This window comes from Sporolactobacillus inulinus (assembly GCF_006539285.1).
GTDB lineage: Bacteria > Bacillota > Bacilli > Bacillales > Sporolactobacillaceae > Sporolactobacillus > Sporolactobacillus inulinus.
This window is the reverse complement of sequence record NZ_BJMS01000013.1, coordinates 1-41,432: the sequence shown is the minus strand read 5'-3', so window position 1 is coordinate 41,432 and position 41,432 is coordinate 1. Positions and strand designations below refer to the sequence as shown.

Below are 41,432 nucleotides of genomic sequence, written 5' to 3'. Positions count from 1 at the left end.
AATCTTCAGCAATTGTCACCGATATGCCGTTATGACATAAACTAACTATCAGCAAATGTCCCCGTTACCGATTGCCCCTGCCGTTATTCAAGAAGCAGGGGTAATGGTCAAAAACCTTTATTTGTCATGGGGTAAAGAAAGGAGCGAACCATTATGCCGCCGTTCGAGCGTGGTCCTCAGGATCCATTTTTCTGGACGATGCAGCCGCCCAGTGAACCCCCTGCAGAGCCTGCCCGCGGGTTTGGATTCCCACCGATCTTTCCTGTTCGTCAATCGCAAGCGCCGCAAATGCCGACGCAAACGACTCCGCCGCCACAAAGCGGAAACGGCGGGATTGGTGCGTTACTCACATCACTGCTCTCAGCAGGAGCGCCGCATACAAATGGTGGTGCGACTAGTGGCTTGAATTTAGGCGGTATTTTGGTCAACGCTCAAAAAGCAATTCAGACCGCACAAACCGTTCTGCCAATGATTCAACAATTTGGACCGTTAATTAAAAATGCTCCGGCAATTATCAGTGCGATGAAGGGCATTCAAGGGGACAGTGATAAAACCGATAAAGAGGAAAACAGCAGTGATGACACGCCCGACCACAATGAAGAGGCTGCTGGCAATCGCAAAGAGAGTGAGCGTAACTCAAGGAAAGAAACGGTTGATAAAACCGATGAAGCAGATGACGATCAAACGAACGAACAAAAGAAAAAAGGAATCGCCAAGAACAAAAAGCCCTTAAAAGCAAAACGTAAAAAGCATTATAAAGCGTCGTTACTGAATAGTGAAGTGGTACCGACCAAACCTTCTGTTCCCCGTATGTATATTTAACGCTTGCGCATCCATTGTGTTCCCAAGCCGGCTCATTTATAATAATTTAATGAATTGACTTATTTATTGCAGCTACTGCAGAACGGGGAGATTAACATGAACGTAATCAAGGTCTCACCGCGAGGCTATTGTTATGGTGTGGTTGACGCCTTGGTCATTGCCAGAAAGGCAGCTATGGATCCAAGTCTGCCAAGACCCATTTATATACTCGGCATGATCGTTCACAACCATCACGTCACCGAAGCTCTGAAGGAAGACGGCATCATCACCCTTGATGTACGGGGCAAAAAAAGAATCGAACTGCTTGACGAAGTCGATCACGGTACCGTAATCTTTACCGCACATGGCGTTTCACCGGACGTACGCAAGACGGCAGAAGCTAAGAGATTGACGGTCATTGACGCGACATGCCCTGATGTAACCAAGACACATACCCTGATCAATGAAAAGATAAAAGAGGGCTACCATGTGATCTATATTGGCAAAAAAGGGCACCCGGAGCCTGAGGGAGCCATCGGTGTCGCCCCTGATCGTGTTCATCTTGTTGAAACCGTTGCGGACATTGATCAGCTTCATTTTAATACGGACAAGATCCTGATCACCAATCAAACGACCATGAGTCAATGGGATGTCATGGATCTGATGAATGAAATCAAAGCCAAATACCCGCAAGCGGAGAATTGTAACGAAATCTGCCGAGCAACGCAGACACGTCAGGAAGCGGTGGCAACGCAGGCAAAAGATGCCGATCTGCTTATCGTCGTCGGTGACCCGCGTAGCAATAATTCCAATCGTCTTGCTCAAGTATCTAAAGAGATTGCAAAAACCCGCTCCTACCGGATTGCTGATCTGTCTGAACTGAAGCTTGAATGGCTGAACGGCGTGCAAAAGGTTGCCGTTACTGCCGGTGCCTCGACGCCCACTCAATTAACCAAGGAAGTAACGCTCTTCCTCGATCAATATGATCCGGAAAACCCGGAAACGTGGTCTACCGAAAGCCAAGCGGCAAAGAGTAAAAACATATTGCCTAAGGTTAAAGTAAAAGCAAGAAAAAGCTAACGCCATGCATCTCATTTACTCCAAAAATACGTTCATACGGGTCTTTCTTTTCATAGAAGACAATCCGTATGAACGTATTTGTTTCTCAATACGCACATCAGCGCAGTTTCACTAATTGCTACGATCGATGGATGAAAAGACGTAGTGCTTTGCTCTGTTTGAAAATAACCCGCGCGGCTCATGAGATTTAGAACTTACGTATTGATTGATCGCTATCCACTTCATTTACAGCCAATTCGTTCAGTATTTGTTTCAAAAAGTTTACTTCAATCTGACCTGGTGCAGAGGCCTGGTCAACGCTCCCGAACGTAACTGCAGACCCGGTAAGCGCACCGCTGATTCTCGACAGTTTTCCTAAACGTCCCATGGACATGGTGACAATCGGAACCGTCATTGCTTGACTCGCTTTTAACGTTGCATGCATCAGACGCAGCACATCTGCTTGGGCGTTCGGCATCACCGCAATTTTTGCAATATCCGCGTGTTCAGCTTCCATTTTCTTTAAGATCGAAATGATCTTAGATTCAGCTGGCGTGCACGAGAAGTAGTGCGCGCTAAAGACAACCATTCTCCCCAGTTCATGTAATCGTTTCACTAAACGCGTCCGCATATCGTCTGAACGGGATAATTCCAAATCAAATGCGTCCGCCAGTTTCTGCATTGCCAATGCTTCGTACAGATGGAAATAGTCCTCTTCGCTGATCGATTGTTTTCCCCCTTCATTTACGCTTCTGAACGTCGCGAGGAGCGGAGTTTGACCCAGAACGGCATTAAGCTGATCTGCAGTATCGATGATCGCCGTCCAAGAACTGCTTCTCATAGAGTCAATGCGCCACTCGATAAAATCAACCGGCCCCGCAAGGATCCGTTTTGCCGCGTTTACCGCTTGTTCTGCTGTGGTGGCGGTGATTGGAACACAGATTTTCTGTCGCCCGCAGCCAATCGTTAGATTTTTTAATCGAACAGTGTTCATCATTTTCCTTCTTTTCTGTTTATTATCGAGAGCGTAGCATGCAATCTGAACGCTGTCAATCCATGTAAAAAAATCCGTTGCAGCAACGTATGGTGATCGGACATTGGCTTAAATGATTCGTTGCTTTTTTCAAATTTGTCTTGACATTCAGATTGTAACTTGTTATTGTATTTGTCACCAACTGGTTTAGGAGTTTTTCAAATGATGATGATAAAACATAAAGGTTGTTTCCAAATCAATCGATACTATTACTTTGGCTGGTTTCATTAGTGTTTGTATCCGCGAATCTTGCAGATGCAAACACACTTCCGTTTGCATCTGTGCTGGCCAAAGTTGTTTTTCATGCATCATAAAAAACAAGCCGCATCGATGTTGTCCGATATAAGGTCAATAAACTGTGCGGCTTTTTCCTTTATCCGGTGAAATGATCCGGAGAAAAATCCCGCGGTTTACGTAACCCGCGGGATTTTTTTCAGTTATCAAAACTCAGTAAAAAAAGAACAGGAAGGAGTGAAGCAATGATGAACAATGATCCTATTGATCAATTATGTGTAAATGCGGTACGAATGCTGAGCTGCGCGTGCATTGAGCAAGCGGGTTCAGGGCACCCGGGATTGGCGCTTGGAGCTGCCCCAATGGCTTATGTTTTGTGGCGCAATCATTTGCGGTTGAACCCGGAGGACTCAAAATGGTTTGATCGCGATCGATTTGTTTTGTCGGCAGGGCACGGATCATCCCTGCTGTACAGTCTGCTTCACTTGTCAGGATTTAATCTGACGATCGATGATTTAAAACAGTTTCGTAAGTTGACCAGTAAAACGCCGGGCCATCCTGAATACGGAACAACATGCGGCGTCGAAGCAACAACCGGCCCGCTTGGGCAAGGCTTAGCAATGGCCGTCGGTATGGCAATGGCTGAAGCACACCTTTCTTCTATGTATCGTGCGAAGCAAACGGAAGTGATCAATCATCGCACCTTCGCGCTGTGTGGAGACGGCGATCTAATGGAAGGCGTCTCTCACGAAGCAGCTAGTCTTGCCGGGCACTTGAAACTGAGCAAATTGACTGTCCTGTACGATTCGAATCAGGTCTCGCTCGACGGTGAAACAAAGCGCGCTTATTCGGATGACGTTCAGAAACGCTTCAAAAGCTATGGTTGGCACTATGAACGCGTAGAGGATGGAAATGATTTAGCTGAAATTGATGCTGCAATTTGTCGGGCAAAAGAGCAGAACATGCGCCCAACCTTGATCGAGGTGCGCACCATAATCGGGTTTGGCGCGCCCGGACAAGGAACGAATCGTGTTCATGGTATGCCGCTTGGTGCCGACGGAATCGCTTCGTTGTGCAGCAGACTCAATTGGCATTCCCCGGAATTCACTATTCCCAAACAGGTCTATGAGCGATTTGCGGATTGTGTTGCGCGGCGCGGCAAGCTCGCTGAAGCCGAATGGAACCGCCGTATCGATCAATGGTCGATCGATTATCCTGAACAAGCCAAACAATTAAAACAATCGCTCAGCAACACGCCGTCCATCGCTTGGGGGACGTTTCTACCACAATATGCCGTTGGAATCGAGGCATCGGGCCGCGAAGTGAGTCAACGTATGATCCAAATGTTTGCTGCCAAAGTTCCTTATCTATGGGGCGGTTCTGCAGACTTGGCCAGTTCAAACAAAACGGATATCGAAAACAGCAATTTATTCAGTGCTGCCGATCGAAACGGTAGAAACATCGCTTTCGGTGTTCGTGAATTCGCTGAAGGAGCACTACTAAACGGCATCGTGCTTCACGGTGGCAGCAGAGTATTTGGAGGAACCTTTCTTGTCTTCTCCGACTACATGCGCCCAGCAATTCGGCTTGCTGCTTTGCAAAAGCTTCCGGTAATCTATGTCTTCACGCATGATTCCATTGCCGTTGGCGAAGACGGTCCAACCCATCAACCGGTCGAACAACTCATGAGTTTGCGAGCAATGCCGGGAATTTCACTGATTCGCCCTGCAGATGCAAACGAGACCGTTGCCGCCTGGGAAACGGCTATGGATTCGTTCCATCAACCCACAGTCTTAGTGCTGTCTCGCCAGAAATTGCCGGTTTTACAATTCTCGGCAGAATGCGCGCGTGAAGGGGTCCGCCGCGGCGGCTACGTGCTTTCGCCACAAACGGGTGCAATGCCTGAAGGGATCTTGATTGCGACCGGCTCGGAAGTCCAGCTCGCCATTGCAGCTCAGCAGCTTTTGAAGCAGTCAGGGCATGACGTTTCTGTCGTCTCCTTGCCTTGCTTTGATCGTTTCGAACAACAAAGTAAGCCTTACCGTGAATCGGTGCTCCCGTCCTGTGTCCGTCGCCGAATGTCAATCGAAATGGGAGCAACGCTCGGTTGGGAACGCTATGTAGGAACAGAGGGCATCCGGCTTGGTGTAGACACCTTTGGCGCCAGCGGTTCTGCTGCTGAACTGCTGAATCATTACGGATTTACCAAAAAAGAGATTGCCAATCACTACTTGCAGCTTATCAGTTCTCCAGCTCCATCCAACTGAAGCTGGAGCGATCAATGGAAACATCGTTAAAATCCTATGAAGTGAGGTAAATGAAATGATTATTACGTTTAAACAAACCGTGACACCGGAAATTAAGCACGCTTTTCAAACAAAATTCAACCAGTTGCACAAGCAAGTATTTATTTTCGGTTTGCGCATGGCGGTTGTCGGACTTGATCACTACCCTTTTTCGGATCAAGAAGCCGAGGCCATTGATCAAATCATTGCGGAAACGCCGTCTTATGTTCAAGCAAGCCGCCGTTTTCATCCTGAAGACAGCGTGATTAAGCTGCCGCATTCGGAAATTGGCGCCAAGACCTTTACAATCATGGCCGGCCCATGTTCCGTTGAGTCGGAAGATCATATTCGCCGTATGGCTGAGGTTGCCCACCAAGGCGGCGCATCCATTCTGCGCGGCGGCGCATTTAAACCACGAACCTCACCCTACTCCTTCCAAGGTCTTGGTGAGGAAGGCTTGCGCTACTTACGCAAAGCTGCGGATGAAAATGGAATGGATGTCATTACCGAAGTTATGGATGAATCCCATGTGCCGCTCGTCGCAGAATACACGGATGTGATGCAAATCGGTGCACGGAATATGCAAAACTTTTCTTTGCTAAAGGCCGTGGGCAAAACCCGCATTCCCGTTGCTCTGAAACGTGGGATGTCCGCTTCCATTGACGATCTGCTAAATGCATCCGAGTATATCGCCAGCGGAGGCAATACCAACATTATTTTGATTGAACGCGGCATCCGGACTTTTGATCATCAGTACACGAGAAATACGTTTGATGTAGCAGCTGTCCCAGTTTTGCAAAAGCTGACGCATTATCCGGTCATTGTTGATCCAAGTCATGCCGTTGGCGCTTGGGATTTGGTTGCGCCCGCCGCGTATGCAGGTACTGCGGCCGGCGCCAGCGGTATGATCGTTGAAATTCATGATCATCCTGAAAAGGCAATGTCCGATGGTCCGCAAGCGCTCAAGCCCGATACGTATCTGACCATGACGAAGCGCGTGGCCGCACTTCGTCAATGTATGGCAACGTGGGAGGATTGAATGTGAAACGCTTTGTTGCACTGCCGCATAAGAAGTACCCCATTTTCATTGAACGCGGAGTTCTCCAACAACTGGGGTCACTGCTCACCGGGATCTGGTCGCCGCGTAAAATAGCCGTGGTCAGTGACCACCATGTTGCGCCTCTGTATCAGGAACGCATCGTTCGGCAATTGGAGGCAGCCGGATTTCGCACCGCTACTTTTCAAGTACCTTCTGGAGAATCGTCCAAAAGTTGGGAAACCGCGGTGCAGTTATACCGATCGCTGACAAACAATCAGTTCACACGATCAGATGGTGTGCTTGCACTTGGCGGCGGCGTTGTCGGTGATCTCGCCGGATTCATCGCCTCAACCTATATGCGCGGTATTGCTTACATTCAAGTTCCTACTTCGCTGTTAGCACAAGTGGACAGCAGCGTTGGTGGAAAAACGGCGATCAACTTAGATACTGCGAAGAATATTGTTGGAACGTTTCACCAGCCGGATGCAGTTTTCATTGACCCTGATACGCTGCAAACACTACCACAGCGTTATATCTGTGAAGGTTATGCCGAGATTGTCAAAATGTCCGCATTAGAAGGTGGAGCATTTTGGCAGATGACGGGTGAGGTGCACCGTCCGGAAGACATTGTCACACAGGCGGAACCGCTCATCCATCAAAGCATTGCCTATAAAACAAAGATCGTCTGCAAGGATGAAAAAGAATCTGGACTCAGGCAGATCCTGAACTTTGGACACACCATCGGTCATGCAATTGAACTGCTTTCCGAGGGAGCGTTAGCTCATGGTGAAGCAATCAGCATTGGAATGGTTCAAATAACCCAGTGCTTCGCTAATTACGGTTTGACAAAACACGGCACTTTGGATGGCTTGGTTCAGCGGCTCCAACAAACGGGACTCCCGCTAAAATCATCGCTGATGAGCACTGCCGACGTTTACCGTCAAATCACTAATGATAAGAAAAATCATGGCGGCCGGCTTACTCTCGTCTACCTAGAAGCGCCGGGTCGACCCGCCATGCACTCAATCCCGATCAGTCAAGCTGAATTATTTCTCACGGGGAAAAAGGCGCCGAACAGTGACTGATCAGGATCGCCGCTATAGACATGTGATCATTGCATCAGCACGGCTTTGATCAAGCGAGCACCGTTCTGCAGTAAGCCCTCTCATTTCTTTATCTGAGAGGGCTTACTTATATAGCTTCTGCCATTCGCTTTCCTAATTAAACAATAAATCGAAACGGATTGGTTACCGATTCTGAAATCACTACCTCTGTGTCAAACCGCTCTTCCTCAATCACACGACTTAAATATTGCTGCACACCGATCTTCATCACACGCTCGATATAGTGACCCGCATCAATGACATGAAGTCCGCACAATAATGCATCATGAGCCGTGTGATAATAAATATCGCCGCTAATCAGCACATCTGCTCCCCTATACTTTGCATAGGGAATCAAGCTGTTTCCATCGCCTCCTGACACCGCCACAGTGCGAATCATCGCATCTGCCGCACCAACCGCGCGCAGTCCGTCAATCCCTAGTTGCTCCTTGACAAGACGGCAATAGCGTTCAAAAGGCATTGCTTCCTGAAGTTTTCCAATTCTGCCGAGGCCATAAGCTTTCCCCTCATTTTGAATCGGGATCACCTGATAGGCAGGCTCCTCATAGGGATGTGCCTTAACCATTCTGGCGACTACTTTACGCAGCAAATGTTCGGGAACAATGGCCTCAATCCGCTGTTCATCCATTTGCTCCACCTTCCCTACAGAACCGAGATATGGATGGGCACCCGAATGCGGGAGAAAAGAACCGGTTCCTGAAGAAGAGAAACTGCAATGACTGTAGTTTCCGATCGAACCCACGCCTGCATCTCCGATCACATGGCGAACGTTTTCCGCATGACTTTGCGGTACATAAACGACAAGCTGATACAACGGTTCATGGTAAGTGGGCTGCAAAATTTGCGCATGCTTCAACCCAAGTTGTGCGGCAAGCATATCATTGACACCGCCATCAGCAAGATCAAGATTTGTATGCGCAGCATAAACAGCGATGTCATTTTTAATACATTTTGTAACAATCTTCCCTTGTCCTTCATCAGAGCGCACGTTTTTAAGCGGGCGAAAGATCAATGGATGGTGAGCAATGATTAAATCAACCTGCTTATCTGCTGCTTCATCGGCAACATTTTCGAGCACATCCAAGGTAACCATCACACGTTTCACCTCTTTATGCAACGTTCCGACGAGAAGACCTATCTTATCCTTTTCATAAGCAAGCTTTTTCGGTGCCCATTCTTCAAATCGTTGAATTAAACGTTCGCCGGAAATCCAATTTACCAAACCGTTCGCTTCCTTTCTTCCTGCGCTCATTTGTTTTCGAAATAGGAGTGAATCAAGTGCAGTTCTTTTTGACTTTCTTCTATTTTTTTCAGTACCTCATCGGATTGCTTTGTATTCCGGAGTGCCTTTAGGATGCTGCTAAGTCTGCGTTCTCTATTTTTCCATTTTTTAATGAATAATCGCTCTTGTTTCGATGAGAGCACCGGACCCATCATCAGTTCCAGCTCTGATAATGATTTCGGTTTATAGCCTTGACACGCCCGAATCACTTCATAGACATGATGCCCTTCATTGACAATTGCTTCATCAGAAATAATCCAGCCATTATGATCAAGCCAACGCCTGACACGTGGTTCGCGACTATTCGGTTGCAAGATAAGTACCGTTTTCTTACCGATTTTTTTCTTGCCGCGTTCCAATATATCGGCTATCAATTCGCCGCCCATACCGGCAATGGAGATTGCGCTCGCTTCTCCTTGCTCTCGAAGCACATCAAGTCCGTCACCAAGCCTCACATCAATTCGGTCTTGAAGACCTTGTTTTGCAACATTTACTGTGGATTGATACAACGGACCTGGCCGCACCTCTCCCGCGATCGCTGAATCAACTCTGCCAATTTGTACCGCCCGGCAAGGCAGATGGGCATGATCCGAACCAATGTCCGCCAAGCATTCAACTCTAGGAACAAAATGAAGCACGCAATCCAATCGAGGAGATAAATGTATTTTTTCCATACTCACAGTCCTTAGTTCAAACTTTCGATTTGCCACTGTTATGGTATCACAAACGAATCCATATCCCAAAACAGTTAAATTTTCAAAATACCAATTGATAACGTTTACAACATCGATTAGAATAGAGAAATAAGGTATATTCTCTTCCTTTACCTTACTTTTTTGTCCATGTTTCGATTTGCATCCGGCACACAATCTAATTAAAATATACAGTAATCGAACACTAGCCGAAACGCAGAGACTTCGGCAAAAAAAAAGCTCCCCATTGGGAGCGGCCGTGAAAGGCTTAGTCGAGAAAATCCTTTAGTTGTTTGCTTCTGCTTGGATGACGAAGTTTCCGCAATGCTTTAGCTTCAATTTGGCGGATGCGTTCGCGCGTCACACCAAATACTTTGCCGACTTCTTCCAATGTCCGCGTTCTCCCGTCATCAAGACCGAAACGCAAACGCAGAACATTCTCTTCGCGATCTGTTAGTGTATCAAGAACATCTTCAAGCTGTTCCTTTAATAATTCATAGGCTGCTGCATCAGAAGGTGCTTTTGCATCCTGATCTTCAATAAAGTCACCAAGATGCGAATCATCTTCTTCACCAATTGGTGTTTCAAGAGAAACAGGCTCTTGCGCAATTTTCAAGATTTCCCGAACTTTTTCCGGTGGCAGTTCCATTTCTTTACCAATTTCTTCCGGTGTTGGTTCGCGACCAAGATCTTGAAGCTGCTGACGCTGCACACGAATCAGTTTGTTGATCGTTTCAACCATGTGAACCGGGATACGGATCGTACGTGCTTGATCGGCAATTGCTCGGGTAATTGCCTGACGAATCCACCATGTTGCATACGTACTAAACTTAAACCCTTTGGTGTAGTCAAACTTTTCAACGGTCTTCATAAGACCCATATTTCCTTCTTGTATTAAATCAAGGAACAACATGCCGCGTCCGACATAACGTTTTGCAATGCTGACGACAAGACGGAGGTTTGCTTCAGCGAGTCTCCGCTTTGCACTTTCATCGCCATCATTAATTCGTTTCGCCAGTGAGATTTCCTCGTCTGCCGACAGGAGATCTACTCGCCCGATTTCTTTTAGATACATGCGAACAGGATCATTAATTTTGACACCCGGAGGAACGCTTAAATCGTTAAGATCGAATTCCTCTTCTTTATGTTTATCATCGGAATCTGGTCTTTCGGATTCATCCGTAACGTTTACACCTTGATCGGCAAGCGTTTCGTAGAATTCATCCATCTGTTCCGTTTCCTGATCAAATGGTGCAAGCCGGTTTGAAATTTCTTGGTAGGTGAGCGAACCCCGTTTTTTCCCGAGTTCGAGCAAATGTTCTTTTTCTTGTTCTACCGTTACTTCCTGATCCGTCTTGCTGACTTTTCCAGCCATTTGACCCCCTCCTTCTAATAACTAATCATGCTCAGCCTGAACCTGACTCAGCTTTTTCTTCGCGTCGATTATCTCGGATAAAAGCCGCGCAGCCTGCTCGTAATTACCGCTTTGCTCGGATTCTTTTCGCTGGCGCTCCATTTCCGCAATTAGCGACGCTTTTGCGTGTTTGATGACTTGATTGATACAATCGCCAATTTCCTGCTCATCCACCTGGTCGCTCATCGGCATTAATGATAATTCCGTCACTTTGCGCTGCAACGCCGGGTCGTCAAGTTTCTGAAGAAAAAGTCCTTCATCTGGTGGATTTCCTTGTTCATAGTATGCATAAAGATAGGCGGCTAATGCCTGATGGATCTCACTGGTAAACGAACCACCCAATGAGTCTCTCACACGATCGGAAACCTCTCTGCTTCTCATCATTCTTGCGAGCAGTCGTCGCTCTGCCATTTCGTATGCAGGAGGAATACGATTGCTTGAGACAAGGGGTGCAACACGCATTCTCTTCTTGTCGCGTCTTTGCACCTTAACCGTCATTTGCTGCAGCTGCTTTCTCAAGGAGTCCATGGAAATTGAAAATTCCTCCGAGAGCAATCTAAGATAGTGATCCCGTTCAACTGCCCGCCTTTGGGTAGTCAGTTCTCTCAATACATCTTCAATGTAGAGGAGCCGATCTCCTTCATCACTCAGATTCCTTTTTCTGCGGAGATAATTCATCTTGAACGTCATCAGTGTTTGACTAGCCCCTATTACATCACTCTTAAATCGATCACCGCCAAACTTGCGAATGTAGTCATCGGGGTCGAGTCCTTCCGGCATTTTTGCAATCTTGATGACCTTACCGTCACCTTGAAGCATTTCAGCCGCCCTGAAACTCGCTTCAATTCCAGCCGTATCTGAGTCATAACAAATAATAATTGTATCGGCGATCCGCTTTAATGCGGCCGCTTGCGCCTCCGTCAGTGAGGTCCCCATTGAAGCAACGCTGCAGGTTACTCCAGCTTGATGCGCACGCACCACATCAACATAACCTTCAAGCAGCACCGCTTGGCTCCTTTTGCGAATTTCTGGACGTGCCAAGTGAAACCCATAGAGAATGTTGCCTTTATGAAAAACATCCGACTCCGGCGAATTCAGATACTTCGGCTTGGCATCGCCTAACGTTCGCCCACCAAAGGCAACCGGTTGACCGCGCATATTAAAAATAGGAAAAATGATTCGGTTTCTAAACCGATCAAAATACTTATTGTCAAAACCGCGTTGTGCAATGATCCCTGCGTCTGACATATACTGCAGATTCATGTTTCGTTTTTGCAGCAAATGTGTGACCGCATCCCAACGGTCAACAGCGTATCCGATTCGAAAGCGTTCAATCATTTCTTGATTAAATTCACGTTCTTCAAGATAGCGCATGCCGGGGGAACCATACTTTGCAGTTGTCAGCAAATAATGATAAAATTTTGTTAATAATTCCAATCCCTCAATGGTTTGTTTTTTCTTCTGATCGTTGGGATTGCGGAACGCATTCTTTTTAGAAACAGAAGGCCCTAAATCAATATGGGCACGGTCTGCCAGAGATTGGGCGGCTTCCGAGAAAGTCATTCCTTCGATCTCCATCATAAAAGTAAATAAATTGCCGCCCGCGCCGCAGCCAAAACAGTGATACAACTGCTTATCCGGGGATACTGAAAAAGACGGCGTACGTTCTGAGTGAAACGGACACAAACCAATATAATTTTTGCCCTGCTTTTTTAATTGCACATAGTTGCCGATTACATCAACAATATCTAGGGACTTCCTTATTTCTTCAATAACTTGATCCTGAAGTTGCAAATAGCCATGCACCACCAGTATTCTTCTTATTTATATCCTAATGATCGAACTGGCATAACAAATTTATCAAAGCATCAGAAAAGTTTTTCCGATCCTGACGGGTAAACGGCTTTGGGCCTTTGATGCGTTCGCCGGCATTTAAGGCACGATAGGTCTGATAACGACGACTAAGCAACACGTCGACATTCTGTTCACTGACAATCTGACCGCGAATCGTCAAGACGTAAACGTGACGATTTGTGAGTAGCCCTGCTAGTCCAATATCTTGAGTGACGACAATGTCGCAGGGATGCGTGTGATTCACAATGTACAGATCTGCCGCTTCTTTTTGCTGGTCGACAAAAACCCATTTTCCTTCACGATCCGCTGAATAGCTGGCATAGGAGGCGACGAAAACCGGTTCAAAATCATAAGAGCGCGCAATAACCAGGGTCTCCTCTTTCACAGGGCAAGCATCTGCATCGACAAATAAGGTATTTTTTCTCTTCATAGTTAAGGGTTCTCTACTCCCCATAAAAAATCCTGCATGTAAGTTTATGTTTTTATTTTTTTAATATTGTCATTTTTTGTCGAATGATGCAGTGAACACAAATATTTATTATAAACTAATTTTGCAAATTAAGACAGTATTAATGATTTTGTTTGCCCATAATGGTTGATTATTTTCGTTTGCCGAGGGAAACGAATGCTTTCGTTATGTTTGTCTTCGTCATTCGCCCAACGACTTCAAAACCATTCCCTTTTGTATGAACGACCGGAACCGAATCGACTTCCTTAGTGATCAACAAATCTGCAACATCAACAACGGTATCATTTTGTCTGCAATAAGCGATATTAGGCATGCGCGACATAATTACACTGACCGGTACCTGATTCATATCCTGTGATCCGATTGCAGTACGTAACAGATCTTTACGCGATAAAACCCCGGTAAGCAACCCCTCTTCATCAATAACAAATAATGAGCCGACATCTTCAACAAACATTTCGCAGACCGCTTGATAAGCGGAAGCTGCCTCTGAGATCACAATAGGCAATGATTGAAAGTCGCCCACGGTCAATTTTCTGATTTCTTCATACAGAAGCGTTTCCGAGGTTTGTCCTGTGTAGAAGTAACCCACTCTTGGACGTGCTTCCAGAAAACCGGACATGGTCAAAATGGATAGATCCGGCCGCAGTGTCGCACGGGTTACATTTAAGTGCTCAGCGATTTGTTCTCCGGTAATTGGCGCTTGTTCTCTAACGATTTCAATAATTTTATGCTGGCGATCATTCAGCTCCAAATCGGTTCCCCCCATTAAAACTCTTCGAACCATTGTCCGAATTACGACTCACGGATCGCGTGTTCGGAATTTGGACAATTGCTCGATAAATTTTCTTGAACGCAGTTTGATGCCCGCATTCTGCTCATAATAAGCATATATTATTGTTTCAATCATTCCAATAGTTTTTGCTTTTAAAGATACTTTTCCCAGCCGCTCGAGCGGAACAAGCCGCATAATGGGCAACAGCTTCTGCACCGCGCCGCTCATTTCAATCGCATATCGATCAGTCGGCGCGCATTCGTCGCACAAATAACCGCCTTCGACAATCGAAAAGCGGTAACGGCCTTTCTGTTTGCCGCAACGAACACAATGTGTTAATTCTGGATCGATACCTGCTTGTGGCAGCATTTTCATTGCAAAAATAGCTGACATTACCGCAGGATCCTTTCCCTTTTCCATGAGCAGCAGTGTATCTTTAAGCAAATGGTAAATCGCCTGAGACGGAAGACCGTCTTCCGTCAATCGATCGGTAAGTTCAACAATTAAAGCAGCGTATCCAGTAATTTCAATGTTTTCAAGGATACTTCGGAACGGATTCAAGCTTTCGGCCTGGTACAACACACCAAGGCCTCTGCCTTTACGAAACAGACAGAGGCCGTAAAACAATACATGGCTGATCGCGGATAGTTCGCTTTTTGGTTTTTTGGCTCCTCTCGCCATTAGCCCGATTTTGCCAAATTCTTTAGTATACAAAGTCACGATTTTATTTGTTTCTCCATAGTCGGTTGTCCGAATGATAATGCCTTCTGCTTTCACCATCATCACGATCACCCGCCTTTCGAATCACTGCCGATTACGCACCGGTGTGTTCTTTTAGTTCAATCATCTCGCTGTTCTGCTGAATTTGTTCCTCTTCTTTTTCTTCAATTTCTTTCAGCAAAAGGTAGGGGCCAATTTTGCCCGTTAACATAAAGAGCTTCCAAGTGAGATCCAACATATTTTTTCATCCTTCCCATTCATTCTCCTCGTCTATAGAGTCTGCGAAAAATGAAGAAACATGTGAAGAAATGATTGTCAATTTGTTCTCTCAGGTAGGCATAAGATTTAATCGTCCTGAATGGTATAACCAAAATTCTTTAGTTCTTCTTCTTTATCGCGCCAGTTCTTGTCGACCTTAACCCAAAGTTCAAGAAACACGCGCGAGCCAATCAAGGCCTCAATTTCCTTTCGGGCAAGTGTTCCGATTTTCTTCAGCATGCTTCCTGATCTACCGATAATAATGCCCTTTTGTGAGCTGCGTTCAACCATAATGGTTGCTTGAATTTCGGTCAACTGCCGCTCATCATCTTCTTTCATTTTGTCAATTATTACAGCAATCGCATGAGGAACTTCATCACGAGTCAGATGCAATATTTTCTCTCGGATGAGTTCCGCCACAACAAAGCGTTCCGGATGATCGGTAATTTGGTCTTCCGGATAATATTTCGGTCCTTCAGGAAGTACCTGGCCAATCTGGTCCATGAGTGTCGTTACATTCTGTCCTTGGAGCGCTGAAATCGGAATGATCTCTTTAAAGGAATAGAGACTGCGATAACGGTCAATCAACGGCAGCAAAGCATCAGGATGAACTTTATCGATCTTATTCACGATTAGAAAAACAGGTACGGTCGTCTTTTTCAAAAAGTCGATGATAAATTGATCGCCGCGTCCGTAGCCTTGCTCGGCATCAATCAGAAAAAGAACAAGATCAACTTCGTTGAGTGTCGCTAAGGCGAGCGAAGTCATCACTTGACCCAGCTTATGCTTCGGCTTATGTATCCCCGGTGTATCGATAAAAACCACTTGTTCTGAATCAGTGGTATAAATTCCATGGATTTTATTGCGTGTCGTCTGTGCCTTGTCGCTCATGATGGCAATTTTTTGACCGAGTACTCGGTTAAGCAACGTTGATTTTCCCACATTTGGTCGGCCAACAATAGCAGCAAAGCCCGATTTAAATGATTTTGTCATTACATATCCTCCGATTCAAACGCCCCAGGCAGCAGTTTTGCAACCGTGGTCACTTCAGTAATTCCCTTCGTATTTGCAAGAATAACACGCATATCGCTTGGACAGAGCTCGCTCAGAACCTGTCTGCATGCACCGCAAGGAGGTACAGGACGTCTGCTGTCCGCAATAACCGCTAACGCTTCATAATCATGCTCCCCTTCGGAGAAAGCCTTAAATAGTGCCGTCCGTTCGGCACAATTGCAAACCGAATAGGCCGCATTTTCTATGTTGCAGCCTGTAAAAACCTTTCCCGATTTCGTTAGCAGGGCGGCACCTACTTGAAAATGTGAATAAGGTACATAGGCCATCTTCATCGCCTGCCGCGCGCATTCAATCAATTTTTGATCATTCATCGGATCAGTCCCTCCCTTTCAATGAAACAGTGTTGCAAATACAATGACAATAAAAATAACGGCAGCCATTACCGAGAACCACCAAACGGCAGCCGCTGCAGTATCTTTTGCTGCTTTAGCCATCGGATGGTTTTCTTTGGTTACTAAGTCGACCAGCCGTTCAATGGCTGTATTGATTAACTCAAGACTAATCACGCCGCCAATTAACACGAAAATAACAACAAGATAGGTGAGCGAAACGTGAATAGACCATGAAAAACAGAGGACGAGTACTGCTGCACTCAGTTGAAGTTTAATGTTCCGCTCCTGCGCCAGTGCAAGCAGAAGACCGCTGTTTGCATCCTTGAAACTTTGAACAAGACGCTTATGTACCCTTAAATGACGGCCATTCATCGCTTAATCCCTGCTAAGCCCGAACGAGGAAAGAATCTTTTCCTGAAGACCGAACATTTCTTGCTCTTGTTCCTTAGTCTGGTGATCATAGCCAAGCAGATGCAGCAAACCATGAATCACCAAAAAGCCGAGCTCACGTTCAAATGAGTGGTTGTATTCGGCAGCCTGCTCATGCGTACGTTCAACAGAGATAATAATATCTCCAAGCACGCGCGGTTCCCCTGCTTCAGGAAGAATTGGTACTTCGCCTTCCTCCATTTCTTCAAGCGCAAAGGAGATGACGTCGGTTGGTCGATCAATTCCGCGGTAGTCACGGTTAATCACTTGAATCCGCTCATTATCCACAAAAGTGATGGAACATTCAATTTCTCCTTCCAGATGCAACGATTGATCTGCTGCAAAGTCAACCAATTTGATGACGCTTTTCTGAATCGACTCGTTAATCTCGCCAGTTTCGTCATGCATATCAATTGTCATTGTCATTTAGGATTCACCTTTTTCATTTTGAGGTCTTTTGGATATTCAATACGTGAATGATAAACGCCGCGAAGCGTTTCATCAATCGATTTCTCCACACTTTTTAATTCTTTCAGTGTGATCGAGCATTCATCAAACTGACCATCGCTCAAGCGCGCGTTAAAAATACTCTTGACGAGGTTATTCACTTTCACAGGATTCGGTTTTTTCATGGCGCGAACCGCAGCTTCGATACTGTCAGCCAGTTCCACAACCGCCGCTTCTTTGGTTTGTACTTTGGGTCCCGGATAACGGAATTCACTTTCGTCAATCGGCGTTTCGCTAAGCTCCTGAGCTTTCACGTAAAAATATTTAAGCAGCGTGGTTCCATGATGCTGCTCTGCAATATCAATAATTTCTTTCGGCATCCGATAGTGGCGAAGAATGTCGGCTCCGTCATACGGGTGTGAGACAATAATCGTTCGGCTTAGCTGGGGGGAGATTTTATCATGAGGGTTTACACCGTTCAATTGATTCTCTACAAAAAACTTCGGACGCTTCGTCTTCCCCACATCATGATAGTAAGCAGCCACTCGAGCAAGCAATCCGTTTGCACCGATGACCTCACAGGCGCGTTCCGCAAGATTAGCCACCATGACACTATGGTGGTAGGTTCCTGGAGCTTCAATCAGAATTTTCCGTAACAGCGGATGATTCGGATTCGATAGTTCAATCAGCCTGATTGGTGATAAAATGGCGAAACCTGTTTCAAACAGTGGCATCAGGCCATTGGTTAATATAACGGAAAGAAACCCCGACAATGCGGCGAAACCGAGACTGAGTCCGGTACCGACCGGAGTAAACGGTGTATTTTGAAACATCAGCAGCGCCAAGACAACGAGCACGTTTACTAGGGCAATCAGCCCACCGTTTCGAATCATTTTCGGACGTGCCTGTCGTTTTTTGAGTACTAAAGCCCCGGTAAGCGAAGAGAAAAACAAATAGATCCCCATTGGCGCATCAAAAATAGCTGCTTTTGTACTGATCCCGAAAATGACGCTGCCAACAATAGCGAGCAGGATACCGGATACAATCGCGATCCTTTCGCTAAGCAAAATGCGAATGATCAGTGAGGCCATCGCCAGTGGAATCAGAAAACCAATGCCTGAAAGCTCAGTCAATCGAAGATAGCTGCATAACTTCAAAATAGCTGCCGCGCCTGCGAAAATTATGGCATAAATATAAATGAACTTAATGGAATAAGTCGGATGTTTCTCTTTAAAACGCTTGTATTCAAACCAAAACGCAAACGTAATGAATCCGGTAAACAAAAGCAGACCGACAAAAGGAATAATATTAAAGTGGTCGTCAATTAATCCGACTAATTTTAACTGTCGAATCATATCATTGGTGACCAGTTCCCCTTTTTTTACAAGAACTTCTCCTTGATGAATCACAACATTATCGACATTGCGTGCTGCTTCTTGTTTATTTTGCTTGGTTGCATTCGCGTCAAACGAATAATTAGCCGTAATATAAGCATCCAAAATTTCATTTAGCGCACGTCTGGTCTCATCATTAAGCACAGAAGATGGAAGCGAGGCAGCCGCTTTATTCTGGACACGCTCCAAATCATTCCAGCCGACTTTGTCATTCATCGCCTCATAGATGCTTGTGCTTGCAATATCCTCAGCTATTTGCAAATCATTACCGGAAGCGGTGATCAATGAAATAAGCGTTGTATTGGAAAGATGCGCGTCGGAAGAGTCCGCCAAGCGGCTCTTGACACTTGCAATGGCTGCATCTATATCCTGCTGCGCAGAATCGGAACTAATCTTATTTTCTTTTTTCACAGCGGATATGGTATCAAAGAGATCGCCGACCTTTTCAACCTGAATCATGCCAAGATTCTTATTATAAGCGTAGGCAGAAGGCGTTGAGCCGATTGCTTCCTGCTTCTTGGCCGAAGTCGCTTCGGTATCGACTGTGTCAATCGGCGATTGTAAATCAACCGTAGCGATTTCATGAAGCTTCACATTTGTATTTTTGGGCAGAACACTGCCAATCATCAGTCCGTACAAAATAAGACCGACAATCAGGACAATGCCCCAGTCCGTTAAATAGGTCAATGCGAATTTCTTTATCTTTTGTTTAAGTGGAATGGATAGTGTCATGAATATGCCCCCGCAGCTTGTCTCCATTTCGGGTTTGTTCCTAACCGAAAAGCCTAGCTGATCTCTCTAAAAAGAGTAAAACTGATCAGTCCCCATAGGCTTCGATAATCTTTTGAACAAGCGGGTGACGCACGACATCGGTTCGATCCAAATGAACAAAGGAAATACCGGCCACATGTTCCAGAAGTTCCTTTGCTGTTTTAAGTCCGGACTTTTTGCCCTTCGGAAGATCGACCTGCGTGACATCACCGGTAATAATCATTTTTGAACCAAAACCCAAACGAGTTAAGAACATTTTCATTTGTTCCTGCGTTGTATTCTGCGCTTCGTCTAAGATCACGTAGGCATCCTCCAAGGTCCGCCCCCGCATATAAGCAAGAGGAGCAATTTCAATCGTTCCCCGCTCGATGAGACGAAGCGTATGTTCCGCGCCAAGCACGTCGTTCAAAGCATCATAAAGCGGACGCAAATAGGGGTCGACTTTTTCCTTTAAATCGCCCGGTAGAAAGCCAAGACTTTCGCCCGCTTCGACTGCTGGACGCGTTAAGATCAACCGCTTAATCTGACCTGCCTTCATCGCTGTAACGGCCATAACGACAGCGAGATAGGTTTTGCCGGTCCCAGCAGGACCAATGGCAAACACCATATCATGTTTGCGAATTGCTTGAACGTAACGTTTCTGGCCCAAAGTCTTGACACGGATGGGCCTGCCTTTGCTGTTTGTCGCGATTTCATCGCCGTAGAGGTTGCTGAAGGCATCAAGCTGACCATTGTCCGCCATCTTCAAGGCATATACAGCATCCCGTTCGGAAATAGAGATACCCTTTCTTATTAAACGAAGGAGTGCATTAAGGACCTGCTCGACTTTTCGCGCATCCTCCTCGTTTTCTGTTGAGACGCTAACGGAGCCGCCCCGGGTAACAATGGACAAACCTAGCGACTGCTCAATGATCTTCAGATGCGCATCACCTGGTCCGAAAAGCATCAGCGCTTCGTTTCCATTTTCAAATTCTAATGTAATTTTATATAAATGGCGTTCTGGCAAGCTCTATATGTCCTCCTTGAAAATCGGTTGCGTTTCCATTATTCTACCATATGTTGTTGCTTAGATTCCAATTTTGATTTTATTCCTTGCTTTTTACAACGTCTGCAGCACAAGTTCAGCGCTATGATGGAGCGTCTGTAAATGGAAGTACGTGCACTGTCTGTAACGAAATGCAGCAGATCTATTGCGGCTTTTTCTTCATTTTCTTTTTTTCCTTCTCGACATTGATTGCTTTTGGGACCGCAATATTCTCATGGACAACCTGATGCGTGCGCAAGTACAATTGCCCCCTCACAATTTTTTTATCATCAATATCAGTATTAAGAATTTTGGCATCCTCAGGTAAGTGATCCAACAATTTCTTCTCCAATGATTCGATGACGTCACGGGTCGCTTGCGCAACGGTCAATTGTCGCGTTACTTGTTTTGTTTGTCTGTATTGTTGTTTGAGCAAAACAAATGGTGTACGCCAAATCAAAAAACGGATCGGTTTGCGAACCGTTTCCAAATCGTATGCTTTGAACGGCTGCTTTTTAAAGCCCCATAATGAAACAGTCATGTTCCATAGTTTCAGCTGATAACGATTATAGTCCTTTCCCGTATAAAACGTGTAGTGATTCGTCATTGGGATTTGCGCTTCTGAGCGATACCAAGTCTCGCCAATCACTTTGCCTCTTGATGAGACAAACTTGAATGACTCGTCGCTACCTATTTTACCGCTGACCAATACCTGTCCGGCTTTGACGAACTGGTCACTCTCCACTAAGGGTTGTCCGTTTTCAACGTATAAACGCTGGACAACCGCCTGCTTCGCCGCAACTAAATTCCTCGGTCCGCTCACCTCTTTAGGGTTTGGATACTTTTTTTCAACGACATTAATCCGATAAGTGGTACCCTTTCTTGAGACGCCGATCCATGTGACCTTGGTCAATTTTGTTGACAGCGCATTTTCAAGCTGGCTTGTATCTGGAACAAATAAATCAAGCGAGCCTTCGTATAAATGATTCTGCCTTAGAATGTTGCGAATTTGATCCGTTAATTTCGGATCGGCACCATCAATTCGAACCGACCAGACCATGTTGGAAAGAATCAGGAGAAGCAGCATAAAAAAAAGCAGTCCGGCCGTAATTCCCAGTCGCAATTTTAATTTTCTCAAGTAAAAGGGAAGCCCATTTTTCTCGAGAATACGAATGCGACATTTTGACTCTTTCAGCATCATTCTTAACGCATTCGAATCGGTGAGCGCAATGGAACATGTTAGGGTTGTCTCATTTGTGCGCATAATATTCCAGATACGTATTTGTTCACGCAAGGCGATTCGAATGAACCGTTCTGGCTCAGCGCCAATGATCTCCGCTCTTAAATAGCCTTCTGTGCGATACAATAGATGCCTCAACCAAACAGCCCCCCTTCATCATTCATTCTCAAATCGGACACCAGTTACGCGCCCCTGGAGAACAATTTCCTTCTCAAGAATCGTTTCGAGAACGAAATCATTCCCTGTTATATGGAGTTCACCCTCATTCAAAGCAAGTTTCAACTCAGTTTTTGAGAATGAGAGAACGCTTTGATAGTTTTCAATGGAGAGTCGAAACTGGCCGATTAGCGTTAATCGGGGAACACCCAGCATCACATCTTCAGGAATGTCGGATACTTCGGCAAACCACTTTTTTAAATGAGCGCTCCATTTTCTCATAATCTCCCTCCACCTCATTACATGCTTATGAATGAAGAGCTGCTGATAGCACCGGTTTCAAATAAATCCTTATGAAAATCGGCTGCTTTTGTTACCAAGCGCATCCCTTGCCGTTCTCAACCAATCGCCTTGTTGATAAGAAAAACCGGGCAAATTTCGCCCGGTCCTTAATCTCCAACCATGTGTGATGGACTCGGGTCTTTTCGGTGCTGAATCGTCGCTTCGATTACTCGCTGGCACGCTGTTCCCGCTGGCGACTCGCACCTCCGCTTTGATTCTCGGTCAAGACACTGGGCTATTGATTTGAAGACAGGGCAAAATCATAAACGTTCTTTATCTGTATAAAAAAGGTGCCTCACAGTCATAAAGAGACTTTTGAGACACCCTCAAAGAACATGATCAACGGATTTTTTTGTTTTCAAAATAGCGGTGAGGCTGGACAGAGCGCGGTTTCCCGATCACTTCAGAAAAAATGAAGGCTTGGCGAAGCTTCTGCCGATCCCTCAACCAAGTGTTCTCCGTATTGGAGGATTGGGGAACTTTTGCCTGTACAGGAGGTATTTCTGATCGAGCAGGAATGGATTCATTAATCCGTTCTTTCATCTGTTGATATCTTTTTACCCATTCATTTTCGGCCACTGGTTCAGAAGATACTTGTTCGGTGACCGGTTCAGTACTTTGTTTCTGATCGGAGCTTACTTTGGCGGCTTGCTGCATCGAAACCTGTGGGCGCGGACGCCTTCCGCGTTCTTGTCTGATCTTGCGTTCCTTTGCGTTTTGCTTTTCTACGGATCGGGCAACACTGAAAATCAAATAGATGGCGACGCCGATGACCCAGATAAAAGACATAGGGCACCTCCTTACTGAATCACTTTATATGATTACTTGTATTCGTCACCCGAGGTATTGTCGCTGTTCTCCTGTTTTCCGAAGGAATGGCGCATTTCTGTATCAGCTTTAATATTGTTGTAGTTCATATAATCCATGACACCAAGCTTACCCGATTTCAGTGCAGCAGCCATAGCCAGAGGTACTTCGGACTCTGCTTCGACAACCTTGGCGCGCATTTCTTCAACACGCGCACGCATTTCTTGTTCATTCGCCACAGCCATGGCTCGTCGTTCTTCAGCTTTTGCTTGTGCAATGTTTTTGTCTGCTTCGGCCTGCTCTGTTTGTAGGAAGGCACCAATGTTCTTACCGACATCCACATCTGCTATATCAATCGATAGAATTTCAAAAGCCGTTCCGGCATCCAGACCTTTTTCAAGAACAGTCTTTGAAATGGTATCCGGATTTTTTAATACATCTTTATGCGTCTGCGAAGCACCAATTGTGCTGACGACACCCTCACCGACACGGGCGATTACCGTTTCTTCGCCAGCACCGCCGACGAGACGGTCGATATTCGCGCGAACCGTAATCCTTGCCTTGACTTTAACTTCAATTCCATTAATCGCCACACCGGCAATATAAGGGGTTTCAATGACCTTAGGATTAACACTCATCTGCACGGCTTCAAGAACATCTCTTCCGGCAAGATCAATTGCCGCCGCACGGGCAAAAGTCAGATCAATATTTGCGCGGTGAGCCGCGATCAGCGCATTAACCACGCGATCGACATTCCCTCCAGCCAGATAGTGGCTTTCCAACTGATTGGTGTGTAGATCAAGACCTGCTTTAGTCGCCTTAATTAACGGATCAATCACGCGCCTTGGGATGACGCGCCTCAACCGCATACCAATTAATGTAAATATACTGATTCGAACACCTGATGACAGCGCTGAAATCCAAAGCATTACCGGTACAAACGTAAACAGCACGACAATCGCAATGATCAGCAGAGCCGCGATAATTAAAACACCCACTGTAGAAGCGTCTAGCACGAATCTCATCTCCTGTCTTTCTTAGATTGTTTCGCCATGTATCCTCTTCAACATCTATCGTACCATGAATAATTTTTAAAATCTTGCAAAAAAATAAAACTCTGTTTGCTCATCAGAAACAAACAGAGTTTTTTTCTTTTATTAACTTAGTTTACTGCGCACGATTTTATTGACCATACCGCCATCTGCCCGGCCCTTTACCTTAGGCATTACTGCTTTCATCACTTTGCCGATATCTGCTTTAGAAGCGGCACCGACTTCCGAAATTGTTTCATCTATAATCGCCTCAACTTTTTCTTCAGAAAATTGTTCAGGCATATATTTTTGGACAATTGCAATTTCACTGGTGACTTCATCAACAAGATCCTGACGCCCTGCATTCTTAAACTCTTGGAGGGAGTCTTTCCTCTGCTTAAGCTCTCGGGTCAGGACTGCCAGTGCCTCGTCATCGGGCAATGGTTTACCTAGCTTGATCGATTCGTTCTGCAGCGATGTTTTAATCATGCGAATGACCGAGAGGGTTTCCTTATCTCGAGCTTTCATCGCTTGTTTCATATCTGTAGTCAAACGATCAACAAGGCTCATTTGCCGTGCTCCTTCTTAGTATCTGCGGCGTTTTTTACGCGCAGCCTCAGATTTTTTCTTACGCTTAACACTTGGTTTCTCGTAATTTCTCCGTTTCTTAACTTCCGCTAATGTACCGGATTTCGAAACCGACCGTTTAAAACGTCGAAGCGCATCTTCAATCGATTCATTCTTCCGAACTCGTGTCTCGACCATCTTTGTTTCCCTCCCTCCAAAAACGGAAACAATTCAAATGACATCTCTTTTATGTCAATAGCCATTATATACGATAGAAAGCAAATTATCAAATGAGGAAATGCTTTTTTTTCCAGTCAGCGCTAAATTTCGGTTTGCGCGTACGAAAAAAATTGGAAACAACGAAATTCACTTGCAAGTGGAATCATTTTTGTCATTCATTCCTTACCTTGTCCATAGAATAGGACGAGGTGATCAAAGTGAATCAGCAAGTCGTTGCTTTTATTCTATATATCTTACTTTTCTTGCTCGGAATGGGCGTCATGTCCGGAGGCATGAATGCCCTCGTCGGTCATCGCCTGCGCAACACATTGGAACGAGCGGCAAGCACGCCGATGAAAGGCCTTATTATTGGGACACTGGCATCGATGCTCCTGCAGAGCAGTTCAGCAGTTACGATTATAACCGTCGGATTAATTGGCGCACATGCCATGCATTTCTCCCAGAGTGTCGGCATTATTCTCGGCGCAAACATCGGCACTACGATGACCGGTGAAATCGCTGCACTGCCGATCGGATCACTTCACTATGTTTTTTTCGCTGCCGGATTGCTTATGATGTGTCTGCCGTTCAAACGATTTTTTTCGTTCGGTTCTTTTTTATTTGGCATCGGCTGCCTTTTCGCATCCATGAATGGATTCAGTTCGCTCGCTGAATCCTTGATCCAATCGCCCTTTATTCGCGACCTGTTAGTCGACGCCAATGGAAGCATGCTTTACGCCGTCATCGTAGGCACACTTTTTTCTGCGATTATTCAATCGAGTTCCGCCACATTGCTTGTCTGCATGGGTTTTCTCGACCACAACATACTTACTTTGCCTGCTGCAATTGCCATTATGCTTGGTTCTAATGTGGGTACCTGCCTGACCACCTATCTTGCGAGCCTTGGCACAGGGCGTGAAGGGCGATGGACCGCCTACACGCACATTCTATTTAACGTGTTAAGCGTTGTTGCTTTTTTCCCATTTATCCATTTTATGGGCGATTATACGATGATGCTGGGCGGCAGCGGCAAAACAGCTCTTGCGCACGCATCGGTTATCTTTAATCTAATTACCGGTTTAATTGCTGTACCGCTCGCCGGCCCATACGGCCGCTGGGTTGAGCGACACCGTCTATAATCCGTATCTGAGTTAGGAATGCGTTGCTGTGGTCAGATCACTGTCTCGAACGCGGACGAACTTGCCCTCATTGATTGGATAGCCGGTTTTCACTAATTTGACACGGACAAGCTTTCCCACAATATCATTCGTCGGATACTTGAACTTCACCTTCAAATAGTTGTCTGTGAAGCCAACAAAGTAGCCATCTTCTTCATGATGATTCAGAGGTTCTTCAGGAATAACCTCCAGCACCTGTTGCTCATATTTTGCCGCATACTCTGCCGACAGCTTATTTGATAATTCAATCAAACGATTGACGCGTTCATGCTTGACTTCATCCGGCACTTGATCCTTCATCCCAGCAGCCGGTGTACCGGTCCGTTTTGAATAGGGAAAGACATGTAGCTCTGAAAAATGCAGGTCACGGATAAAGTCATAGGTTTGCTTGAATTCTTCATCTGTCTCGCCTGGAAAACCAACAATAACATCGGAAGTCAAGGCAAAATCAGGAAGTGCTTCACGCAGCTGCGCAATCTTCTTCGCAAAAAATTCTGTTTTATATTTACGATGCATCCGTTCCAAAACGGTATCTGATCCCGCTTGCAGTGGAATATGGAGATGGCGGGCAAGGACCTTTGAACGACCGACAACATCGATCACTTCATCGGTAATTTGGCTTGCTTCAATCGAAGAAATTCGAAGCCGCTTCAAACCAACGACGTTGCTTTCCAGATCGCGGAGCAGCTGAGCAAAATTATAATCCTCCATGTCTTCACCGTAGCCGGCGGTATGTATCCCGGTCAGAACGATCTCCTTGTATCCGGCATCAACCAGCTGCTGTGCTTGTTTCATCACATTTTCAGGTGTCCGTGAACGCAGGAGCCCGCGTGCCCAAGGAATCACGCAGAAGGTACAGAAATTATTGCATCCTTCCTGAATCTTGAGTGACGCGCGTGTCCGATCCGTAAACGCTGGCACATCAAGTTCTTCATACACCTTTGCTTTCATGATGTCGCTTACCCCGTTGATCGGTTCCCGGTCTCTTCGGTACTGCTCGACATAGCCAAGCAAACGATTTCGGTCCTGGGTGCCGACGACGATATCGACTCCTGGTATAGACATCACCTCAGCCGGTGAGGTCTGTGCGTAACAGCCGGTAACGCAGATCACCGCCTCCGGATTGCTTCGAATCGCTCGGCGAATCGTTTGGCGGCTCTTTTGATCACCGGTATTGGTTACCGTACATGTGTTAATGATATAGACATCCGCATGTTTTTCAAATTCAGCACGTTCATAACCCTGATTTTTAAAAAGCTGCCAAATAGCTTCCGTTTCGTAATGATTGACCTTGCATCCTAATGTGTGAAAAGCGACTGAAGGCATTTTTATTCATCCACTCCATATTGTAAAAGTTCAAAATGATAAGAGATCGCCGATAAAAGGTACAGTGCTGCTGTTTCCGTTCTTAAAATTCGCGGGCCGAGCCCGCAAAGAACGAAGCCATGATTCTTCAAAGTATCTGCTTCTTCAGCTGTCAAACCGCCTTCTGGACCAACGACGGCAAGCAAGGAATCTCCGGCAGTCATTTCTTTTAGTACAGTTGGAAAGCGTGCCTGTTGTCCTGCTTTCGCGGTTTCTTCAAAGGCAACAACTTTAAATGGAAATGATGCGCTAAACGCGATCAATTGGTCCAAATTCATCGGTTCACTGATTTCAGGAATAAAGCGACGGTGCGACTGTTCTGCCGCTTCCTTGCTTATCTTTTCCAGGCGAAGCCGTTTCTTGTCCGCTTTGTTCTTTTTCCACAGCGCAACGCAGCGATCAGCCTGAAAAGGAACAAAACAGCGTGCTCCGCATTCTGTTCCTTTTTGAATGATCGTTTCAAATTTATCACCTTTAGGAATGCCCTGTGCAATGGTTACATGAATGGGTAGTTCAGAATCTACGCATTGCCGACTTTTAATCAACGCGTGCACGCTACCTTCTGCAAAGGATTCGATTGCACACAGATAAACAGCACCTTTATTATTCGCACACAGGATTAAATCAGCGGGTTTCATACGCATGACCTTCTGAATATGGTGCGCATCATCACCGGTAATGGTTACCCTATGGTCGGTAAATTGATCGGCATTAATGAAATAACGTTGCATTTATTCCGCCTTCTCGGCAATCAGCGCAACCCAATCGCCGGATTCCATTGATTCAATCACACGCAGCCCGTTCTTTGAAAGCGCCTGAACGACCTGTGCTTTCTTCTGTTTAATAATCCCGGATGCAATGAGACGGCCGTCATCGTCCAAACGCTCACCAACGCTACTCTCAGCAAGACGAATCACCAATTCAGCAAGCAAGTTGGCAACAACAATCTGGTAGGTTCCTGTAACGTGATCCGATAGATTGTTTTGGCGTACGTTGACGACATCTTGAACATGATTCAGCTTGACATTGAGCTTGGCCGACTGTACTGCTACAGCATCAAGGTCTACAGCAATGACCTTGTCTGCCCCTAATTTTGCTGCCGCAATGGACAGTACGCCAGTGCCGGTGCCAACGTCGAGGACACTCGCTTGGTCAGGCAGATACTTCTCAAGCGCCTCAATGCAAAGTACAGTGGTCGGGTGCGTCCCGGTACCGAAAGCCATCCCTGGATCAAGCTCAATGATCTGTCGCTCCGAATTCCCTGGCTCAAAGCTTTCCCACGTCGGTGAAATGTAGAAACAGCGGCCGACTTTCACCGGTTTATAATATTTTTTCCATGCTGTTGCCCATTCTTCTTCATTGTGCTCACTGAGTGTAACCTGTCCGTCTCCCAAGTCAATATCATACAACACTAAGTTATTCAGCGATTGTTTGATTTCTTCAACCGTTTCACCGAGAAAACTGTTTATCGGCAGATATGCTTTAACATTTACCCCGTCAAGCGGGTAATCGGCCGGATCTAGTGAATACCTCGAATCTGATCCGGCAAGCTGCCGCAGATCTTTGGAGTCTTCAATAACAACGCCGCCTACGCCCGCCTCATAGAGTATATTCGTGACCGGTTCGATCGCTTCCTCGGTTGTATGAATACAAATTTCCGACCATCTCATCGCGTTTGTGGAATCGCTCCTTAATAAAAAGTTGAAAAAAGGCAGCCGATATTCAGCTGTTGTATTCAGTGAGAAGAAACAGGTATTAATCGCCCTTAAATACTTTTTTCTTCATTTTATCGAAAAAACTTGCATCGCTGTCGTCCACTTCGTTACCGTCAAGTGCCGACAGTTTCTTCAACAAACTCTTTTGTTCATCTGATAAATGTTTCGGTGTCACAACTTTTACGGTTACGCGTTCATCGCCTTGTCCATAACCGCGAACATTTTTAATTCCTTTTCCTCTCAGACGGAATTTTGTGCCTGTCTGTGTACCGGCAGGGATTCTAAGTTTCACTTTACCATGAAGGGTCGGCACTTCGATTTCATCGCCCAGTGCAACCTGTGCAAAGGACACCGGAACGTCGAGCAGCACATCATCGCCGGATCTCTGGTAATATTTATGCGGCTTAACCGCAAACACAATATAAAGATCTCCTGAAGGTCCGCCGTTTACCCCCGGTTCACCTTGACCGGACAAACGGATTTGCTGTCCATCATCAATGCCTACCGGAACCTTTACTTCAATCTTTTTGTTCACCTTCATTTTGCCGGTACCTGCGCACGTGCTGCACGGATGCTTAATTGATTTGCCTGTGCCTTTGCAGTATGGGCAGACGCGACGGTTCACAACTCGGCCAAACGGTGTATTCTGCTCCTGATTCAACTGTCCTGTACCATGACAGTGGGCACATTGTTCTGGTTTTGTCCCCGGTTTTGCACCTGAGCCATGGCAAGTTGTACATGTTTCCTCTTTAGGAATTCGGATGTTCGTCGTTTTCCCAAATGCTGCTTCTTCAAAGGTCAGTGACATTTCGTATTGAAGATCTGCTCCTTGGCGCGGCGCATTCGGATCACGCCGTCTTGAGCCGCCATTAAAGATCTGATCGAAAATATCGCCGAAACCGAAATCAGCGCCGCCAAATCCTTGACCTCCGAAACCACCGCCAAATCCGCCTTGATTTGGATCCGCTTCGCCAAATTGATCATATTGTGCGCGCTTTTGCGGATCGCTTAATGTTTCATATGCCTTGGTAACTTCCTTGAATTTTTCCGGTGCACCCGGATCTTTATTGACATCGGGATGGTATTTACGCGCTAATTTTCGAAATGCCTTTTTTATTTCATCCTTAGATGCATCTTTGCTGACGCCGAGGATTTCGTAATAATCCCGTTTACTCATCAAATCACTCCCGAAATGATTTCACATAAGATTAATCATATCATTCGTATCCCTGTTTAAGCAAGAAAAAGCCAAAGCCAGAACCCGCGTCCGACTTCGACTTTCTTGAACTACACGTTTTCATCAACAGATCAGGTCGATTCTTTTTAGAATATGCCGATCAAGGTAAAAAGCGACAGAATAAGAAGCTGCAGATCAGTTCTTCTTGTTCTTGTTTTTGTTTTTATCTTCGTCATCCACTTCTTTATAATCTGCATCAACGACATCGTCATCTTTCTTGCTTTCTTTTGCTCCGCCTTGTGCACCCTGAGCTTGTTGCTGCGCTTGTTGATACAGTTTTACAGACAATTGTTGAACGACCTCATTGAGGGCATCTTTTGCCGATTTAATTGCGTCAACATCTTTGCCTTCCAGGGCTTTTTTCAGCTTATCTTTGGCATCTTCTGCCTTAGATTTTTCAGAAGCATCAACCTTATCGCCAAGTTCCTTCAGCGTTTTCTCAGTTGAGAAGATCAGCTGATCGGCTTCGTTTCTCAGATCAACCTCTTCTTTGCGTTTCTTATCCGCATCTGCATTTGCTTCCGCATCTTTAACCATCTTGTCAATTTCATCATCGCTCAGACCTGAAGATGACTTGATCGTAATGGATTGTTCTTTGTTTGTTCCTTTGTCTTTTGCTTTAACGTTCACAATACCGTTTGCATCAATTTCAAAGGTTACTTCGATTTGCGGTACACCACGCGGTGCCGGCGGAATATCGGTCAATTGGAAACGACCGAGTGTCTTGTTGTCCGCAGCCATCTGGCGTTCCCCTTGAAGGACATGAATGTCTACAGCCGTTTGATTATCTGCAGCCGTTGAGAATACTTGAGACTTACTTGTCGGGATCGTGGTATTGCGTTCAATCAGTTTTGTGAACACGCCGCCCATCGTTTCAATACCAAGGGACAATGGCGTAACGTCCAGCAGAACAACATCCTTGACATCACCGGTCAACACGCCGCCCTGGATTGCCGCACCAACGGCAACAACTTCGTCAGGGTTGACACCTTTACTTGGTTCTTTTCCAGTCAGATTTTTGATTGCTGCCTGAACGGCTGGGATACGTGTTGATCCGCCGACAAGAACAATTTTGCTGATGTCGTCCATCGTCATATCGGCATCAGACAGTGCCTGACGAACCGGACCCATTGTATCTTCAACGAGTTCTGCGGTCAGCTCATCAAATTTTGCACGGGTAAGCGTTGTTTCCAAGTGTTTTGGACCTGTAGCATCGGCGGAAATAAACGGCAGTGAGATTTGCGTTTGTGAAACACCGGACAACTCTTTCTTCGCTTTTTCAGATGCATCTTTCAGACGCTGCAGAGCCATCTTATCTCCAGAGAGATCGATACCCGTTTCTTTCTTGAATTCACCGATTAAGAATTTAATGATTCGTTCATCGAAGTCATCGCCGCCCAGCTGATTGTTTCCGGCCGTTGCTTTTACTTCGAAAATGCCGTCGCCAAGTTCAAGAATCGAAACATCGAATGTTCCACCGCCAAGGTCAAAAACGAGAATGGTTTGATCTTCGCCTTTGTCCAGACCATAAGCCAGTGAAGCGGCAGTTGGTTCGTTGATAATACGTAGCACTTCGAGTCCGGCAATTTTACCGGCATCCTTTGTTGCTTGGCGCTGCGCGTCGTTGAAGTAAGCAGGAACCGTGATTACTGCTTTGTCCACCGTTTCGCCAAGATATTGTTCAGCATCTGATTTTAATTTTTGCAGAATGATTGCTGAAATTTCTTGAGGTGTATATTTCTTGCCTTCAACTTCAACCTTGTAATCCGAACCCATATGGCGTTTAATCGACAAAATTGTGTTCGGGTTGGTCACGGCTTGACGTTTTGCAACCTCGCCAACCTGGCGCTCGCCGTTTTTGAAGGCAACCGCTGATGGAGTCGTACGCGCGCCTTCCGGGTTAGGAATAACGACGGGTTCGCCGCCTTCCATTACTGCCACGCAGGAGTTTGTTGTACCTAAGTCAATACCAATAATTTTACTCATGTTCATTTCCTCCTAATATTAAAAAACATTAAGTTTGAACGTCTAGATTTAGGCGCTGACTTTCACCATTGCTGGGCGAATCACTCGTCCGTTCAATGTATAACCCACTTGAAGTACTTGAATCACAGTCCCTGATTCGTGCTCTGGGCTCTCTTCCTGCATCACCGCTTGGTGCACATTCGGATCGAAGGGCTGATTCAGTGACGGAATTTCTTCTACGCCTTCTTTTTTCAACGCATCTTCAAGCTTCGACAAAACCATTTCCATACCCTTTTTTAAGGATTGTCCGTCTTCGGATGTCGTTTCAACGGCAAGCGCACGTTGAAAGTTATCGAGAATCTCGAGCATATCGGAGACAAGATCTTGAGCACGGAATTTGCGGGAATCCGTTTTTTCTTTGTTCGTGCGCTTTCTAAAGTTATCAAAGTCCGCCTGCATTCTCAGCATACGATTAGTCAACTCATCGTTTTTCTTTTTTAGCGCTTCGATTTCAGCGGTTTGCTCGGTAATCTTCTTCACAAGCACCTCACTATCCTGCTGATCATCATTTTGATTCGATGCACGATCTGCCTCTGCATTCTCACCCGGCTCTGCAGCCTGAGTTTGTGGGTCTGTTTCCATTTCAACTTCTTCATTGATTTTCTGTGAATCTTTGTTTGCCTGTTCTGTCATAGGCTCACCTCCTAAAGTATAGAAAGAGCGCGATCAGGCTCTTATTTAGTTAAGTTTTCGCTTAAGATTTTGGAGACCGTGTCAATTAAGGTCACCACACGCGGATAAGCCATTCGTTTCGGGCCGATTACTGCAACCGTTCCGAGATGCTCCCCGCCCATTGAATAGGTCGTTGTGATCAGGCTGCAGTCTTCAATACCATTTAATTTGTTCTCGCGGCCGATGCGAATATGCAAACCGGTAGCCGGCATACTCATGATCTCGTGAACGATTTCTTTTCCTTCAAGAACATTCAGCAAAGAAATAATCTTATTGACATCTTGAAATTCAGGTTGCACAAGAATATTGTTCTTGCCGCTGCAGAAAATTTGTTCCGGATCATCCATTGTCAAGCTTTCCTGCAACATGTTCATCACGCGATTGTAATCACGAATGTGAAGACGCATGACGTTGGAAATTTCCTTGTTTAGCCGCGCTTGAAGCCGATAGATCGGAACATTTTCAAGCTTGTCATTTAAGATATTAATAATTTTTTCAATGTCCTCTGCTCGAATCGATTTAGGAAAAGTAACCGTCTTGTTTTCCACATGCCCGGTGTCGGTTACAATGATCAAAACCCCTTGCGTCTGATTCAGCTTAACCATTTGGATGTGTTTCAATCGCATGTCCATCAATTCAGGTCCAAGCATGATTGCTGTGTAATTCGTGAATTCAGAAAGAACTTGAGCTGTGACGCGGATCAATTCTTCCTTCTCGGAAAATTTCTTCCGATAGGCATGGCGAATGTTTCCAACCTCATCTTCAGTAAGCAGAACCGGAGAGAGCAGATGATCGACATAAAAACGGTAGCCCTTTTCTGAGGGTACTCTTCCGGAAGAAAGATGTGTTTTCTCAAGAAAACCCATCTCCTCCAGATCTGCGAGTTCGTTTCTGATCGTCGCCGGACTAAAATGAACATCGTCGCGTTTTGCAATTGACCGTGAACCAACTGGCTCGGCAGAAACAACATAGTCATTAACTAAAAGCTGCAACAAAAACAATTGACGATCAGTTAACATCTTGTTGATCACCCCTGTTAGCACTCGATCTATCCGAGTGCTAATTCTACATTAAAATTTACCAACTTCATTCCAGTTTGTCAAATCTTTTCGGACATTCTTTCTTTAAGAAATCAAGAATGCCTCAAAGACATCGTTGCCTAAAAAGATTCCTTTTTGTGTCATCGCAAGCCGGCCATCGTGTTCAGCAAGTAGTCCTTTCTTCTTCAATCGTTCGATCGCATCGCCGTATACGGTTTCGATCGGACAACCAAACCTATCGTTAAAGCGGTCGGTGCTGACTCCTTTCATCAATCTCAGTCCAAGAAACATTTCCTCTTCCATTTTTTCTTCGAAAGTTACTGCATGCTCCGAACGTCGTGAATGACCGTTTTTTCGAACACTGTCAATATATTTTTTTATCGGTCCGGCATTGGCATAACGGATTCCATTGACATAGCCATGCGCGCCTGCACCGATCCCATAATACTCTTCATTTCGCCAATATAATGAATTGTGGATGCCTTCAAATCCCGGCTTTGCAAAGTTGCTGATTTCGTAATGATGAAGACCGTGACGCCCCAGTTCCAAAATAATTTGACCGAACATATCTGCTTCAATATCCTCGCCAGGCAGCCGCAGACTCCCGCTCTTCATGCGGTTATAAAAAATCGTTTTCGGCTCAAGCTGCAGCGAATAAATGGAAATATGCGGCGTACCCAAACGTAAAGCGCGCTCCATTGAATCATGCAGGCTCGATTCCGTCTGGCCCGGAAGCGCGAACATCAAGTCGACCGTTATGTTATCAAAACCATGACGCTGAGCAAGCCGAACCGCGCGTTCCGCATCATCCGACTGATGTGCCCGACCAATCGTTTTCAGCAGCCGGTCATCAAAAGTCTGAACACCGATGCTGAGACGAGTAACCCCGTAGCGCTTCATGATCTCAAGCTTAGCTTCATTAAGATTTTCCGGATTCGCTTCGACTGTAAATTCTTTGAGCGCCGGATGAAACAAATACTTCCGGACAGCTTGGAACAATCGCTCGAATTGACGTTCATTAAGTGCGGTTGGTGTTCCGCCGCCAATATAGATTGTTTGCGGTGGTCCCGATTCTGCATAATGATTCATTTCTTGTGCCAAAGCATCAAGATAATCGTCGACCGGCTGATTTTTCATGAACACTTTATTAAAGTCACAGTAATAGCAAATATGGTCGCAAAAAGGAATATGGATGTAAGCACCGCGAACCTTGGCTGAATTAATCGTCATGACTCATCTTGAAGACGGCCATGAATGCTTCCTGCGGCACTTCGACACTGCCAACCGCTTTCATCCGTTTCTTTCCCTCTTTTTGCTTTTCCAGCAACTTGCGTTTTCGTGAGACGTCGCCGCCATAGCATTTCGCTAAGACATTTTTTCGCAGTGCTTTGATCGTTGAACGAGAAATGATCTTTTGTCCGATTGCTGCCTGAATCGGTACCTCGAATTGTTGCCGCGGGATCAATTCTTTCAATTTTTCTACGATTGCCTTGCCGCGTTCGTAGGCGAACTCCTGATGCACGATAACGGAAAGTGCGTCGACTTTTTCGCCATTCAACAAAATGTCCATTTTGACCAAATTGCTTAACCGGTAGCCATCCATCTCGTAATCGAGTGACGCATAGCCTTTTGTACTTGATTTCAGGATATCAAAAAAGTCATACATGATCTCCGACAGCGGCAGATCATAGATCACATTCGTTCGATTTGCATCTAAGTATTCCATGGTTTTAAATTCGCCGCGTTTGCGTTGGCATAATTCCATGACCGCACCAACATAGTCGTCTGGTGTCATAACGGTAGCCTTCACATATGGTTCTTCAATATCTTGAATGAATTTGCGCTCCGGCATTTCGGACGGATTCCCAACCTGTACCGTTGATCCGTCGTTCAGCTTTACCTTGTAAATAACACTTGGCGCGGTTGCAATCAGATCAATGTTAAATTCACGTTCCAGCCGTTCTTGAACGATATCCATGTGAAGCAGTCCCAAAAACCCACATCGGAAGCCGAATCCCAGCGCTTCTGAGGTTTCGGGTTCATATTGGAGCGAGGAATCGTTCAATTCCAGTCTTCCGAGTGCCTCGCGCAGATCTTCATAGCGCGCGGTATCAATCGGATAAAGTCCGCAATACACCATCGGATTCATTTTCCGATAACCGGGCAGCGGTTTATCCGCAGGCTGGTCCGCATGGGTCACCGTATCGCCGACGCGCGTATCATGTACCGATTTAATCGAAGCTGTGATGAAACCCACATCGCCAACCGACAATTCCTCACGATTTTCGATTTTAGGGGTAGCGACACCGACTTCGAGCACCTCAAATGTTTTTCCGTTTGCCATCATTTTAATGGTGTCACCGACGCGAACCGATCCCTCCATGACACGAATATAAACAATAACGCCGCGATAAGCATCATACAGCGAATCAAAAATGAGTGCTTTTAGCGGTGCATTCGAATCTCCTGACGGTGCAGGTATCTTTTCGATAATCTGCGCGAGTATGTCTTCGGTACCAATACCCGCTTTTGCAGAAGCAAGCACAGCATCAGAGGCATCAAGGCCGATGACGTCTTCAATTTCCTGTTTTACACGCTCCGGATCAGCACTTGGCAAGTCGATTTTATTAATTACAGGGATGATTTCAAGATCATTTTCCAAAGCGAGATACACATTGGCCAAAGTTTGCGCCTCTACACCTTGCGCCGCGTCAACAACCAGCAATGCACCTTCGCATGCGGCGAGGCTTCGCGATACCTCATAAGAAAAATCGACATGGCCCGGTGTATCGATGAGATGGAAGATGTATTCTTCGCCGTCCGGCGCTTTATACGTTAATTCTACGGCATTTAATTTAATCGTTATGCCGCGTTCCCGTTCAAGATCCATCGCGTCAAGCGCTTGTGCCTTCATTTCTCTCTTGGTTAGCGCTTGGGTCGCTTCCAAAATACGATCGGCAAGTGTTGATTTGCCATGGTCGATATGAGCAATGATCGAAAAGTTGCGGATATGCGACTGACGCTGTTTTTGATTCTCTGACATTAGTGTTCCTCCTGCTTCCAAAAAAACATCACTTAGTTTCGATTATATCAATGGTCATGATCCGTTTCAATCACGAACACAAAAGACGAACATTCAGGCATAATAGAAAAAGCGATCTTATTCATCTCACTTCTGTTTCAATAAGCATTCTGGTCCTTCATTAAGTAACGCGGAAAGTAACGCGTAAAATAAGCGGAGATTTTTCGGTTATATGTAGAATGGAGCGCGTTTCGGGGATAAATAAGAGGAAATTTTCCGATTATGCAATGCAAAATCCCCCATTTTCACCGTTTTCACGTTGATAAGCGGAATCTCTCCGTCTATATAAGCTATTTTTTAATTTATTTTCTTATTAAGGGGAATTTTTCCGTCTATTTACTTCCGCAGGATGTGGTTTTGAACCATCAATCTTGTGCACGAACGACACTCCAGCCGCTCGCGCACCGCGAGCCTCCTCAGACAATCAGAAATCTGCGGGGTCTCGCTGGCACGCATCAACAAGGCGGGGTCTCGCTGGCGCCCGAGCACCTCCGCTTTGATTCTTGGCCAAGACACTGGTCTATTATTGGCTTGAGGACGGGGCAAATCATAAACTTTCTTGCCTCATAAGAAAAACCGGTCCTCGAGACCGGTCTTCTTGTGTGAACGACATCGGCACTAAAGTACCAATCTTCCGGGAACATTGCATACTTGCTTTTTTGTCTAAAGACAACGAAAAAGCAGAGGTGACAACTCTTTTACCACGGCTTGTTCTAAGCCTTATTGGAACCTTTTAGCCGTTTGGTTTTCACTGCCTCTTTTATTAAGACTTGGTTTTCGTCTTACTGATTTTATTATAGAACATATGATCTCTTTCGACAATGAATCCGGTTGCCCAAGGCACTGATTCATCTCGGTATTAAAGCCGATTTTTCTCAGTTGACGGCCTTAATAAATACAAGCGACATGATTGTTAGAATGCGCGGATGACGCCGTGAACGGTGTCAGCGACGGCACTGATCCCCAAAAGAAACAAGCGTTGCACGCGTTCGGACAATGAATCGTCGGTTTGATTTTCGTTTAATGTAATCCCGGTGTTATCGCGAATATCCGTTTCTGTTTGCGCGGTGGCTTTTTCACTGTCCGGAATGACAATTTTCTGTTCATGAAATCCTGTATTTGCTTGTGCCGGCTGCACGGTGGTTGGCTGAGCTGCGTCGCGAACCGTGACTGCTCCATAAAGGGCGCAGAAAAGCAAGACAGAAAGAACAATAAGGGATTCGATCACGATACGTTTCATCCAGCACTCCACTCCTTTGGGCTTGTCCCGCTTCGTTGCTTCATTCTATGCGGCAAGTCGCCTGTTCATGCCTTAATGCGTGTATTGGCCGACATTCCCTTGATTCACCTGATGATGAAGTGCTGCATTCAAGCCTTCAGCAAGCACATTCCCCATCTTCTCAATAAAGAAATCAACTTCTTTCGGAGTCACCATCATTTGTGATCCGCTTGCACCAAGCGCCTCCTGAATCAATTGTGCTTTCTCAGTTTCACTTAATGTTCCTACCATTCCGAGGAACGCGGCACGTTTCTCTTGGCTTGGCAAATGAAGTGTACGATAATCGACGGTTTCACCAAATCTCATCCAGGAAGGCGAGAGTGCCTTTGACGGTTTCTTATCCGTCATTTCACGTTCCAAATGGCGCAGCAGGACATCAAGCGCATCGCTTGTAATCGTTACAGCATCGACAACAGTCGGAACGCCAATGGCAATAACCGGAATACCAAGCGTTTTTTTACTGAGTTCTTTACGATTATTGCCCACGCCCGAACCAGGATGAATCCCGCTGTCGGCGACTTGAATCGTCGTGTTTACCCGATCAACCGCGCGAGCAGCTAAAGCATCAATGGCAACCACAAAGTCCGGTTTTGTCTTCTCAATAACGCCCAAAATGATGTCGCTTGTCTCAATTCCGGTTACTCCCATAACGCCGGGAGTAATCGCGCTGACCGGACGATACCCTTGCTGCACATGTTCGGGCTGAAGATCAAATAGGTGCTTGGTGACCAATACATTCTCGACAACACTCGGTCCGAGCGCGTCTGGAGTGACATTCGTGTTGCCTAGTCCGACGATGAGACAACTTGCATCATCTGCAATGGTCAATTCTTTTAAAAAGGCGGAGAAGTGTTTTGCAAACAGTTTTTCAACGCGTTCCTCAATAGCCGTATCGCCTGTTCGTAAGTCCTTTGCTTCAAAAGTCAGGTAGGCTCCTTCTTTTTTTCGTATGACCGCAGCAGCTTGGCTGTCAATCGTCATTTTAGTTATTTTAACGCCGGCTTCATCAAAGTGCTCCGTATGCAGCCCTGGAACATCCGGCTTACGTTCATTGGCTTCGATCGCTAAATCAGTGCGTACACTATATTTTTTCAGATCCAATTCGTGACTCATGATCGAACTCCCTTCCTCCTCTATAGGCGCAAAAAGTATCTGTTAAAAGGATGTTCATTTATGCTTTTTTCATTCATTCATTGCAAAAGATGGGACGCTTTGATACAATACAATTTGTCAGATTGGAACTCTGCTTACAGGAATAGGGTCTTTTTGGCCTATCGTTTATTTATATAAGAACGTGTTTATTTCGGCGGAGTAAGGATGATGACCGGGAATTCATGATTTGGAGGTGAATCGAATGCCAAATATTAAATCTGCAATCAAACGTGTGAAAACAAGCGAAGCGAACCGTCAGCAGAATGCTCAGTTCAGATCCGCAATGCGCACAGCGATTAAATCATTCAATGGAAAAGTTGAAGAGAAAGATGTTGAAGGCGCAAAAGCCGCTTTTCTTGCTGCTACGAAAAAAGTTGACAAAGCAGCATCTAAGGGCTTGATCCATAAAAACAAAGCAGCTCATGAAAAATCAAGACTTTCCAAGAAGTTAACTGGATTGAACGCTTGATCATTAGAAAACTTGGCTTTGCCAAGCCTCTGGCGAAGGCAAAGCCGCCGCCCGCGACGGTCATGGACGGCCTAGTGTTCGGTGAGCCGCAGGACGCGGCGTTCTACCGAACCACTTACACTCGTTTCCTTAAATCTTTTTTGTACTTTCTTACCAGTGTGAAAAGAGGCTCGCTTCGAAGCGAGCCTCTTTTTTTTGCCTTATTTAAGATCGATTAAGCAACTTTACCCGATATAGAGAGGATCAGCAGTTCAAGTGCAAGAATTTTATCCATTTGCCCAGTCTTAATCTGAAAATCAGTCTCCGCACAACGCTTAAGCGCGTGCTGCAACAGCGCCGAACTGAACGCGCGCGTTTGCTGCAAAGCAAGCTTGACTGCATAAGGATGTACACTAATTTTACTTGCTATACTATTCTGCGTGTAGCCGGCCTCTTGGTAACGACCGGCTTGATACACAATTCGAAATTGGCGTTCCAAAAGTGCAAGTAATTTGAGCGGTTCCTCTTTCATGCGAACGAGCTCATGAAACAATTCAAGCGCCTCGGCTGTTTTTTGATGCATGACCTGATTCACAAGCAAGAACACATTGGTCTCAAGTGACTTAGAGCCAATTTCTTCCACCGCTTGCGCGTCAATTGGCCGTTCAGTGCCACAATAAAGCGCGCACTTGCCCACTTCATTTGCCAGCTGGCCAAGATGCGGTCCGACAGCGGTCATCATTTGCTCGTGCCCTTCTCGCGTATATTGCGAACCATACTTTTGGGCGACCTGCTCAAGCAGTTGAAAAAGTGCTGTATCACTTAAATGGGATAATTCATAAACAGCCGCTGTTTTCTCAAGCCGTTTTACAATTTTCTTGCGTCGGTCGAGTTTTTCATACGGCGCAACAATGATAAGAACCGTACTCTCCGAAGGATGGTCCAGATAATCCTCTAGTCGATCAACCGTCTGCTCTACCTTTGTCTTTGTACGCTCTCCGGTCAAAAAGAATGCATGATCCATGATCACAACTTTCTTTTCCCCGAAAAACGGGATCGTTTCCGCATCCTCGATCGCGTGTTCCAACGGTGATTCGGTGAGATCATACCGTGAAAGATTAAAGTCGCGTTCTTCCTCACTCAAAGCCTCACTCGTTAAATTCTTTTTCATCAATTGAATTAAGAAATCCTGCGCGCCAAAAAGCAGATAAACGGGTGCGAGCGGCTTTTTTATCGATAAATTCGCTGATTTTAGTTGTGCCATTGAGGTCATCCTTTAGCTGCAATTTCTCAGCGGTATCCTGAATCCGCTCTTTTTACTTTACCGTCCCTTTGCGTTCTTCGCAAGCCGCTTTCGCCAAATAAAT

At 45.7% G+C, this 41,432-nt stretch carries 40 protein-coding genes; 7 read left to right on the top strand and 33 right to left on the bottom strand.

Going from position 1 to position 41,432, the window contains the following annotated elements; genetic code table 11:
- Window positions 1-153 precede the first annotated feature (153 nt).
- Window positions 154-822 carry a VrrA/YqfQ family protein gene (gene vrrA, locus SIN01_RS03025; RefSeq protein ID WP_010025866.1) on the top strand — a complete coding sequence of 223 codons (669 nt, stop codon included), beginning with the start codon at window positions 154-156 and terminating at the stop codon, window positions 820-822.
- A 96-nt stretch (window positions 823-918) separates the two neighbouring features.
- Window positions 919-1,881, top strand: a complete 963-nt coding sequence (locus SIN01_RS03020) for a 4-hydroxy-3-methylbut-2-enyl diphosphate reductase (protein ID WP_010025865.1) — start codon at window positions 919-921, stop codon at window positions 1,879-1,881.
- Between the two features lie 187 nt (window positions 1,882-2,068).
- Here SIN01_RS03020 and aroD read toward each other — a convergent pair whose 3' ends face one another.
- The gene (gene aroD, locus SIN01_RS03015) at window positions 2,069-2,857 is read right to left on the bottom strand and encodes a type I 3-dehydroquinate dehydratase (protein ID WP_047035216.1); all 789 of its coding nucleotides are present in this window, start codon (window positions 2,855-2,857) and stop codon (window positions 2,069-2,071) included.
- 518 nt (window positions 2,858-3,375) lie between these two features.
- On the opposite strand from aroD, the gene tkt reads away from it, so the two are divergent.
- From tkt to aroB, 3 genes are read left to right on the top strand one after another with little or no spacing between them, the layout of a single operon-like run.
- Window positions 3,376-5,394, top strand: a complete 2,019-nt coding sequence (gene tkt / locus SIN01_RS03010; protein ID WP_010025863.1) for a transketolase — start codon at window positions 3,376-3,378, stop codon at window positions 5,392-5,394.
- A 55-nt stretch (window positions 5,395-5,449) separates the two neighbouring features.
- Window positions 5,450-6,451, top strand: coding sequence for a 3-deoxy-7-phosphoheptulonate synthase (aroF, locus tag SIN01_RS03005; protein ID WP_010025862.1), 1,002 nt, complete (start codon window positions 5,450-5,452; stop codon window positions 6,449-6,451).
- 2 nt (window positions 6,452-6,453) lie between these two features.
- Entirely contained in the window at window positions 6,454-7,536 is a 1,083-nt protein-coding gene (gene aroB / locus SIN01_RS03000; RefSeq protein ID WP_029548230.1) for a 3-dehydroquinate synthase, read from the top strand.
- Window positions 7,537-7,672: 136 nt separating this feature from the next.
- Here the strand turns inward: aroB and SIN01_RS02995 are convergent, their stop codons facing one another.
- The 20 genes from SIN01_RS02995 to rpsU form a co-directional block, all read right to left on the bottom strand.
- Entirely contained in the window at window positions 7,673-8,797 is a 1,125-nt protein-coding gene (locus SIN01_RS02995) for a Nif3-like dinuclear metal center hexameric protein (protein WP_010025859.1), read from the bottom strand.
- Between the two features lie 26 nt (window positions 8,798-8,823).
- Window positions 8,824-9,531 carry a tRNA (adenine(22)-N(1))-methyltransferase gene (locus tag SIN01_RS02990; RefSeq protein ID WP_029548229.1) on the bottom strand — a complete coding sequence of 236 codons (708 nt, stop codon included), beginning with the start codon at window positions 9,529-9,531 and terminating at the stop codon, window positions 8,824-8,826.
- Window positions 9,532-9,817: 286 nt separating this feature from the next.
- Window positions 9,818-10,924, bottom strand: coding sequence for an RNA polymerase sigma factor RpoD (gene rpoD / locus SIN01_RS02985; RefSeq protein WP_141305935.1), 1,107 nt, complete (start codon window positions 10,922-10,924; stop codon window positions 9,818-9,820).
- A 21-nt stretch (window positions 10,925-10,945) separates the two neighbouring features.
- On the bottom strand, window positions 10,946-12,769 hold the full coding sequence (dnaG, locus tag SIN01_RS02980) for a DNA primase (RefSeq protein ID WP_010025856.1): 1,824 nt from the start codon (window positions 12,767-12,769) through the stop codon (window positions 10,946-10,948).
- A 25-nt stretch (window positions 12,770-12,794) separates the two neighbouring features.
- Window positions 12,795-13,247, bottom strand: coding sequence for a YaiI/YqxD family protein (locus SIN01_RS02975; RefSeq protein ID WP_010025855.1), 453 nt, complete (start codon window positions 13,245-13,247; stop codon window positions 12,795-12,797).
- 169 nt (window positions 13,248-13,416) lie between these two features.
- Window positions 13,417-14,055: a transcriptional regulator CcpN gene (gene ccpN, locus SIN01_RS02970; protein WP_141305937.1), complete on the bottom strand. Its 639-nt coding sequence runs from the start codon at window positions 14,053-14,055 to the stop codon at window positions 13,417-13,419.
- A 33-nt stretch (window positions 14,056-14,088) separates the two neighbouring features.
- Complete coding sequence (gene recO, locus SIN01_RS02965; protein ID WP_237760162.1) at window positions 14,089-14,844, bottom strand: DNA repair protein RecO; 756 nt, start codon at window positions 14,842-14,844, stop codon at window positions 14,089-14,091.
- Between the two features lie 31 nt (window positions 14,845-14,875).
- Window positions 14,876-15,019, bottom strand: a complete 144-nt coding sequence (locus tag SIN01_RS02960) for a YqzL family protein (RefSeq protein WP_010026198.1) — start codon at window positions 15,017-15,019, stop codon at window positions 14,876-14,878.
- Window positions 15,020-15,126: 107 nt separating this feature from the next.
- A complete protein-coding gene (gene era / locus SIN01_RS02955; protein ID WP_010026197.1) occupies window positions 15,127-16,032 on the bottom strand; it encodes a GTPase Era in 906 nt (301 codons plus the stop codon).
- Entirely contained in the window at window positions 16,032-16,424 is a 393-nt protein-coding gene (locus SIN01_RS02950) for a cytidine deaminase (RefSeq protein WP_010026196.1), read from the bottom strand. The genes era and SIN01_RS02950 overlap by 1 nt, the downstream gene beginning before the upstream one ends.
- 18 nt (window positions 16,425-16,442) lie before the next feature.
- Window positions 16,443-16,817 (bottom strand): diacylglycerol kinase family protein, encoded by a 375-nt coding sequence (locus SIN01_RS02945; RefSeq protein ID WP_010026194.1) that lies wholly within the window; start codon window positions 16,815-16,817, stop codon window positions 16,443-16,445.
- 3 nt (window positions 16,818-16,820) lie between these two features.
- On the bottom strand, window positions 16,821-17,300 hold the full coding sequence (gene ybeY / locus SIN01_RS02940) for an rRNA maturation RNase YbeY (RefSeq protein ID WP_010026193.1): 480 nt from the start codon (window positions 17,298-17,300) through the stop codon (window positions 16,821-16,823).
- Window positions 17,297-19,447, bottom strand: coding sequence for an HD family phosphohydrolase (locus SIN01_RS02935; RefSeq protein ID WP_010026192.1), 2,151 nt, complete (start codon window positions 19,445-19,447; stop codon window positions 17,297-17,299). Before SIN01_RS02935 ends, ybeY begins: the two co-directional genes overlap by 4 nt.
- Before the next feature lie 85 nt (window positions 19,448-19,532).
- Window positions 19,533-20,432, bottom strand: a complete 900-nt coding sequence (locus tag SIN01_RS02930; RefSeq protein ID WP_047035218.1) for a PhoH family protein — start codon at window positions 20,430-20,432, stop codon at window positions 19,533-19,535.
- Window positions 20,433-20,673: 241 nt separating this feature from the next.
- Window positions 20,674-21,888: a sporulation protein YqfD gene (gene yqfD / locus SIN01_RS02925; protein ID WP_047035212.1), complete on the bottom strand. Its 1,215-nt coding sequence runs from the start codon at window positions 21,886-21,888 to the stop codon at window positions 20,674-20,676.
- Between the two features lie 18 nt (window positions 21,889-21,906).
- Window positions 21,907-22,188, bottom strand: a complete 282-nt coding sequence (gene yqfC, locus SIN01_RS02920; protein ID WP_010027274.1) for a sporulation protein YqfC — start codon at window positions 22,186-22,188, stop codon at window positions 21,907-21,909.
- Window positions 22,189-22,587: 399 nt separating this feature from the next.
- Complete coding sequence (locus SIN01_RS02915; protein ID WP_010025729.1) at window positions 22,588-23,037, bottom strand: YqfB family membrane protein; 450 nt, start codon at window positions 23,035-23,037, stop codon at window positions 22,588-22,590.
- A 32-nt stretch (window positions 23,038-23,069) separates the two neighbouring features.
- Window positions 23,070-24,080 carry a flotillin-like protein FloA gene (gene floA, locus SIN01_RS02910; protein WP_039745973.1) on the bottom strand — a complete coding sequence of 337 codons (1,011 nt, stop codon included), beginning with the start codon at window positions 24,078-24,080 and terminating at the stop codon, window positions 23,070-23,072.
- 132 nt (window positions 24,081-24,212) lie between these two features.
- Window positions 24,213-24,656, bottom strand: coding sequence for a GatB/YqeY domain-containing protein (locus SIN01_RS02905; protein ID WP_010025727.1), 444 nt, complete (start codon window positions 24,654-24,656; stop codon window positions 24,213-24,215).
- A 15-nt stretch (window positions 24,657-24,671) separates the two neighbouring features.
- A complete protein-coding gene (gene rpsU, locus SIN01_RS02900) occupies window positions 24,672-24,851 on the bottom strand; it encodes a 30S ribosomal protein S21 (RefSeq protein WP_010025726.1) in 180 nt (59 codons plus the stop codon).
- A gap of 239 nt (window positions 24,852-25,090) precedes the next feature.
- Here rpsU and SIN01_RS02895 point away from each other — a divergent pair, with 239 nt between their 5' ends.
- Window positions 25,091-26,011: a Na/Pi symporter gene (locus SIN01_RS02895; RefSeq protein WP_141305934.1), complete on the top strand. Its 921-nt coding sequence runs from the start codon at window positions 25,091-25,093 to the stop codon at window positions 26,009-26,011.
- A 12-nt stretch (window positions 26,012-26,023) separates the two neighbouring features.
- Here SIN01_RS02895 and mtaB read toward each other — a convergent pair whose 3' ends face one another.
- The 11 genes from mtaB to gpr all read right to left on the bottom strand — a co-directional run bounded on the left by mtaB (window position 26,024) and on the right by gpr (window position 39,578).
- Window positions 26,024-27,376, bottom strand: a complete 1,353-nt coding sequence (mtaB, locus tag SIN01_RS02890) for a tRNA (N(6)-L-threonylcarbamoyladenosine(37)-C(2))-methylthiotransferase MtaB (RefSeq protein ID WP_010025724.1) — start codon at window positions 27,374-27,376, stop codon at window positions 26,024-26,026.
- 2 nt (window positions 27,377-27,378) lie between these two features.
- Complete coding sequence (locus SIN01_RS02885; RefSeq protein WP_010025723.1) at window positions 27,379-28,146, bottom strand: 16S rRNA (uracil(1498)-N(3))-methyltransferase; 768 nt, start codon at window positions 28,144-28,146, stop codon at window positions 27,379-27,381.
- Entirely contained in the window at window positions 28,147-29,085 is a 939-nt protein-coding gene (gene prmA, locus SIN01_RS02880) for a 50S ribosomal protein L11 methyltransferase (protein ID WP_010025722.1), read from the bottom strand.
- An 85-nt stretch (window positions 29,086-29,170) separates the two neighbouring features.
- The gene (dnaJ, locus tag SIN01_RS02875; protein WP_010025721.1) at window positions 29,171-30,307 is read right to left on the bottom strand and encodes a molecular chaperone DnaJ; all 1,137 of its coding nucleotides are present in this window, start codon (window positions 30,305-30,307) and stop codon (window positions 29,171-29,173) included.
- Between the two features lie 195 nt (window positions 30,308-30,502).
- Window positions 30,503-32,353, bottom strand: coding sequence for a molecular chaperone DnaK (gene dnaK / locus SIN01_RS02870; RefSeq protein ID WP_047035209.1), 1,851 nt, complete (start codon window positions 32,351-32,353; stop codon window positions 30,503-30,505).
- Window positions 32,354-32,401: 48 nt separating this feature from the next.
- The gene (gene grpE / locus SIN01_RS02865) at window positions 32,402-33,025 is read right to left on the bottom strand and encodes a nucleotide exchange factor GrpE (protein ID WP_010025732.1); all 624 of its coding nucleotides are present in this window, start codon (window positions 33,023-33,025) and stop codon (window positions 32,402-32,404) included.
- A gap of 41 nt (window positions 33,026-33,066) precedes the next feature.
- On the bottom strand, window positions 33,067-34,083 hold the full coding sequence (hrcA, locus tag SIN01_RS02860) for a heat-inducible transcriptional repressor HrcA (RefSeq protein WP_010025733.1): 1,017 nt from the start codon (window positions 34,081-34,083) through the stop codon (window positions 33,067-33,069).
- A 105-nt stretch (window positions 34,084-34,188) separates the two neighbouring features.
- Window positions 34,189-35,334, bottom strand: a complete 1,146-nt coding sequence (gene hemW, locus SIN01_RS02855; RefSeq protein WP_010025734.1) for a radical SAM family heme chaperone HemW — start codon at window positions 35,332-35,334, stop codon at window positions 34,189-34,191.
- The gene (gene lepA / locus SIN01_RS02850; protein WP_047035206.1) at window positions 35,324-37,147 is read right to left on the bottom strand and encodes a translation elongation factor 4; all 1,824 of its coding nucleotides are present in this window, start codon (window positions 37,145-37,147) and stop codon (window positions 35,324-35,326) included. The genes hemW and lepA overlap by 11 nt, the downstream gene beginning before the upstream one ends.
- 952 nt (window positions 37,148-38,099) lie before the next feature.
- The gene (locus tag SIN01_RS02845; protein WP_047035201.1) at window positions 38,100-38,426 is read right to left on the bottom strand and encodes a hypothetical protein; all 327 of its coding nucleotides are present in this window, start codon (window positions 38,424-38,426) and stop codon (window positions 38,100-38,102) included.
- 72 nt (window positions 38,427-38,498) lie between these two features.
- Entirely contained in the window at window positions 38,499-39,578 is a 1,080-nt protein-coding gene (gene gpr / locus SIN01_RS02840; protein ID WP_010023102.1) for a GPR endopeptidase, read from the bottom strand.
- Between the two features lie 241 nt (window positions 39,579-39,819).
- Between gpr and rpsT the strand changes: the two genes are divergently transcribed.
- On the top strand, window positions 39,820-40,086 hold the full coding sequence (gene rpsT / locus SIN01_RS02835; RefSeq protein WP_010023106.1) for a 30S ribosomal protein S20: 267 nt from the start codon (window positions 39,820-39,822) through the stop codon (window positions 40,084-40,086).
- A 214-nt stretch (window positions 40,087-40,300) separates the two neighbouring features.
- Here the strand turns inward: rpsT and holA are convergent, their stop codons facing one another.
- Entirely contained in the window at window positions 40,301-41,329 is a 1,029-nt protein-coding gene (gene holA, locus SIN01_RS02830; RefSeq protein ID WP_010026300.1) for a DNA polymerase III subunit delta, read from the bottom strand.
- Window positions 41,330-41,432 lie beyond the last annotated feature (103 nt).

Bases quoted from the DNA above. Each gene is read 5' to 3' on its own strand.
- SIN01_RS02915 (WP_010025729.1), bottom strand. From the start codon at position 23,037: ATGTCTTTTATCTGGGTCATCGGCGTCGCCATCTATTTGATTTTCAGT.
- SIN01_RS02930 (WP_047035218.1), bottom strand. From the start codon at position 20,432: ATGCTTTTCGGACCAGGTGATGCGCATCTGAAGATCATTGAGCAGTCG.
- tkt (WP_010025863.1), top strand. From the start codon at position 3,376: ATGAACAATGATCCTATTGATCAATTATGTGTAAATGCGGTACGAATG.
- mtaB (WP_010025724.1), bottom strand. From the start codon at position 27,376: ATGCCTTCAGTCGCTTTTCACACATTAGGATGCAAGGTCAATCATTAC.
- prmA (WP_010025722.1), bottom strand. From the start codon at position 29,085: ATGAGATGGTCGGAAATTTGTATTCATACAACCGAGGAAGCGATCGAA.
- gpr (WP_010023102.1), bottom strand. From the start codon at position 39,578: ATGAGTCACGAATTGGATCTGAAAAAATATAGTGTACGCACTGATTTA.
- SIN01_RS02905 (WP_010025727.1), bottom strand. From the start codon at position 24,656: ATGAGCCTTGTTGATCGTTTGACTACAGATATGAAACAAGCGATGAAA.
- SIN01_RS02885 (WP_010025723.1), bottom strand. From the start codon at position 28,146: ATGCAACGTTATTTCATTAATGCCGATCAATTTACCGACCATAGGGTA.
- hrcA (WP_010025733.1), bottom strand. From the start codon at position 34,083: ATGTTAACTGATCGTCAATTGTTTTTGTTGCAGCTTTTAGTTAATGAC.
- rpsU (WP_010025726.1), bottom strand. From the start codon at position 24,851: ATGGTCGAGACACGAGTTCGGAAGAATGAATCGATTGAAGATGCGCTT.
- dnaK (WP_047035209.1), bottom strand. From the start codon at position 32,353: ATGAGTAAAATTATTGGTATTGACTTAGGTACAACAAACTCCTGCGTG.
- hemW (WP_010025734.1), bottom strand. From the start codon at position 35,334: ATGACGATTAATTCAGCCAAGGTTCGCGGTGCTTACATCCATATTCCT.
- rpsT (WP_010023106.1), top strand. From the start codon at position 39,820: ATGCCAAATATTAAATCTGCAATCAAACGTGTGAAAACAAGCGAAGCG.
- dnaJ (WP_010025721.1), bottom strand. From the start codon at position 30,307: ATGAGTAAACGGGATTATTACGAAATCCTCGGCGTCAGCAAAGATGCA.
- aroF (WP_010025862.1), top strand. From the start codon at position 5,450: ATGATTATTACGTTTAAACAAACCGTGACACCGGAAATTAAGCACGCT.
- SIN01_RS02990 (WP_029548229.1), bottom strand. From the start codon at position 9,531: ATGGAAAAAATACATTTATCTCCTCGATTGGATTGCGTGCTTCATTTT.
- SIN01_RS02845 (WP_047035201.1), bottom strand. From the start codon at position 38,426: ATGAAACGTATCGTGATCGAATCCCTTATTGTTCTTTCTGTCTTGCTT.
- recO (WP_237760162.1), bottom strand. From the start codon at position 14,844: ATGATGGTGAAAGCAGAAGGCATTATCATTCGGACAACCGACTATGGA.
- grpE (WP_010025732.1), bottom strand. From the start codon at position 33,025: ATGACAGAACAGGCAAACAAAGATTCACAGAAAATCAATGAAGAAGTT.
- era (WP_010026197.1), bottom strand. From the start codon at position 16,032: ATGACAAAATCATTTAAATCGGGCTTTGCTGCTATTGTTGGCCGACCA.
- rpoD (WP_141305935.1), bottom strand. From the start codon at position 10,924: ATGGCTGGAAAAGTCAGCAAGACGGATCAGGAAGTAACGGTAGAACAA.
- ccpN (WP_141305937.1), bottom strand. From the start codon at position 14,055: ATGGGGGGAACCGATTTGGAGCTGAATGATCGCCAGCATAAAATTATT.
- lepA (WP_047035206.1), bottom strand. From the start codon at position 37,147: ATGTCAGAGAATCAAAAACAGCGTCAGTCGCATATCCGCAACTTTTCG.
- SIN01_RS02935 (WP_010026192.1), bottom strand. From the start codon at position 19,447: ATGACACTATCCATTCCACTTAAACAAAAGATAAAGAAATTCGCATTG.
- ybeY (WP_010026193.1), bottom strand. From the start codon at position 17,300: ATGACAATGACAATTGATATGCATGACGAAACTGGCGAGATTAACGAG.
- vrrA (WP_010025866.1), top strand. From the start codon at position 154: ATGCCGCCGTTCGAGCGTGGTCCTCAGGATCCATTTTTCTGGACGATG.
- SIN01_RS02975 (WP_010025855.1), bottom strand. From the start codon at position 13,247: ATGAAGAGAAAAAATACCTTATTTGTCGATGCAGATGCTTGCCCTGTG.
- SIN01_RS02945 (WP_010026194.1), bottom strand. From the start codon at position 16,817: ATGAATGGCCGTCATTTAAGGGTACATAAGCGTCTTGTTCAAAGTTTC.
- aroD (WP_047035216.1), bottom strand. From the start codon at position 2,857: ATGATGAACACTGTTCGATTAAAAAATCTAACGATTGGCTGCGGGCGA.
- floA (WP_039745973.1), bottom strand. From the start codon at position 24,080: ATGAGATTCGTGCTAGACGCTTCTACAGTGGGTGTTTTAATTATCGCG.
- yqfC (WP_010027274.1), bottom strand. From the start codon at position 22,188: ATGAGAAAATGGAGCGCTCATTTAAAAAAGTGGTTTGCCGAAGTATCC.
- SIN01_RS02950 (WP_010026196.1), bottom strand. From the start codon at position 16,424: ATGAATGATCAAAAATTGATTGAATGCGCGCGGCAGGCGATGAAGATG.
- holA (WP_010026300.1), bottom strand. From the start codon at position 41,329: ATGGCACAACTAAAATCAGCGAATTTATCGATAAAAAAGCCGCTCGCA.
- SIN01_RS02960 (WP_010026198.1), bottom strand. From the start codon at position 15,019: ATGTTGGATCTCACTTGGAAGCTCTTTATGTTAACGGGCAAAATTGGC.
- SIN01_RS03020 (WP_010025865.1), top strand. From the start codon at position 919: ATGAACGTAATCAAGGTCTCACCGCGAGGCTATTGTTATGGTGTGGTT.